General features: G+C 64.8%; 49 protein-coding genes, 1 tRNA gene and 1 pseudogene (1 of these 51 running past the window's edge). 34 read left to right on the top strand and 17 right to left on the bottom strand.

Annotation, left to right across the window (positions count from 1 at the left end):
• The 4 genes and pseudogenes from BUE39_RS12865 to BUE39_RS12850 form a co-directional block, all read left to right on the top strand.
• Positions 1-647: the end of a hypothetical protein gene (locus BUE39_RS12865; protein ID WP_073429054.1), read on the top strand. The gene continues 868 nt to the left of window position 1, outside the view; the window shows 647 of its 1,515 coding nt (coding positions 869-1,515); its start codon lies off the left edge, out of view; it ends in the stop codon at positions 645-647.
• A 12-nt stretch (positions 648-659) separates the two neighbouring features.
• A complete protein-coding gene (locus tag BUE39_RS12860) occupies positions 660-1,667 on the top strand; it encodes a PoNe immunity protein domain-containing protein (protein WP_073429053.1) in 1,008 nt (335 codons plus the stop codon).
• Positions 1,668-1,892: 225 nt separating this feature from the next.
• A pseudogene (locus BUE39_RS35425) lies at positions 1,893-2,150 on the top strand (hypothetical protein); the annotation flags it as partial.
• Positions 2,151-2,482: 332 nt separating this feature from the next.
• Positions 2,483-2,821 carry a hypothetical protein gene (locus tag BUE39_RS12850; protein WP_073429052.1) on the top strand — a complete coding sequence of 113 codons (339 nt, stop codon included), beginning with the start codon at positions 2,483-2,485 and terminating at the stop codon, positions 2,819-2,821.
• Positions 2,822-3,508: 687 nt separating this feature from the next.
• On the opposite strand, the gene BUE39_RS12840 is transcribed toward BUE39_RS12850, so the two are convergent.
• The 4 genes from BUE39_RS12840 to BUE39_RS12825 all read right to left on the bottom strand — a co-directional run bounded on the left by BUE39_RS12840 (position 3,509) and on the right by BUE39_RS12825 (position 7,889).
• A tRNA-Met gene (locus BUE39_RS12840) sits at positions 3,509-3,585 on the bottom strand.
• An 86-nt stretch (positions 3,586-3,671) separates the two neighbouring features.
• Positions 3,672-5,330 (bottom strand): MFS transporter, encoded by a 1,659-nt coding sequence (locus BUE39_RS12835; protein ID WP_073429051.1) that lies wholly within the window; start codon positions 5,328-5,330, stop codon positions 3,672-3,674.
• Positions 5,331-5,557: 227 nt separating this feature from the next.
• Positions 5,558-7,096 (bottom strand): sensor histidine kinase, encoded by a 1,539-nt coding sequence (locus BUE39_RS12830; protein ID WP_073429050.1) that lies wholly within the window; start codon positions 7,094-7,096, stop codon positions 5,558-5,560.
• 10 nt (positions 7,097-7,106) lie between these two features.
• On the bottom strand, positions 7,107-7,889 hold the full coding sequence (locus tag BUE39_RS12825) for a response regulator transcription factor (protein WP_073429049.1): 783 nt from the start codon (positions 7,887-7,889) through the stop codon (positions 7,107-7,109).
• Positions 7,890-8,121: 232 nt separating this feature from the next.
• Here BUE39_RS12825 and recA point away from each other — a divergent pair, with 232 nt between their 5' ends.
• From recA to BUE39_RS12785, 8 genes are all read left to right on the top strand, one after another.
• Positions 8,122-9,198 (top strand): recombinase RecA, encoded by a 1,077-nt coding sequence (recA, locus tag BUE39_RS12820; RefSeq protein ID WP_073429048.1) that lies wholly within the window; start codon positions 8,122-8,124, stop codon positions 9,196-9,198.
• A gap of 7 nt (positions 9,199-9,205) precedes the next feature.
• Positions 9,206-9,961, top strand: coding sequence for a recombination regulator RecX (recX, locus tag BUE39_RS12815; RefSeq protein WP_073429047.1), 756 nt, complete (start codon positions 9,206-9,208; stop codon positions 9,959-9,961).
• Positions 9,962-10,078: 117 nt separating this feature from the next.
• Positions 10,079-10,816, top strand: a complete 738-nt coding sequence (locus tag BUE39_RS12810) for a DUF2889 domain-containing protein (RefSeq protein WP_073429046.1) — start codon at positions 10,079-10,081, stop codon at positions 10,814-10,816.
• Complete coding sequence (sucC, locus tag BUE39_RS12805) at positions 10,813-11,982, top strand: ADP-forming succinate--CoA ligase subunit beta (RefSeq protein WP_073429045.1); 1,170 nt, start codon at positions 10,813-10,815, stop codon at positions 11,980-11,982. Before BUE39_RS12810 ends, sucC begins: the two co-directional genes overlap by 4 nt.
• 126 nt (positions 11,983-12,108) lie before the next feature.
• Entirely contained in the window at positions 12,109-12,990 is an 882-nt protein-coding gene (gene sucD, locus BUE39_RS12800) for a succinate--CoA ligase subunit alpha (RefSeq protein ID WP_073429044.1), read from the top strand.
• A 146-nt stretch (positions 12,991-13,136) separates the two neighbouring features.
• Positions 13,137-13,841, top strand: a complete 705-nt coding sequence (locus BUE39_RS12795) for a TerC family protein (protein WP_073429043.1) — start codon at positions 13,137-13,139, stop codon at positions 13,839-13,841.
• A 179-nt stretch (positions 13,842-14,020) separates the two neighbouring features.
• Entirely contained in the window at positions 14,021-14,644 is a 624-nt protein-coding gene (locus BUE39_RS12790) for a pilin (protein ID WP_073429042.1), read from the top strand.
• Positions 14,645-14,781: 137 nt separating this feature from the next.
• A complete protein-coding gene (locus BUE39_RS12785) occupies positions 14,782-16,566 on the top strand; it encodes a PglL family O-oligosaccharyltransferase (RefSeq protein ID WP_073429148.1) in 1,785 nt (594 codons plus the stop codon).
• Between the two features lie 43 nt (positions 16,567-16,609).
• Here BUE39_RS12785 and moaC read toward each other — a convergent pair whose 3' ends face one another.
• On the bottom strand, positions 16,610-17,089 hold the full coding sequence (gene moaC, locus BUE39_RS12780) for a cyclic pyranopterin monophosphate synthase MoaC (RefSeq protein ID WP_073429041.1): 480 nt from the start codon (positions 17,087-17,089) through the stop codon (positions 16,610-16,612).
• Between the two features lie 188 nt (positions 17,090-17,277).
• Between moaC and BUE39_RS12775 the strand changes: the two genes are divergently transcribed.
• On the top strand, positions 17,278-19,005 hold the full coding sequence (locus BUE39_RS12775) for a M48 family metalloprotease (RefSeq protein ID WP_073429040.1): 1,728 nt from the start codon (positions 17,278-17,280) through the stop codon (positions 19,003-19,005).
• A gap of 118 nt (positions 19,006-19,123) precedes the next feature.
• On the opposite strand, the gene BUE39_RS12770 is transcribed toward BUE39_RS12775, so the two are convergent.
• The 6 genes from BUE39_RS12770 to BUE39_RS12745 all read right to left on the bottom strand — a co-directional run bounded on the left by BUE39_RS12770 (position 19,124) and on the right by BUE39_RS12745 (position 24,158).
• Complete coding sequence (locus tag BUE39_RS12770) at positions 19,124-19,696, bottom strand: DUF2946 family protein (protein ID WP_073429039.1); 573 nt, start codon at positions 19,694-19,696, stop codon at positions 19,124-19,126.
• Entirely contained in the window at positions 19,689-20,843 is a 1,155-nt protein-coding gene (locus BUE39_RS12765) for a YheT family hydrolase (RefSeq protein WP_167363283.1), read from the bottom strand. Before BUE39_RS12765 ends, BUE39_RS12770 begins: the two co-directional genes overlap by 8 nt.
• A gap of 40 nt (positions 20,844-20,883) precedes the next feature.
• Complete coding sequence (locus BUE39_RS12760; protein WP_073429037.1) at positions 20,884-21,330, bottom strand: nuclear transport factor 2 family protein; 447 nt, start codon at positions 21,328-21,330, stop codon at positions 20,884-20,886.
• A gap of 167 nt (positions 21,331-21,497) precedes the next feature.
• Positions 21,498-22,523, bottom strand: a complete 1,026-nt coding sequence (waaF, locus tag BUE39_RS12755) for a lipopolysaccharide heptosyltransferase II (RefSeq protein ID WP_073429036.1) — start codon at positions 22,521-22,523, stop codon at positions 21,498-21,500.
• Between the two features lie 447 nt (positions 22,524-22,970).
• Positions 22,971-23,165, bottom strand: a complete 195-nt coding sequence (locus BUE39_RS12750; protein ID WP_064268765.1) for a zinc-finger domain-containing protein — start codon at positions 23,163-23,165, stop codon at positions 22,971-22,973.
• 69 nt (positions 23,166-23,234) lie between these two features.
• Positions 23,235-24,158 carry a branched-chain amino acid transaminase gene (locus BUE39_RS12745; RefSeq protein WP_073429035.1) on the bottom strand — a complete coding sequence of 308 codons (924 nt, stop codon included), beginning with the start codon at positions 24,156-24,158 and terminating at the stop codon, positions 23,235-23,237.
• 314 nt (positions 24,159-24,472) lie between these two features.
• Here BUE39_RS12745 and BUE39_RS12740 point away from each other — a divergent pair, with 314 nt between their 5' ends.
• The 9 genes from BUE39_RS12740 to BUE39_RS12700 all read left to right on the top strand — a co-directional run bounded on the left by BUE39_RS12740 (position 24,473) and on the right by BUE39_RS12700 (position 34,132).
• Positions 24,473-25,222, top strand: coding sequence for an AzlC family ABC transporter permease (locus tag BUE39_RS12740; RefSeq protein WP_073429147.1), 750 nt, complete (start codon positions 24,473-24,475; stop codon positions 25,220-25,222).
• Entirely contained in the window at positions 25,219-25,542 is a 324-nt protein-coding gene (locus tag BUE39_RS12735) for an AzlD domain-containing protein (RefSeq protein ID WP_073429034.1), read from the top strand. The genes BUE39_RS12740 and BUE39_RS12735 overlap by 4 nt, the downstream gene beginning before the upstream one ends.
• Before the next feature lie 281 nt (positions 25,543-25,823).
• A complete protein-coding gene (locus tag BUE39_RS12730; protein WP_073429033.1) occupies positions 25,824-27,017 on the top strand; it encodes a phosphoglycerate kinase in 1,194 nt (397 codons plus the stop codon).
• Positions 27,018-27,333: 316 nt separating this feature from the next.
• Complete coding sequence (pyk, locus tag BUE39_RS12725; RefSeq protein ID WP_073429032.1) at positions 27,334-28,770, top strand: pyruvate kinase; 1,437 nt, start codon at positions 27,334-27,336, stop codon at positions 28,768-28,770.
• Between the two features lie 248 nt (positions 28,771-29,018).
• Positions 29,019-30,083 carry a class II fructose-bisphosphate aldolase gene (gene fba, locus BUE39_RS12720; RefSeq protein ID WP_073429031.1) on the top strand — a complete coding sequence of 355 codons (1,065 nt, stop codon included), beginning with the start codon at positions 29,019-29,021 and terminating at the stop codon, positions 30,081-30,083.
• A gap of 144 nt (positions 30,084-30,227) precedes the next feature.
• Positions 30,228-31,118, top strand: a complete 891-nt coding sequence (locus tag BUE39_RS12715; protein WP_073429030.1) for a phosphoribosylaminoimidazolesuccinocarboxamide synthase — start codon at positions 30,228-30,230, stop codon at positions 31,116-31,118.
• Between the two features lie 139 nt (positions 31,119-31,257).
• Positions 31,258-31,776: a 5-(carboxyamino)imidazole ribonucleotide mutase gene (gene purE, locus BUE39_RS12710; protein ID WP_073429029.1), complete on the top strand. Its 519-nt coding sequence runs from the start codon at positions 31,258-31,260 to the stop codon at positions 31,774-31,776.
• A gap of 92 nt (positions 31,777-31,868) precedes the next feature.
• Positions 31,869-33,065, top strand: a complete 1,197-nt coding sequence (locus BUE39_RS12705; protein ID WP_073429028.1) for a 5-(carboxyamino)imidazole ribonucleotide synthase — start codon at positions 31,869-31,871, stop codon at positions 33,063-33,065.
• Positions 33,066-33,073: 8 nt separating this feature from the next.
• On the top strand, positions 33,074-34,132 hold the full coding sequence (locus BUE39_RS12700) for an L-threonylcarbamoyladenylate synthase (protein WP_073429027.1): 1,059 nt from the start codon (positions 33,074-33,076) through the stop codon (positions 34,130-34,132).
• A 106-nt stretch (positions 34,133-34,238) separates the two neighbouring features.
• On the opposite strand, the gene BUE39_RS12695 is transcribed toward BUE39_RS12700, so the two are convergent.
• The 3 genes from BUE39_RS12695 to dacB form a co-directional block, all read right to left on the bottom strand.
• Complete coding sequence (locus BUE39_RS12695) at positions 34,239-35,399, bottom strand: SGNH/GDSL hydrolase family protein (RefSeq protein WP_073429026.1); 1,161 nt, start codon at positions 35,397-35,399, stop codon at positions 34,239-34,241.
• Positions 35,400-35,492: 93 nt separating this feature from the next.
• Positions 35,493-36,443, bottom strand: a complete 951-nt coding sequence (locus BUE39_RS12690) for a sterol desaturase family protein (RefSeq protein ID WP_073429025.1) — start codon at positions 36,441-36,443, stop codon at positions 35,493-35,495.
• Positions 36,444-36,637: 194 nt separating this feature from the next.
• Entirely contained in the window at positions 36,638-38,314 is a 1,677-nt protein-coding gene (gene dacB, locus BUE39_RS12685; RefSeq protein WP_073429024.1) for a D-alanyl-D-alanine carboxypeptidase/D-alanyl-D-alanine endopeptidase, read from the bottom strand.
• A gap of 330 nt (positions 38,315-38,644) precedes the next feature.
• On the opposite strand from dacB, the gene BUE39_RS12680 reads away from it, so the two are divergent.
• The 6 genes from BUE39_RS12680 to BUE39_RS12655 all read left to right on the top strand — a co-directional run bounded on the left by BUE39_RS12680 (position 38,645) and on the right by BUE39_RS12655 (position 44,464).
• Complete coding sequence (locus BUE39_RS12680; RefSeq protein WP_073429023.1) at positions 38,645-39,307, top strand: response regulator; 663 nt, start codon at positions 38,645-38,647, stop codon at positions 39,305-39,307.
• Positions 39,308-39,311: 4 nt separating this feature from the next.
• Positions 39,312-40,613 carry an ATP-binding protein gene (locus tag BUE39_RS12675; RefSeq protein WP_073429022.1) on the top strand — a complete coding sequence of 434 codons (1,302 nt, stop codon included), beginning with the start codon at positions 39,312-39,314 and terminating at the stop codon, positions 40,611-40,613.
• 156 nt (positions 40,614-40,769) lie between these two features.
• Entirely contained in the window at positions 40,770-42,272 is a 1,503-nt protein-coding gene (locus BUE39_RS12670; RefSeq protein WP_073429021.1) for a DegQ family serine endoprotease, read from the top strand.
• Positions 42,273-42,573: 301 nt separating this feature from the next.
• Positions 42,574-43,071: a hypothetical protein gene (locus tag BUE39_RS12665; protein ID WP_073429020.1), complete on the top strand. Its 498-nt coding sequence runs from the start codon at positions 42,574-42,576 to the stop codon at positions 43,069-43,071.
• 205 nt (positions 43,072-43,276) lie between these two features.
• The gene (locus tag BUE39_RS12660; RefSeq protein WP_073429019.1) at positions 43,277-43,669 is read left to right on the top strand and encodes a DUF427 domain-containing protein; all 393 of its coding nucleotides are present in this window, start codon (positions 43,277-43,279) and stop codon (positions 43,667-43,669) included.
• Positions 43,670-43,702: 33 nt separating this feature from the next.
• Positions 43,703-44,464: a CoxG family protein gene (locus BUE39_RS12655; protein WP_073429018.1), complete on the top strand. Its 762-nt coding sequence runs from the start codon at positions 43,703-43,705 to the stop codon at positions 44,462-44,464.
• 290 nt (positions 44,465-44,754) lie between these two features.
• Here BUE39_RS12655 and BUE39_RS12650 read toward each other — a convergent pair whose 3' ends face one another.
• Entirely contained in the window at positions 44,755-45,750 is a 996-nt protein-coding gene (locus tag BUE39_RS12650) for a helix-turn-helix domain-containing protein (protein ID WP_073429017.1), read from the bottom strand.
• A 198-nt stretch (positions 45,751-45,948) separates the two neighbouring features.
• Between BUE39_RS12650 and BUE39_RS12645 the strand changes: the two genes are divergently transcribed.
• Entirely contained in the window at positions 45,949-46,581 is a 633-nt protein-coding gene (locus BUE39_RS12645; protein ID WP_073429016.1) for a cysteine hydrolase family protein, read from the top strand.
• Positions 46,582-46,594: 13 nt separating this feature from the next.
• Here the strand turns inward: BUE39_RS12645 and BUE39_RS12640 are convergent, their stop codons facing one another.
• Positions 46,595-47,263, bottom strand: coding sequence for a TetR family transcriptional regulator (locus BUE39_RS12640; protein ID WP_073429015.1), 669 nt, complete (start codon positions 47,261-47,263; stop codon positions 46,595-46,597).
• A 427-nt stretch (positions 47,264-47,690) separates the two neighbouring features.
• Between BUE39_RS12640 and BUE39_RS12635 the strand changes: the two genes are divergently transcribed.
• Genes BUE39_RS12635 through BUE39_RS12625 form a run of 3 tightly spaced genes read left to right on the top strand, consistent with a single transcriptional unit; the run spans position 47,691 to position 53,694 of the window.
• The gene (locus BUE39_RS12635; RefSeq protein ID WP_073429014.1) at positions 47,691-48,923 is read left to right on the top strand and encodes an efflux RND transporter periplasmic adaptor subunit; all 1,233 of its coding nucleotides are present in this window, start codon (positions 47,691-47,693) and stop codon (positions 48,921-48,923) included.
• An 18-nt stretch (positions 48,924-48,941) separates the two neighbouring features.
• Positions 48,942-52,142, top strand: coding sequence for an efflux RND transporter permease subunit (locus tag BUE39_RS12630; RefSeq protein ID WP_073429013.1), 3,201 nt, complete (start codon positions 48,942-48,944; stop codon positions 52,140-52,142).
• A gap of 1 nt (position 52,143) precedes the next feature.
• A complete protein-coding gene (locus tag BUE39_RS12625) occupies positions 52,144-53,694 on the top strand; it encodes an efflux transporter outer membrane subunit (protein WP_073429012.1) in 1,551 nt (516 codons plus the stop codon).
• 190 nt (positions 53,695-53,884) lie between these two features.
• Here the strand turns inward: BUE39_RS12625 and BUE39_RS12620 are convergent, their stop codons facing one another.
• The gene (locus BUE39_RS12620) at positions 53,885-55,294 is read right to left on the bottom strand and encodes a nucleobase:cation symporter-2 family protein (protein ID WP_073429011.1); all 1,410 of its coding nucleotides are present in this window, start codon (positions 55,292-55,294) and stop codon (positions 53,885-53,887) included.
• A gap of 425 nt (positions 55,295-55,719) precedes the next feature.
• Between BUE39_RS12620 and BUE39_RS12615 the strand changes: the two genes are divergently transcribed.
• Together BUE39_RS12615 and BUE39_RS12610 are read left to right on the top strand one after the other, a co-directional pair.
• Complete coding sequence (locus tag BUE39_RS12615) at positions 55,720-57,165, top strand: xylulokinase (protein WP_073429010.1); 1,446 nt, start codon at positions 55,720-55,722, stop codon at positions 57,163-57,165.
• 225 nt (positions 57,166-57,390) lie between these two features.
• Positions 57,391-57,671 (top strand): alcohol dehydrogenase catalytic domain-containing protein (locus BUE39_RS12610; protein ID WP_159442563.1); only part of this gene is annotated, 281 nt, incomplete at its 3' end.

Genomic DNA, 57,671 nt, shown 5'->3' with positions numbered 1-57,671 from the left:
TGAACAAGCTGTTCGATTTGCGGCCACGAGGTCACGGTATTGACGGTGTATGGCGCGCGAACCCCGGAACGAACGAAGGAAAGCCGTTTGCTATCGTGGAGGCGAAGTCGTCGAAGGTCGACAAGCCGATGAAGGACCCGGAAGGAAAGCGGAATATGTCGCCGAAGCTTGGCCTGGCGTCACGCATCAAGGATGCAGTGCGCCCGTCTGCTGATGAACTCCTTGAACCGCCTGCGGATGACCAGCAGACCGCTGCTGTGTCGCCGCCCGCCGGCGGCAAGCCGGGCGGCGGGCGTAATCGGCCCCGGACTCAAGCTCCACCGCCGGATGTTCTCGAGGGCAAGGCGGAGCCGAAGAAAAGTACGGGAAAAATGGTTCAGATGAGCCATCAATGGATAGAAACGAACCTAAGCAAAGCGGTTCTTGAGACAGTTGCGGCCAAGATTTTGATTGAAGGTTATTCTCGACACATCCTGTATGTGCCGTTCTATTTACCGGCGGCAGTCGAGCATGAAGCTGCTCTGCTGAAGGGAGACGAACATAGCCATTCGGACCACGGGGTACCTTCGACGCATCATTACCGCGATGCGGAAGTGCAAGCTGCAGTCGAAAAAAAGCAACGCAAACTACTACGGCAATCAGTTTAAGAGACCCGATTCATGGACGATTTTGAAGCAGGAAGGCGTCAAAGATTCCTGAGCAAGCGGTATTACGACTGGTTGCTGCCGCAACTCACCGAACAGATCGAGTATTGGGCCCGACATGAAGCGCCCAGTGGCTCGACGGAAACAGAGCGCAAAGCGCTCGCGGCAAGGTACCGGGCGTCCTATGCTCATCGTCGATTTCTACTGGAGTTCACTGGCGGAAAAAGTCTGATCGCCTTGCGAGATGAATTGCCACTGCTGGTCGATACGCTTGAGTCGTACACGACGCTGAACCGCGATGCAATAAAGGACGATAGTGTCCCACCCCTGATGTTTGGGGAGATTGGCGAGTACGACAAGGCAATGCAGCTCATCAGCCTTTGCCTTCTCCTGCATCGCACCGAATTGCTCCCGCGTCTTTCGAACATGCTGGACCCGTTCTACCGTGCGCAGGACACACTTTATGAAGACCTCCTGTCATATGGCATGGATGGCCGGTACGATGTTGACAAATGGTTTCATGACCGACCCTATCGGTTACTCATTAACAGTTTCTACCGCGATTCCGAAGAGGAAAGCATTCGAGATATCGCTGCGTATCTTGAGGCCTGGTACGCAGCCATGAATGACGCGCCTTGGCACGATAGCCACCTGAAGGCTAACGAGCAGGAGGGCGGCGCCTACGTTGGCTATTGGGCCGTGGAGGCGGCTGCCGCTACTTTTCTTCTCGAACTCGACGACACGCCTTTTCGCGACCACGTCGCCTACCCGAAGGACCTCGTTGACTTCGCACGGGATTTCGATGCACGCCAACAGTCTCAGCCGACCTCGCTGGACACTGGGCCTGTGACAGTACGTACCGGTCAGATTTGCCCCGAAACCGGTATCTGGAAGGCACAAGGCCACAATGTCCCCGGCGTGCTAGTGCGCCAGGGAGAGCGTATGCCAGATGTTTTCGCCCCGGACCGGAATGGGACTCTCCGTCAACAGCCGGCACTATGGGAATTCGAGCGCAAGGCGTAAATCTCTCACGGTCAGCGGCGAGCGACATGTTCTCGGACGTTCTTCGTCAGATCCACATCCGCAAGTAGCATTCGCAATACGACGGATACGTCTACGCGACACGAACCCACCACCGGCCGACCTATCGATGGTGATGGGCTATTACACCGCCGACGCGCTGCCTGTTTATGATTTTTCGCAAGGAATTTCACCGTTTGCGATAGCTGGTTTGCGCCGCTCCCGACGGGCACCCAGGCCAATCGCTTGATGGCAATGGCAGGCGAGCGTGCGATTAGCGACAACGTGTCTGATTTTCTTCCAGAGCAGTCGCGGGTTGACGATTGGCTGACCACGAACGGCGCACGTTGGTGCGTCTTCTGTCTCACGATCGACCGGCTTCTCTGCATGTGCACAGGCCTTTCGTCGCGTCGCGCTAAAGGTGCAACAGGACCATCCGGAGCTGCTATCGTCACCGAACTGGGCAGACCTCGCGAGCTTCGTTGAGACGTACAAAGGCGGGTCGTGACTTGGCTCGAAGTCTCCAACCGCAAAGCGGCGGATGTTCTCGCATGGCGAATCTCACCAACGCGAATAGCGCGGGTCCGTACCGCCGCTGCGTGATTCCGAGCGGGGACGCGGATCACGTATGCTCGCATGAACACGACGCCGCCGCAGTCATCATCGGATGATGCACGGTCCCGGTGAGATGTAAGCCTGACTGGCAGCCGAGCCGTGTGCTGCATCACCGTCGGTTAGGACGGAAGCGGCCCACCCGCCTGTCAGTGGAAAAAAGACACGAGCCGCTCACATGGCCCGAACGGCCGAAGGAGTTCAAAGTGACAGACGATATTGGCTTAGCGAACGCTTATGGCGCAGAGGTACCGGAATCGCTGCGAATTCTCGCCGGGTATCTTGAGCGCGCACTCGATAGCGCGACAAGCATCGTGATGATGCGACACACGGTCGATGCGTGTACCGTCTATTTGGGCGACCCAGCAGGTTTGCCCGAAGACCTGAAGCAGATTGGCACGATCGCAACTTCGCTTGCAAACGACATGCTCGAGCTAACCGCCTCGGGCGGGAACCAGATTCATATCGATAGCCAAGCCTATCGCTTTGTCCGAAGCTTTACGGAAGTCGGCGATACCGCAGCCGTGGTCTTTGCTGCCGATTAGAACAGACATCGCTAGCAGTCTGCGTCTGCCACGCTGGTTAGCACGTGATTGCTGTTCCCTCGTTCTTTCGCAAGACGCCAGGGCCGCTTCGCTGCCCCAGCGTCAAGCGTCGCGTTATTGGTTGACTCGCTTTGCAAACGTTGAGATCGCATCAGCCATCGCTTTGGGCTGCGCGGGCGCCATCGCGTGTCCCGCATTCGGCAATACGACTACCGTCACGCGGTCGCCGAGCATGGACTTGAGAAGCTATGAGAACCGACGGGGCGCCACTGCGTCCGTTCTCCCCTGCAAGTCGAGAATCGGCGCGGTACCGGCGGCGAGGTGGTCGTCGACGGGCGTGCAACGCCGTCAGTCAGTCCAAACCGAAATAGTCGCCGCCGCTCGCGCTGTCGCGACGGGTCTTTGCCCAGTGTCCGCTTGAATATTTTTGGCCGTCAGCGTAGGGGCGCAAACTGTCCAGGATGACAGCGCGAAATCGAGGCACCGAAGTACCGCGCGGACGGCACACGTACAGTTTTTGCCAATTCGTCGTCCATCCGGATGTGGACCTCCCTGCGAGCCCGGTTTGTACCAGCAGGTTGTACCGGCGAGCTTATCGGCCAAACGCGCCGCGTCCTCGAATTGCCAGAAACCGTATAAAAATCAAGGACGAAAAAAAGCCCGCCGAAGCGGGCTTTTTCTTGCAACTGGTGGCGAATCAGGGACTCGAACCCCGGACCTGCGGATTATGATTCCGTCGCTCTAACCAACTGAGCTAATTCGCCGAAAGAAGCGAGATTATGGGGATAGCGCCGGAGGCTGTCAACCCCCGGCGCGCTACTTTTTCAAAGCAGCCCCGGACACCCCGTGTTCAGTCTCTCGCGTAGATGTCCGAGTCCTTGGTCTCCTTGACGAACAGAATGCCGATCACGAACGTAATGAGCGCGATCACGATCGGATACCACAACCCCGAGTAGATGTTGCCCTTCGCCGCGACGATCGCGAACGCGGTCGCCGGTAGGAAGCCCCCGAACCAGCCATTGCCGATGTGATACGGCAGCGACATCGACGTATAGCGGATGCGCGTCGGGAACATCTCGACCAGCATTGCCGCAATCGGCCCGTACACCATCGTCACGTAGATCACGAGGATCGTCAGGATCGCCACGGTCATCGGCCAGTTGATCTGCGAAGGATCGGCCTTCGGCGGATAGCCGGCCGTCTTCAGCGTCGTCGCGAGCGTCTTGTCGAACGTCTTGCCTTGCTCCTTGGCGTCGGCGGCCTTGCCGTCATACGTGTTGATCACCGTGTCGCCGACCTTGATCTGCGCGAGCGCGCCCGCCGGCGCCGCGACGTTCTCGTAGTTCAAGCCCGACTTCGAGAGCGCGCTCTTGGCGATGTCGCACGAACTCGTGAACTTCGCCGTGCCGACCGGGTTGAACTGGAACGAGCATTCGTCCGGATTCGCGATCACGACGATCGGCGATTTCAGCGTGGCGGTTTCCAGCGCCGGATTCGCATAATGCGTGAGCGCCTTGAACAACGGGAAGTACGTGCACGCGGCGATCAGCAACCCCGCCATGATGATCGGCTTGCGGCCGATGCGATCCGACAGCGAACCGAAAAACAGAAAGAACGGCGTGCCGATGAGGAGAGCGATCGCGATCAGGATGTTGGCGCTCGCGCCGTCGACCTTCAGCGTCTGCGTCAGGAAGAACAGGGTGTAGAACTGACCCGTGTACCAGACCACGGCCTGGCCGGCTGTCAGGCCGATCAGCGCGAGGATCACGACCTTCAGGTTCTTCCACTGGCCGAATGCTTCCGACAGCGGTGCCTTGGAGGTCTTGCCTTCGGCCTTGATGCGCTCGAACACCGGCGACTCATGCAGTTGCAAGCGAATCCACACCGACACGGCCAGCAGCGCGATCGACGCGATAAACGGAATGCGCCAGCCCCATACGCCGAACGCGTCCTCGCCCATCGCCGTGCGCACGCCGAGAATCACCAGCAGCGACAGGAACAGGCCGAGCGTGGCGGTGGTCTGGATCCATGCGGTGTAGAAGCCGCGGCGTCCCGCCGGCGCATGTTCTGCGACGTAAGTGGCGGCACCGCCGTATTCGCCGCCGAGCGCGAGACCCTGGAGCATGCGCATCGCGATGAAGATCACTGGCGAAGCCATGCCGATCGCCGCGTAGCCGGGCAGGAAGCCGACGAGGAACGTCGACAGACCCATGATCACGATCGTGACGAGGAACGTGTACTTGCGCCCGACCATATCGCCGAGGCGCCCGAACACGATCGCGCCGAACGGCCGCACCGCGAAACCAGCGGCAAAGCTGAGAAGCGTGAAAATGAAGGCGGCGGTCGGATTGACGCCGGAGAAAAAGCTCTTGCTGATGAAAGCCGCGAGCGAACCGGCCAGATAGAAGTCGTACCACTCGAAAATCGTACCCAGCGACGATGCGAAGATCACCCGCTTCTCTTCTCGCGTCATCGGCGTATGCGAGAGTTGCCCGCCAACGGTAGCCATGTGTCGTCTCCAATATTGATATGCACGCGGTTCGCCGGCAAGGCGTCCCCGTGGAACCGATTATTGGAATGGAAACTTACGGGCTACTGACGTGGCGGGGTGAACAGGGTTGCGTCGTTCATGCGGTGAATTTTGGCTAACGCCGTCCAATATTGGTCTAAAACACGCAAACGCGCGGCTAACGCGTCTCAATAATTGCCGCCGTCCGGTTCAGCGTTCAGGCAGCGTTAGGGTAAGTCCCGTGCCGGTTCGTGCGCTTGCAAGCTGACACGCACCAGCGTTCCGGCAAGCCGCGGCGAGGTTTGATAGACGTTGTCCTCGATCGTCAGTTCGCCGCCGTGCATGGTGGCGATCTCCCGGACGATCGCAAGCCCAAGGCCGCTGCCGTCGCCTTCGCGGCCGAGAATCCGGTAGAAGCGCTCGATCACCCGCGAGCGCTCGGCCGCCGGAATGCCCATGCCGGTGTCCTCGACTTCGAGATGGACGCGCCGCGCTGCCGCCTCATGCCGCACCCTGACGGTAATGCGTCCGCCCGCCGGGGTGTAGCGGATCGCGTTGTCGATCAGATTCGACAGCATTTCGCGCAGCATCACCGGATTGCCGTCCACTTCGACCGGTTCCTCGGGCGCTTCGTAACCGAGGTCCATCTGCTTGGCGAGCGCGGCTTGAACCCAGTCGCGCACGGCATGGCGCGCGACCTCGGTGACCTCGACGGTGGTGAAAATCTGCCCCGACATGCGGTTCTCGGCGCGCGCCAGCGCCAGCAACTGCGTGACGAGCCGCGCCGCGTGCTCGGAACTGGTGGCGATCTGTTCGAGCGAGCGATGAACTTCCGCCGAGACGTCCTGGCGCAACGCCAGTTCCGCCTGGGTGCGCAGGCCGGCCAGCGGCGTTTTCATCTGATGCGCGGCATCGGCGATGAAGCGCTTCTGCAATTCCATGTTCTGTTCGAGGCGCGTGAGCAGATCGTTGAACGACGTGACCAGCGGCTCGATCTCGGGCGGCGCGCGGCGTGCTTCCAGCGGCGACAGATCGTCGGGGCGGCGCGCGCGGATGTGGTCCTGCAGCGCATGCAGCGGCGCGAGTCCGCGCGACAGGCCGAACCACACCAGCAGGATCGCGAGCGGCAGGATCACGAACTGCGGCAGGATCACGCCCTTGATGATGTCGTTGGCGAGCTGGCTGCGTTTGTCGAGCGTTTCGGCGACCTGCACCAGCACCGGCTGCGCGCCGGGCGTCTGCGGAAACTCGACGGTCGTATAGGCGACGCGGATGTCGTTGCCGTGCAGCACGTCGTCGCGGAATTCGACGAGGCCGGGCGGCGGGCGGTCGTCCTCGTGCGGCAACGGCATGTCGCGCTCGCCGCCGACCAGTTCGCCGCGCGTGCCGAGCACCTGATAGAACAGGCTGTCGACATTGTCGGTGCGTAGAAAATCGCGCGTGGAATCGGGCAGCGACAGCTCCGCCACGCCATTCACCGGATGAATCTGGCGCGCGAGCACATAGGCGTCGGTTTCGAGCGCGCGGTCGAACGGCCCGTTGGCGATCGACTTGGCGACCAGATAGGTGACGGCGAGGCTCATCGGCCACAGCAGCAGGAGCGGCGCCAGCATCCAGTCGAGAATCTCGCCGAACAGCGAGCGCGGACGCGCCGCGGCGGCGGCTTCGGTCTCGTCGGGCGGGGCGAACGGATTGGCGTAGCGCTCGTCGCGCGCTTCGTCGAGGTCCGCCGCGTGCGCCGTGGGGCGATCTGCGCGAGCGGCCATGGGGTGTTCCCTATTTGAAATGGTGGCTCGCCGGCATCGGGCCCGACGGCGGCTCGGGTTCGGGCCCGGCGGGGGGCGGCGGCGCGCCCTCGCTCTCGCCGGCGTGGGCGTTCACGTTCGCGGGCGACGCCGCCTTCTCGAGGCAATATCCCAGGCCCCGCACAGTGATGATGCGCACGCCGCTCGGCTCGATCTTCTTGCGCAGCCGGTGCACGTAGACTTCGATCGCGTTGTTGCTGACCTCCTCGCCCCATTCGCACAGATGGTCGACGAGTTGTTCTTTCGAGACCAGGCGGCCGATGCGCTGCAGCAGCACTTCGAGCAAGCCCAGCTCGCGCGCCGACAGGTCGATCACCTGTTCGTTGACATAGGCGATGCGGCCAACCTGGTCGAACGACAGCGAGCCGTGCCGCACGACGGTCGGGCCGCCGCCCGCGCCGCGCCGGGTCAGCGCCCGCACGCGCGCCTCGAGTTCGTTCAGCGCGAAGGGTTTGGCCATGTAGTCGTCGGCGCCGAGGTCAAGGCCCTTGACGCGTTCGTCGACGCTGTCCGCGGCGGTCAGGATCAACACCGGCAGGTTCGAATTGCGCGCGCGCAGGCGGCGCAGCACCTCGAGTCCGGACATGCGCGGCAGGCCGAGATCGAGGATCAGCAGGTCGAAGGTTTGCATCGACAGGGCGGTGTCGGCCTCTACGCCGCTCTTCACGTGATCGACGGCATAGGCCGATTGGCGGAGTGATCGAACCAGACCGTCCGCGAGTATGCTGTCGTCTTCGGCAATCAGAATTCGCATGGTGCGCCAGCTTTGGCCTTGCCGGCACCTTGGGTGTCCCCGCGGCGCACAGCGGTCTCCGAAAATTATTGTGGGTGGTGGGGTAGCGCGAGAGTAAATATGCGCGTTCGCATGGAATCGTGCTTGCCAAAACCACTGTTTTTTTATACAGTGTCTGAGTTTCGTGCGCCGTTCGTTGAAAACGCGCTGCGCACCTGCCTCAGACGCCGTTCATCATAGCAAAGGACGATTCATGGAAGAAAGCAAGAAAGGCTCGGCTGGACTGACTGCTGAAAAGAGCAAGGCACTCGCTGCCGCACTCGCGCAGATCGAAAAGCAGTTCGGCAAGGGGTCGGTCATGCGGCTCGGCGCAGGTGAGGCAGTCGAAGACATCCAGGTGGTCTCAACCGGATCGCTCGGTCTCGACATCGCACTGGGCGTCGGCGGTTTGCCGCGTGGCCGTGTGGTCGAAATCTATGGCCCGGAGTCATCCGGTAAAACCACGCTGACGCTGCAGGTCATCGCCGAAATGCAGAAGATCGGCGGCACGGCGGCGTTTATCGACGCGGAACACGCGCTGGATATTCAGTACGCGGGCAAGCTCGGCGTAAATGTGAACGACCTGCTGGTCTCGCAGCCGGACACCGGCGAGCAGGCGCTCGAAATCGCCGACGCGCTGGTGCGCTCGGGCTCGATCGACATGATCGTGATCGACTCGGTCGCGGCCCTCGTGCCGAAGGCCGAAATCGAAGGCGAAATGGGCGACTCGCTGCCAGGTCTGCAAGCGCGTCTGATGTCGCAAGCGCTGCGCAAGCTCACCGGCACGATCAAGCGCACGAACTGCCTCGTGATCTTCATCAACCAGATCCGCATGAAGATCGGCGTGATGTTCGGCAATCCGGAAACCACCACGGGCGGCAACGCGCTGAAGTTCTACGCGTCGGTGCGCCTGGACATTCGCCGCATCGGTTCGATCAAGAAGAACGACGAAGTGATCGGCAATGAAACGCGCGTGAAGGTCGTCAAGAACAAGGTGGCGCCGCCGTTCCGCGAAGCGATTTTCGACATTCTGTATGGCGAGGGTATCTCGCGCCAGGGCGAGATCATCGACCTCGGCGTGCAGGCCAAGATCGTCGACAAGGCGGGTGCCTGGTATAGCTACAGCGGCGAACGTATCGGTCAGGGCAAGGACAATGCGCGCGAATTCCTGCGCGAGAATCCTGATATCGCTCGTGAAATTGAAAATCGTATCCGCGAATCGCTGGGTGTGAACGCCATGGCCGAAGCAGTGACCGGGGCGGGCGCCGAAGTCGCGGGCGAAGAAGAGTAACCATCACGTGATACGCAAGGGCCGGCCGTTGTCCGATGCTGGATGCAACGCGGGCGGCCCGCGTGACGGTAACGGCGATTCGAACGATCCGTTCGACCCGTCCGAATCGTTCGACGCACATGATCGCGCCGCGGGCCGTCGCTCGCGGCGCGCGCAGTTTGACTCCTCCCCACGTGTTACTTCTGATCCTTCCGGAAGCCCCTCGGGTTCTTCTGAAGCCGCTTCAGTCACCGAAACCACCTACACCCGCTCGCGTCGCGCGCCTGGCGAAGCGAAGCCGGATCAAGCCGAAGCGAAGAAATCCCAACGCCCGGCCCGTTCGCTAAAAGGGCGCGCGCTCGGCTATTTGTCTCGCCGTGAATACAGCCGCGCCGAGCTCGCGCGCAAGCTGAAACCGTTCGTCGAGGAAACCGATTCGCTCGACACCTTGCTCGATTCACTGGAAACGGAAAACTGGCTGTCCGATTCACGCTTCGCCGAAAGTCTGGTTCATCGGCGCTCGTCGCGGTTGGGCGCGAGCCGGATCGTCGGCGAATTGAAGCAACACGCGGTCGACCCGGCGCTAGTCGAGGAAGCCGGCGCGCAATTGCGCGAAACCGAACTCGCGCGAGCTCGAGCCGTTTGGCAAAAGAAATTCGGCCAGCTTCCCGAAACGCCCGCCGAACGCGCGAAGCAGGCGCGTTTTCTGGCGTCGCGCGGTTTTTCGAGCGCGACGATCGGCAAGATCCTCAAAGGTATCGACGAGGAGTGGAGCGGCGAGTAGCCAGCGGGCGCTGCTCGCTCGCCCCGGCCCGCTGGGCGTCGCCGCGCATTCCGACCTGTCTCAAATACCCAGTATGCTAAAATTCACCGGTTTTCCAATCCGGCCTTTCCTTTCCGCATGCCGCTCTCCCCGCCAGTGTCCCGTCAGTTGCGCCACCGTCGCGCAATCAGAGCGGAAGCCTACGAGCGAGCCGATGGCCTGTGGGATGTGGAAGCGTGCTTGACCGACGAAAAACCGCGCGACGTGGTGCTTGCGTCGGGCGTCCGGCCTCATGGTCAGCCGATTCATGAACTCTGGCTTCGCATCACCATCGATCGCAAGCTCAATGTCGTCGACGCCGAGGCGTCGTCCGACTGGGTGCCCTATCCCGGTCTGTGCCAAGCCAGCAATCCCGCCTACCGTGCCCTCATCGGGCTCAATCTGTTCCGCAACTTCCGTCGTGATGCCGCCCGTTTGCTGGCCGGCACGGCCGGCTGCACGCATCTCACCGAGTTGTGCGCGCTCCTGCCGACCGTCGCGATCCAGGCGTTCGCCGGGGACGTGTGGAACATCAACGAGGGTGCGCCGGGCGCTAGCGCCAGTTCAGAACGCGCATCGTCCAGCGGCGCGGGCGAGCATTCCAACGACAAACCGCCATTCCAGTTGGGACGCTGCCACGCGCTGCGTTTCGACGGCGAGGCGGTGCAGCAGTTTTATCCGCGCTGGTATGTCCGCGCTCCGTATACAGCGGATCGCGGCGCATCGTCAGATGGAGCGGCCCGCCACGAGGGCGAGGGCGGCAACGCGTCCGGCATGAACGGCGGCGACGGAAACGAAGTTCAATCCAACTCTCAGACTGAAGGGAATCACGCATGAAGATTCACGAGTACCAGGGTAAGGAAATCCTGCGGAAATTCGGCGTCGCGGTACCGCGCGGCAAGCCGGTCTTCTCGGTGGATGATGCGGTCAAGGCCGCGGAAGAGCTCGGCGGCCCGGTGTGGGTCGTGAAGGCTCAGATCCATGCGGGCGGCCGTGGCAAGGGCGGCGGCGTGAAGGTTGCCAAGACGCTGGAACAGGTTCGCGAGTACTCGAACCAGATCCTCGGCATGCAGCTCGTCACGCACCAGACCGGCGCGGAAGGCCAGAAGGTGAATCGCCTGCTGATCGAAGAAGGCGCTGACATCAAGAAGGAACTGTATGTCGGCCTCGTGATCGATCGCGTTTCGCAGAAGATCGTCGTGATGGCATCGAGCGAAGGCGGCATGGACGTCGAGGAAGTCGCGGAAAAGACGCCCGAGCTGATCCACAAGGTTGCGGTCGACCCGTCGACCGGCCTGAAAGACGCCGAAGCCGACGACCTCGCGAAGAAAATCGGCGTGCCCGACGCATCGATCCCGCAAGCGCGCGCGATCCTGCAAGGTCTGTACAAGGCATTCTGGGAAACCGACGCATCGCTCGCCGAAATCAACCCGCTGATCCTGACCGGCGACGGCAAGGTCATCGCGCTGGACGCGAAATTCAACTTCGATTCGAACGCACTGTTCCGTCATCCGGAAATCGTCGCGTATCGCGATCTGGACGAAGAAGATCCGGCTGAAGTCGAAGCGTCGAAGTTCGACCTCGCGTACATCTCGCTCGACGGCAACATCGGCTGCCTCGTGAACGGCGCGGGCCTCGCCATGGCAACGATGGACACCATCAAGCTGTTCGGCGGCGAACCGGCGAACTTCCTCGACGTGGGCGGTGGCGCCACGACCGAGAAGGTCACGGAAGCGTTCAAGATCATGCTGAAAAACCCGAACCTGACGGCGATTCTGGTCAACATTTTCGGCGGCATCATGCGTTGCGACGTGATCGCGGAAGGCGTGATCGCGGCGTCGAAGGCCGTGTCGCTGAAGGTGCCGCTCGTCGTCCGCATGAAGGGCACGAACGAGGACCTCGGCAAGAAGATGCTCGCTGAATCCGGTCTGCCGATCATCGCGGCGGACAGCATGGAAGAAGCGGCTCAGAAGGTCGTCGCGGCCGCTTCGGGCAAGGCGTAAGCCTTAGTCCACGGTTTTTTGCCAGGATTAACCAGGATTACGAATGGCGGCGCGTAAGCGACGCGGGCGGAGAACATCCCGCCTCGTGGCGCCACCGCGCGGCGCCAAACGAACAGAGGTCAATACATGTCGATTCTGATTAACAAAGACACCAAGGTCATCACGCAGGGCATCACCGGCAAGACCGGTCAGTTCCATACGCGTGCTTGCCGTGAATACGCAAACGGCCGCGAAGCGTTCGTTGCGGGCGTGAACCCGAAGAAGGCCGGCGAAGATTTCGAAGGCATTCCCATCTACGCGAGCGTCGCTGAAGCCAAGGCTGAAACGGGCGCGACCGTGTCGGTGATTTACGTGCCGCCGGCAGGCGCCGCGGCTGCGATCTGGGAAGCGGTCGAGGCCGATCTGGATCTGGCGATCTGCATCACGGAAGGCATTCCCGTGCGTGACATGATCGAGATCAAGGACCGCATGCGTCGCGAAAATCGCAAGACGCTGCTGCTCGGACCGAACTGCCCCGGCACGATAACGCCGGACGAACTGAAGATCGGCATCATGCCGGGTCACATCCACCGCAAGGGCCGCATCGGCGTCGTGTCGCGTTCGGGCACGCTCACGTATGAAGCAGTCGGCCAACTGACGGCGATCGGCCTCGGCCAGTCGTCGGCGGTCGGTATCGGCGGCGACCCGATCAACGGTCTGAAGCACATCGACGTGATGAAGATGTTCAACGACGATCCGGATACGGACGCCGTGATCATGATCGGCGAGATCGGCGGTCCGGACGAAGCGAACGCGGCGTACTGGATCAAGGACAACATGAAGAAGCCGGTGGTCGGCTTCATCGCCGGTGTCACGGCGCCTCCGGGCAAGCGCATGGGCCACGCCGGCGCGCTGATCTCGGGCGGTGCCGATACGGCCGAAGCGAAGCTCGAAATCATGGACGCTTGCGGCATCAAGGTCACGAAGAACCCGTCGGAAATGGCGCGTCTTCTGAAGGCGATGCTGTAAGTCGAAATTCGCCTGCAATGCCGGCGTGTTTTTGATACGCTTACGGAGTCCTTTCGTCAGCGTGCGGTTCTAAGAAGCGGGGGAGTTTTTAGACTCCTCCGCTTTTTTATTGGCCCCGTGTCCGATTTCTTCTTATTCTTTTACTCATGCTCGAGTTTTTCGCCACGCTCCATTGGGGCGCAGTCATACAGATCATCGTCATCGACATTCTGCTCGGCGGCGACAATGCCGTCGTGATCGCGCTGGCTTGCCGCAACTTGCCGCCGGCACAGCGCACGAAGGGCGTGTTGTGGGGCACGGTCGGCGCCATTCTGTTGCGCGTGGCGCTGATCGCGTTCGCAGTGGCGCTGCTCGACGTGCCGTTGCTGAAGTTTACCGGCGGCCTCCTGTTGCTGTGGATCGGCGTGCGCCTGATGGCGCCCGCGCATGACCCCCACGAGAACGTCAAGCCGGCCGACAAGCTGATGTCGGCGATCAAGACGATCATCGTCGCGGACGCGGTGATGAGCCTCGACAACGTGATCGCGATTGCGGGCGCGGCTGAGGCGGCCGATCCGGAGCACCGTCTCGCGCTGGTGATTTTCGGTCTCGTGGTGAGCATTCCGCTGATCGTGTGGGGCAGCCAGGTGGTGCTCAAACTGCTCGACCGCTTTCCGATCGTCATCACGCTCGGCGCCGCGTTGCTTGGCTGGATCGCGGGCGGCCTCATCATCAACGACCCGGCGGGCGACCGTTGGCCGATCCTCGATACGCCCGCAGCCGAGTACGGCATGTGCATCGCGGGCGCTTTGTTCGTCGTGATCGTCGGTTATCTGTTCAAGCGCCGCAATGCCCATCGCGCGGCGGCTTGAGGTTCGATCTCGAGCGGAGTGAAACGCGCGGCGTCTTGTGGTGAGCGCGGCCCGCGCCGCCGCGCCGGCCCAACGTTAGCCATTCGGCCGACTGGGTGAAAGAAGCGCTGCTGGCTACGATTGAAACGCCTGTTCCCGATTCGCGGGGCAGGCGTTTTTTTCGTTTCAGGAGCTTGCAGATGATCGTTACCTTGCCGTATTCCCCTTATTCCCACGCCGTGCCGCGCTCGCGTTCCACGTTTATGCGAGCGCGCTGGTCCGCGCGGCTCACGCGCGCATTCCGCCGCGTCGGCTTCGGTTTCACGCTGATCGAACTGATGATCGTGCTGGCGATTGTCGGTGTGATTGCCGCCTACGCGATTCCCGCGTACCAGGACTATCTGGCTCGCAGCCGCGTGGGCGAGGGGCTGTCGCTCGCCGCATCGGCGCGGCTCGCGGTGGCCGAAAATGCCGCGAGCGGCAATGCGTTCGGCGGCGGTTATGCGTCGCCGCCGGCCACGCGCAACGTGGAGTCCGTTCGCGTCGACGAAGATACCGGCCAGATCACCGTCGCCTTCACGACGCGCGTTGCGCCGGCCGGCTCGAACACGCTCGCGCTCGTACCATCGGTTCCAGACAACGCGGATGCGCCGACCGCGCGCGTCGCGTTGAGCAAGGGCGCCATGCAGGCGGGCTCGCTGACGTGGGAGTGCTTCACCGGAGGTAAAGCCGCGTCGTCGCTGCCGGCGCCGGGCGCCGGTCCCGCACCCGCTGAAGCGCCCACCTTGCCGTCGAATCTCGCCCCGCCGGAATGCCGCTCGTGACCGACGACGCGAATCGGATGGATGAGTGAGCACATCGACGTAAAACGCTGATTTTTGGCATATTTCAGCTCGGCCGGCGCACAGCGGGAGGATTTTTTTGTATAGTGCGCCGGTTGCTGACGCCCACCGGTTACTCGATGCCCACCCCATTCGCGCGCTACCTCTCTCTCGTTCTGTTGGCTCTCGCGTTGGTGCTGCCGTATGCAGTTGTCAACCACACGTATCCGATCCCGACGTTCTACGCTGAATTCACCGCGCTCGCGCTGTATCTGCTGACCGGCGCGGGTGTCGTGCTGCTGTTCGTCAGCGCGACACCGCGCATTTCATTCGCATCGCCCGTCGTCGCGCTCGTACCGTTGCTGTTCGGGCTGCTGCTGGTGGCGCAATCGGTGTTGCTGCCGGTCGCGCAGCCGTCGATGAACTGGCTCGGCGGCGGCTTTCTGCTCGCCGCATTCATGGCGACGCATGCGGGCTACGGTTTCACGCGCGCGAAGCTCAATGAGACGGCGCTGCGCTGGGCGGCCGGGGCATTGATCGTGGGCGGTCTGTTCGCGGTGTTCTGTCAGCTGATCCAGTTGTTTCATCTCGAGGTGCGCGTGTCGCCGTTCGTCGTCGCCTATAACGTGACCACCGAGCGCCGGCCGTTCGGCAATATGGCGCAGGCGAACCACCTCGCCACCTACATCGCGTTCGCGATGGCGGGGGCGCTGTATCTCGTGCAGACGCGGCGCATCGCCGTCGGCATCTGGCTGCTGGTGTCGACGATTTTCGCGGTTGGACTCGCGTTGACCGTCTCGCGCGGTCCGTGGCTGCAGATGGGCGTGCTCGTGGTGGCGGGTTTCTGGATGGCGTTCGCACAGACGCGCGATCACGCTCAGTTACGCCGCGGCAACCGCGAATGGATCATCCCGATCGTGCTGGCGGTGCTGTTCTTCGCGATCAATGCTTTGATCCGCTGGGCCAATGTGCGCTATCACCTGGAGCTCGGGCAATCCGCGGCCGACCGCTTCAAGGACGCCGGCCAGATCGCGCCGCGCCTCGCGTTGTGGAAGTACGGCTGGACGATGTTCAAGACGCATCCGCTGCTAGGCGTGGGCTGGGGCGAATTCCCGAGCTATCAATACGAGTTCGCGAAGACGCTGGGCGGCGTCGAGATCGCCAACAACTCGCATGACATTTTCATCGACCTGCTCGCCAAGACCGGCTTGATCGGCCTCGCGATCGTGCTGTTCGGCCTCGTCACGTGGCTCGTGCGCGTAGTGCGTGCGCCGCAAACTGCCGCGCGCGTGTTCGGCATCGCGCTGATCGGCGTGCTGGTGATGCATGCGCTAGTCGAATATCCGCAGCAGTACATGTTCTTTCTGCTGCCGGCGATGTTCGTGTTCGGCTTGCTGGAGACGCGGCCGTTGCGGCTCGTGCCCGGGCGTCTGTCGTTCGGCGCGTTTGTGGTGGTGGTGTTCGGCGGCCTCGCGGCGCTCTATCCGGTGTATCGCGACTACGCGCGCGCCGAGGTGCTGTATTACGGCGCGCGTCCCGCCGAGCAGTATCGCGCGGACCCGTCGTTCCTCTTTCGGGCGTGGGGCGATTACGGTCTCGCGACGTTGCTGCCGATGAATTCGATGGACCTGCAGCACAAGCTCGCCATGCACAGGCAGGCGATGGCGCTCTTGCCGGGCGAAACGGTGCTGCGCCGCTATGCGGTATTGCAGGCGCTGAGCGGCGATGCGGCGGCGGCATTCGACACCGTCGAACGCCTGAAAATCTTCGCCGAGGAATTGAAAGACTGGCCGTCGCAATTGAGCTATCTGTACGAACTGTGCGACGAGCAGAAGACGCTGACCGGTTTCAAGGCGGAATTGATGAAGCGCTATGGCATGCCGCCGCACGACGTCAATCAGGACGACGAGAGCGAGGAAGATTGAGCCGCGCTGTCGTTCATACGCCGCAGAGGTGAGCGGGGCGTCGTCACCCCCTCGCCACCCAATCCCCCGACTTCCCGCCGTGCTTCTCCAGCACCTTCACATCGGTGATCGTCATCCCGCGATCCACCGCCTTGCACATGTCGTACACCGTCAGCAGCCCAACCTGAACGGCGGTCAGCGCTTCCATCTCCACACCGGTTCGTCCGAGTGTTTCCACCTGAACCGTGCAATGCACGCCGGGTAGCGTGCCGTCGAGTTCGAAGTCCACCTTGACGCGCGTCAGCGCAAGCGGATGACAGAGCGGGATGAGATCGGCGGTGCGCTTCGAGCCTTGAATCGCAGCGATGCGCGCGATGCCGATGACGTCGCCTTTTTTCGCGTTGCCGTCGCGGATCACCGCGAACGTCTCCGGCAACATGCGGATCGAGCCGCGCGCGATGGCGATGCGCTTGGTCTCCTGCTTGCCGCCGACGTCCACCATATGCGCCTGGCCGGCAGCGTCGAAATGAGTGAGTTCAGGCATGGTTGGGCTCCTTCAGAGGGCGCCTATCATAGCAGCGCGCCGGGGCGGGGATTCGTAGCGAGGTGTCTGCGGCCTGGATCAGCCAAACTGTCCGAAGCACTGCGGCGACTGACTACAATGACCCCATGCCCGCTATCTTAGTCCGAGCGGCGGGCGTCGCTTTTCGACTTCGTCATACCGATCTCGCGATGCGTCTCAAACGCTTTCTTGCCACGTTGTTGTCCGTTGCGCTCGCCGCGCCGCCGGGCGCGTTCGCGCAATCGCATGCCGCGTCCCATGTCACGCCCGGCACCATGGAGTCCGCGGAATCGCCGTTGGTGAGCGGCCCGGCCGATTCTTATCCGGACCCGATCGTGCCGCCCGGCATCGCGCAAGGCGTGTTCGGCGTATATGGCGGCGCGCGGAGCCGCTTTTCCCAACGGGACTTCCTTCGGGGCGGCGGTTCAAACACCGGCTGGCGCGCGCCGATCGTCGCGCAGCAATTGCCCGACCTCGGCAGCGGCGGTTCAGACTCGCTGACGCCGCAGGCCGAGCGCAAACTCGGCGAACGCGTGATGCGCGAAGTGCGCCGCGATCCCGACTATCTCGACGACTGGCTGGTGCGCGACTACCTCAACTCGGTCGCCGCGAAACTCGCCGCGGCGGCGAGCACGCTCTACATCGGCGGCTATCGTCCGGACTTCGATCTGTTCGCGGTGCGCGATGCGCAGATCAACGCGTTCTCGTTGCCGGGCGGTTTTATCGGCGTCAACACCGGCTTGATCGTGGCGACGCAAACCGAGTCCGAGCTTGCGTCCGTCGTCGGCCACGAGATGGGCCACGTCTTGCAGCGGCACATTTCGCGGATGCTCACGGCCGGCGAGCGCAGCACCTACGCCGCGCTCGCCGGCATGCTGTTCGGCGTCCTGGCGGGCGTGCTCGCGCACAGCGGCGACCTGGGCAGCGCGATCGCGATCGGCGGCCAGGCGTATGCCATCGACAACCAGTTGCGTTTCTCGCGTTCCGCCGAGCACGAGGCGGACCGCGTCGGCTTTCTGCTGCTCGCCGGCGCCGGTTACGACCCGTATGCGATGACGAGCTTCTTCGGCCGCCTCGATCGCGCGTCGATGAGCGACACGGGCATCCCGGCCTATGCGCGCACGCACCCGCTGACCGGCGAACGGATCGCCGACATGGAAGACCGCGCGCGCCGCGCGCCGTACCGGCAGCCGCATCAAGCGTCCGAATATGGTTTCGTGCGAGCGCGGGCGCGCTTGCTGCAGGATCGCTCGCGCGGCGAATACGCGGACGAAATTTCGCGCTTGCGCTCGGAGATCGAGGACCGGACAGCGGTGAATGTCGCCGCGAACTGGTACGGCATCGCCTATGGACAGATGCTGCTGGACCGTTACGACGACGCGGCGGCGTCGCTGGCTGCCTCGCGCGCGGCGTTTGCCGTGAGCGAGCAAGGAGCAGGGGAGCCCGCGCGCAGTTCGCCGAGCCTCGAGGTGCTGGCCGCCGATATCGCGCGGCGCGCCGGTCGCAACGACGAAGCCGCTCGTCTCGCCGAGTTCGCGCAGAAGCGCTGGCCGCAGTCGAATGCCGCCATCGACATGCATATCCGCACACTGCTGACGTTGCGGCGTTTTACCGATGCGCAGGCCCTCGCCCGCCAGGAGACGCGTGCTCAACCGGACCAGCCGGCCTGGTGGATGTATCTCGCGCAGGCCAGCGCCGGCAGCGGCGATGCGTTGACACAGCATCGCGCAATGGCGGAAAAGTTCGCGCTCGAGGGGGCGTGGCCATCGGCCATCCGTCAACTGAAGGACGCGCGCGATTTGAAGGCGATTGGCTACTACGACCTCGCAACCGTCGATGCGAGGCTGCATGAGATGGAGAGCCGCTATAAGGAGGAGCGGCTCGACGAGAAGAGCTAGGGGCGTGTTGGCATCGTTGCCGCTCGACGAGAAGAGCTAGGGGCGTGTTGGCATCGTTGCCGCTCAACGGCGGAGCCGCGATACAGTTCGCGCGGAGCAAACAGCCGGAGCCGAGACCCTAGACTCGCGCCGCCGGACTGGCAACAAAGCCGAACCGCGCGGCGACTTCGCCTCGCCGCACCGGTTGCAAGGGCAAGACCAGCCCATTGTTCCAGCGCAACTCGCCGCCCGTCGAATCCTCTGTCAGCGTGGCGTGATCGGCGAAAATTTCCAGATCGTGATCATGCAAAACCGCGACCTTCGGCGGCGCGGAGCCATCGACAAACACGATCCCGCCTTCATCGTCGACGAATACCGCCGAGGGCTCGAACGCGCCGCCGGCCTGGTCCGTCAGCGAAAGCGCGCCGGCGGCATCGAGCGACAACCTCACCACCCACGGCGTATAGCCCAGCTCGACATAAACCCGCTGCGGGCCGTTCTGAAAGAACCACTGTCCGTGTTCGTCGGCGTCGTAGTTCCGATTGATGAATCCGAGCAGCGCCTCGTGCCGGATCGGCTCACCGGGCAAGCCGCTCGCCTGCGCCGCCTCGTCCCGCATGCGCCAGTTGCCGCGCCGGTCCAGCATCAGCCACCCTGTGCAACCCGGCACATTGGGCCACTTGGCGAGGGCCTGCCTGACGATGTCATCCATGATCGACGTGCCGCTCCAGGTAGCCGAACACGCGTCGCGACAGCCAGTCGATGCGGCCGGGGAACGGCCCCGTCATGAAGCCGGCGTGGCCGCCGTGCCTCGGTTGATCGAGTTCGACCGCGGCCGACACGTCGTGCCGCGACGGCAACGCCGCAGCCGGCAGGAACGGATCGTTGCGCGCGTTCAGCACCAGCGTCGGCACCTGAATGTGCGGCAGCAAAGGCCGCGTGGTCGCGCTGCTCCAGTAGTGGTCGGTATCGCGAAAGCCGTGCAGCGGCGCGGTCACGACGTTGTCGAACTCGTACATCGTGCGGCTCGCGAGCATCGCGTCACGGTCGAACAGGCCCGGAAACTGGACCAGCTTCTGCTCGGCCTTCTGCTTCAACGTCTTCAGGAAACTGCGTGTGTAGACCATGCCGAAGCCCTGCGACAGCGCGCGTCCGCCGGCGTGCACGTCGATCGGCGTGGAAATGGCCGCCGCGGCCGAGACAACCGACGCCGCATCGTCGCGCCGCTCGCCGAGCCAGCGCAGCAACACATTGCCGCCGAGCGACACGCCCGCCACGACGATCGGCCCGCGATGCGCGGCCCGCAAGCGCCGCAGAATCCAATCGACTTCGTTGCTGTCGGCGAGATGATAGAAGCGCGGCAACAGATTTAACGCCCCGCTGCAACTGCGAAAGTGCGGCACGACGCCATGCCAGCCGTATTCGCGCGCGGCCGACATCAGCGTGGCCGCGTAGTGCGACGCCGAGCTGCCTTCCAGGCCGTGAAACAGCACGAAGAGCGGGGCGTCGGCGGCAGGCGCCCGAGGGGCGGAAGCGGTGTTGCCGGCAGGATCGTGCACGACCCAATCGAGGTCGATGAAGTCGCCGTCGGGCGTGTCCCAGCGCTCGCGGCGGAACGTCACCGCCGGGCGGCGCGCGAACAGCGACGGAACGATGGTCTGCGCATGGCGGTTCGGCAGCCAGAGCGGTGCGCGATAGAGCAGTTCGACAGCAGCGTCGACAGCGACCGCGGCGCGGGCGGCGACGGAAGCGGCGGATTGATCGTGCGTCGCCGCCCAACTCCCCAAGGGGGCTGCCTTCGGGGCGTGCCCCAGCAGCACTTCCTTCGGGGCGGGGGACTTCGTGCGGGGCGTGCTCATTCCGGCGTCGAACAGGAGATGAAACGGAACAAGGCGCGCGTCAGTGCAGCGAGCCCTGGCCATGCCGCATTTTCGTGGCGAACTGGCTGGCGGCCTCGTTCGGCATCGGGCTTGCGTGAATGTGCGCGATGCGCCATTCGCCGCGCTCGTGGACCATCACGTAAGTGGTGAACACCATGGCGGGCGTGGCGGTGGGATCGGCCGGGCGATGCGCTTCGGCGATCGCGTAGACGACGGTGCCGAGGCTGTCGTAGACGCGGATATCGAGCGGTTCGATCGAAACAGGCGCGGCTTCGAGCTGAATCTGCAAGCCGGCGCGAATGCTGTCGAGACCGTGCAGATGCGAGCCGTCGGCGCAGATGCAACTGACGAACTCCTCATCGATCCACAGGCCCATCAAGCTGTCGATATTGACCTCGGCGACGGCCTGATAGTAGGCGTTCAGCGTATCGGCGGCGGCTTCGAAGATATGGGCAAAACGTGGCATGGCTCGTCAGTCTCTTGTGCGCGGCGCGCGGTTGCGGGGCAGCGGTCAGCGGGACAGTCCGGCGCACCGGACGATCGCACCCGAGCGCCAGAATGCCCGCGCCGCAAGGCGCGAACATGACGCGACGCGCTCAGGGCGTGCGGTGTTGCGTGCGAGTGTCAGCGGGCTCAGCGTTGCGCGAGCAGCATGCCGCGCAAATCGCCGAAGACCTGCTCGGCGCTCAACTGCTTCAGGCAGTTCAGATGGCCGAGCGGACACTCGCGCTGAAAACAGGGGCTGCATTCGAGATGAAGCCATTGTACCTTCGCAAGCTCCGACAAGGGCGGCGTGTGGCGCGGATCGGTGGAACCGTACACCGCCACCAGCGGCCGGCGCAGGGCGGCCGCCACGTGCATCAGACCGGAATCGTTGGTGACGACCGCGCCGGCCCGCGAGATCAACGCGCACGCTTCGCCCAGCGCGGTCTGGCCGCACAGGTTGCGCACGTTCGGCGCCTTCTCGGCGATCGCTTGGGCCAACGGCGCATCTTTCGGCGAACCGAGCGCGACGATCTGCGTGTACGGGAACGACTGGCCGACCATTTGCGCGAGCGCCGCGAAATGCTCGGGCGGCCAGCGCTTGGCGGGACCGTACTCGGCGCCGGGGCAGAACACCAGCAGCGGCACGCGGGTATCGAGATTGAAGCGCGCGGAGACGCGCGCCGCTTCGTTCGGATCGGCGTCGAGCCGCGGCATCGGCAGATCGCCGGGGACCTTCGCGCCGGGCGCGTAGGCGAGGGCGGCGTATTGGTCGACCATCGGCGGGCGCTCGTCCTTGCGCGGATTGGCGTGGCGCACGTTCAACAGGCCGTAGCGGCTTTCGCCGGTATAGCCGATGCGCAAGCGGATGCCCGCCATCCACGGAATCAGCGCCGACTTGAGCGAGTTCGGCAGCACGTAGGCGGCGTCGTAGCCGACGTCGCGCAAGTCGCTCGCCAGTTGCCAGCGGCGCAGCATTTGCAGCTTGCCGTGCGCGAGGTCGGTGGCGTAGACGTCGCGGATTTCCGGCATGCGTTCGAGCACGGGCGCGACCCAGGAGGGCGCGACCGCGTCGATGACCATGCGCGGGTGCAATTTCGCGAGGCGCGCAAACAGCGGCTGCGCCATCAATGCGTCACCGATCCAGTTCGGTGCGATAACCAACGCGCGACGCATCAGAGTGAGTGTCCGGTGTTCAGTCGAAGCGCCGCGCGAGCCATGCGCGCGGCGTTCGGATAGGTAAAAGGGAAATTGCCGTGAGCTGCCTGGCGCTCATTCCGCAAAGCCGGATGCGCAGTGGCGGCGGCTTGCGTCCCGCGCGCCCGGTGTGGCGCTCGTAGCCGCGTTTGCCTCTGCCCTGGCTGCCGCCTAACGTTCGCCGTTGCCCGCTGAAAGGCCACGCGCGGCTCGCCGAACGGCGAACCGGGCAGTGGAATCCGCAATGGATCAGGCGGTAGATCGGGCGGTGAATCAGCCGACAGCAACTCAGCAGACAGCAACTCAGCAGACAGCAACTCAGCAGACAGCAACTCAGCAAGCGGAAAGCCCGGCTGCCATCCCGCGAGGGACCAGCCGGGCGCGCCGCGCCGCCAGCGCCCGCTGCTCAGTGGGTGGCGTTCGGTCTTAATGACCTTTGACCACTTCGCCGTCGCGCAGCTTGTAACGCGTGCTGCAGTACGGGCAGCGCGCCTCGCCGTGCGTGACGTCGATGAAAACGCGCGGATGCGCGCTCCAGCGCGGCATGGCCGGGTTCGGGCAGTACGCCGGCAAATCTTTCGCCGACAGTTCGACCAGCGGCATTTCCTTGATTTCGCTCATGAGACTTTCTCGTTGTATGCAGGGTGCGGGCGTTGTGCCGTTAAACAGCCGAAGCCAGGGCAACGCGCGTTAAATCTTGGTGAGCCAGTGCGCGTAGTTCTCGCTCCTGCCGTTCACGATGTCGAAGAAGCCCGACTGCAGCTTCTCGGTGATCGGGCCGCGTGCGCCCGCGCCGATCGTGCGGTTGTCGAGCTCGCGGATCGGCGTGACTTCGGCGGCGGTGCCGGTGAAGAACGCTTCGTCGCAGGTATAGACCTCGTCGCGCGTGATGCGCTTTTCGATCACCGGAATGCCCATGTCGCGCGCCAGCGTGATGACCGTGTCGCGCGTGATGCCGTCGAGGCACGACGACAGATCGGGCGTGTACAGCTTGCCGTTGTTGACGAGGAAGAAGTTCTCGCCCGAGCCTTCCGACACGTAGCCGTCGACGTCGAGCAGCAGCGCTTCGTCGTAGCCGTCGGCGATCGCTTCCTGGTTGGCGAGGATCGAGTTCACGTACCAGCCCGACGCCTTCGCGCGCACCATCGACACGTTCACGTGATGGCGCGTGAACGACGAGGTCTTGACGCGGATGCCCTTGGCGATGCCGTCTTCACCGAGGTAAGCGCCCCACGGCCAGGCGGCGATCGCCACGTGGATCGTGTTGCCCTTGGCCGACACCCCGAGCTTTTCCGAGCCGACCCAGATGATGGGGCGCAGATAGCAGGACTCCAGCTTGTTTTCGCGGACCACTTCGCGCTGCGCCGCGGCGAGCGTTTCGTGGTCGAAGGGCACGTCCATCTGGAAGATCTTGGCCGAGTTGAGTAGCCGCTTGGTGTGTTCCTGCAGACGGAAAATCGCGGTGCCGCCGTCGGCCGTCTTGTAGGCGCGCACGCCCTCGAAAACGCCCATGCCGTAATGCAGCGTGTGGGTGAGCACGTGGATCTTGGCATCGCGCCACTCGATGAGCTTGCCATCCATCCAGATCTTGCCGTCGCGGTCGGCCATTGACATACGATTCTCCAGCAGGTGCGGTTGTGCGTTTGTGAGTGCCCTCGAACCCGGCGCCTTGCGCGAGGCCGCGGGGGACAAGCGCGGGTACAAGCGCGGGGACAAGAAAACCTGGGGCTGCCCGGCGTTTTCTCGTGGGGTCATGCGAGGAGCGTTATTTTAGCGTCTTTTGCACACCAAACGGGCATTTGGCCGCACTTCGGGCGCTATAATTCGGCGCACGCATAATTCACATCCGGATGCGCCAGCGGGTGCTTGACGACCTGGCGCCGACTTCCCCTTCGTTGCGGCGCCGCCTCGCGTCCGCGTTTCGCCTCATGCTCGCTCGTTTGTCCGATACCGATCGCCGCGCCTTTATCGAGGGCGCGCGCGCGTATTCGCCCACGCTCATGGCGATTTTCTCGTGGGGCCTCGTCACCGGTATCGCGATGAGCAAGTCGGTGCTCACGGTGCCGCAGGCGCTCGCCATGTCGCTGCTGTGCTACGCCGGTTCGTCGCAACTGGCGGTGCTGCCGCTGCTCGCCGCCAAGCTGCCGATCTGGACCGTGCTGCTCACGGCCGCGATGGTCAATACGCGTTTTGTGATCTTCAGCGTCGGCCTCGCGCCGCACTTCTCCTATCTGTCGATGTGGCGGCGCATCGTGCTCGGCTACTTCAATGGCGACGTGATCTATCTGCTGTTCCAGAAGAAGAGCTTCCCGACCGGCTACGTGCCGGGCAAGGAGGCGTACTTCTGGGGCATGGCGCTGTGCAGTTGGCTGTCGTGGCAAGTGTCGTCGGTCGCCGGCATCTTGCTGGCGAGCATGATTCCCGACAACTGGGGCCTCGGCCTCGCCGGCACGCTGGCGCTGCTGCCCATCATGGTGGCGGCGATCGCGACGCGCTCCACGCTGGTCGCGGTCAGCGTCGCGGGCGTGGTATCGCTGCTCGCCTTCGATCTGCCGTACCGGCTCGGGCTGCCGCTCGCGGTGATCGCCGCGATCATGGCCGGCAGCGCCGCCGATCTGATGGTCGAGCGCGCCGATCTGCGCCGTATCCGTAGCAATAGCGCCGGAGATTCCCGATGACATCCACGCAAATCTGGCTGGCCATTTTCGGCATGACGCTGGTCACCGCCGTGACACGCGCGATGTTTCTAATCGGTGGTGAGCGCACGGTGTTGCCGGAGCGCGTGCAGCGGATGCTGCGTTATGCGCCGGCGGCCGCATTGGCCGCCGTCGTGCTCCCCGACGTGCTGGCGACGCCCGAAGGTCTTTCGTTCGCGCCGTCCAACCACGAGTTTTATGCGACGCTAGCCGGTCTCGGGTGGTTTTTGTGGCGGCGCACCATGCTTGGCACGATCGTCGTCGGGATGCTCGTGTTCACCGTCCTGCGCCTCGTCGTGTGAGTTGAGGGGCGTGGATCGGGCGGCAAATGCTGCGTCGCGACACGGGCCGGGCGGCTGGCAAATACGGGGCATACGCCCCGCCGCGGGTCAGAAGGCCGTAAGGATCAGTTAAAATGGCCGTTTCCGGGATAACCGCGCCGCTGCATCGCGCGAGCCGCGGCCCCGCCGCCGGCACCCGATTCAGTGGAGCCGCCGCCGTGCCGAAGCGCTGAAGCTTGTCGCGCCTCGCCCGCCGCGCGTCGTCCGCCACCGCCTTCTCATCAACTCGCACACAAACGCCCATGAACAAGGTATTGCGTCTCTCCGATCTGATCGCCGAAGGCAAGCTATCCGGCAAGCGCGTGTTCATCCGCGCCGATTTGAACGTGCCGCAGGACGATCAAGGCAACATCACCGAAGACACCCGCATCCGCGCCTCCGTGCCGGCGATCAAGGCCGCGCTCGACGCCGGCGCGGCCGTGATGGTCACGTCGCACCTGGGCCGTCCGACCGAAGGCGACTTCAAGCCGGAAGATTCCCTTGCGCCGGTCGCCAAACGCCTCGCCGATTTGCTCGGCCGGGACGTGCCGCTGGTCTCCAACTGGGTCGAGAACGGCGTGAACGTAGCGCCGGGCTCGGTCGTGCTGCTGGAAAACTGCCGCGTCAACAAGGGCGAAAAGAAGGATTCCGACGAACTCGCGCAGAAAATGGCGAAGCTCTGCGACGTCTACGTGAACGACGCATTCGGCACCGCGCACCGCGCCGAGGCCACCACGCACGGCATCGCGAAGTACGCGCCCGTCGCGTGCGCCGGGCCGCTGCTGGCCGCCGAGCTCGAAGCGCTCGGCAAGGCGCTGGGCGCGCCGAAGCGCCCGCTGGTGGCGATCGTCGCCGGCTCGAAGGTGTCCACCAAGCTGACCATTCTGAAGTCGCTCGCCGACAAGGTCGACCAGTTGATCGTCGGCGGCGGCATCGCCAATACGTTCATGCTGGCCGCGGGTCTGAAGATCGGCAAGTCGCTCGCCGAAGCCGATCTGGTGAACGAAGCCAAGGCCATCATCGAGGCCGCGAAAGCCCGCGGCGCCTCGGTGCCGATCCCGACCGACGTGGTCACGGCCAAGGAGTTCGCGCCCACCGCCAAGGCCGAAGTCAAGGCCGTCGCCGACGTACAGGACGACGACCTGATCCTCGACATCGGACCGGAAACCGCCAAGGCGCTGGCCGCTCAACTGGAAAAAGCCGGCACGATCGTGTGGAACGGCCCGGTCGGCGTGTTCGAATTCGACCAGTTCGGCAACGGCACGAAGACGCTGGCCGAGGCGATCGCCAAATCGCCGGCGTTCTCGATCGCAGGCGGCGGCGACACGCTCGCGGCGATCGCCAAGTACGGCATTCACGACAAGGTCAGCTACATTTCGACGGGCGGCGGCGCCTTCCTCGAATTCCTCGAGGGCAAGAAGCTGCCGGCGGTCGAAATCCTCGAATCGCGGGCCTGACGTGGCGACGCGCTCCCCCACGGTCAAGTCCGCCAAGGCGCGCGGCGGCAAGTCGCCGCGCAACACCGCGGCAGCATCGGCAGGGGAGCGCCCGGCGCGCTCCGCCGCCGCCCCGATAGCGGCGCGGACTCTCGGCGAAACGGCCGTGCTCGCTCCCCCGCCGGCGCCCCGCGTGCCCGTATCGAACACCGCTTCATCCAATAAAGCGACGCTGGTTTCAACCGGCGCGCAGCCCCTGGCAGCATCCTTCGGTGCGCAGCCTCCGCATCCGACTCGCAGCGCTCTTTCCAGCGATCTCACCCAGACGAGGAGACTCATGCATCGCGCCACCAAGATTGTCGCCACCATCGGACCGGCTTCCAGCACGCCGGAAATCCTCCTGCAAATGATTCAGGCAGGGGCCGACGTGGTGCGGCTCAATTTCTCGCACGGCACCGCCGACGACCACCGCCAGCGCGCCGAATTCGTGCGCGAGGCGGCCCGTCAGGCCGGCCGCGAAGTCGCCATCATGGCGGACCTGCAAGGCCCGAAGATCCGCGTGGGCAAATTCGAAAACGGCAAGGTCGCGCTGGTCGCCGGCGAGCCGTTCATTCTCGACGCCGACTGTGAACTCGGCAACCAGGAACGCGCCGGTCTCGACTACAAGGACCTGCCGCGCGACCTGAAGCCGGGCGACGTGCTGTTGCTCAACGACGGCCTGATCGTGCTGAACGTGGTCCGCGTGCTCGGCAACGAGATTCACACCACCGTCAAGATCGGCGGCGATCTGTCGAACAACAAGGGCATCAACCGCCAGGGCGGCGGTCTGACGGCGCCCGCGCTGACCGCGAAAGACATGGAGGACATCCGCACGGCGATGTCGCTCGGCGTGGATTTTGTCGCGGTATCGTTCCCGAAGAACGCCACGGACATGGAAATGGCCCGCCAACTGGCGAACATCGCCGGCGCGCCCTACGGCATCAAGCCGAAGATGATCGCCAAGATCGAGCGCGCGGAAGCGATTCCGGCGCTGCAAGGCATCCTCGACGCGTCGGACGGCATCATGGTCGCGCGCGGTGATCTGGCCGTGGAAGTGGGCAATGCCGCGGTTCCCGCGCTGCAAAAGCGCATGATCCGGATGGCGCGCGAATCGAACAAGTTCGTGATCACCGCCACGCAGATGATGGAGTCGATGGTCAACGCGCCGGTGCCGACCCGCGCCGAAGTGTCGGACGTGGCCAACGCCGTGCTCGACGGCACCGACGCGGTGATGCTGTCGGCGGAATCGGCGGCGGGCAAGTACCCGGTGCAAACCATCGAGACGATGGCGGCGATCTGTATCGAAGCCGAAAAGTCGGAACAGTCGGAGCTGGACAAGGACTTCCTCAATCGAACGTTCACGCGCATCGACCAGTCCATCGCGATGGGCGCGCTGTTCACCGCGTATCACCTGGGCGCGAAGGCGATCGTGGCGCTGACTGAATCCGGTTCGACCGCGCTGTGGATGTCGCGTCACTGGACGCACGTGCCGATTTTCGCGCTCACGCCGCGCGTCGGCAGCGAACGCGCGATGGCGCTGTACCGCAACGTGACCTCGCTGCATCTGGACACCAACACCGACCGCGACACCGCGTTGCAACAGGCGCTGGAAACCGTGGTGAGCAAGGGCTACGCGTCGCGCGGCGACATGGTGGTGCTGACCGTCGGCGAGCCGATGGGCCAGGCCGGCGGCACGAATACGCTGAAGATCGTGCGGGTCGGCGAACCGTATTGATTCGCTGCGACGAGTAGCAGACTGCTCGATCGGCACAGGCTTGATCGAGCGAAGCAGGCTGTCATGCCCCGCGAGAGGCGGCGCACAGACTCGAACAGCGCGCTTGGGCGAAGGTAGATGCGCCGCGCGCTTTCCAGGCTGCGCGAACTGCGCCGACCGAGCGAAAGGGTGCGCAGCTTGCTTCGCGATCGAATCGCCCAAAAGATGCCGACGGCATAAGAATTCGTTTCAATCTAAGGAGTTACAGCATGCCTCTCGTATCAATGCGTCAACTGCTGGACCATGCCGCTGAAAACGGCTACGGCCTTCCGGCATTCAACGTGAACAACCTGGAGCAGGTGCAGGCGATCATGGCGGCGGCCGACAAGGTCAACGCACCGGTCATCATGCAGGCTTCCGCCGGTGCGCGTAAGTACGCGGGCGAGGCGTTCCTGCGCCACCTGATCGAAGCGGCGGTCGAGTCCTATCCGCACATCCCCGTCGTGATGCACCAGGACCACGGGCAGTCGCCGGCGGTCTGCATGGCGGCGATCCGCAGCGGTTTCACCAGCGTGATGATGGACGGTTCGCTCGAAGCCGACGGCAAGACGGTCGCTTCCTACGAATACAACGTCGAGGTGTCGCGCAAGGTGGTGGAAGCGGCGCATTCGATCGGCATCACCGTGGAAGCGGAGCTGGGCGTGCTGGGCTCGCTGGAAACCATGAAGGGCGACAAGGAAGACGGCCACGGCGCGGAAGGCACGATGACCCGCGAGCAACTGCTGACCGATCCCGAACAGGCCGCCGACTTCGTCAAGCTGACGCAATGCGACGCGCTCGCGATCGCGATCGGCACCTCGCACGGCGCGTACAAGTTCAGCAAGAAGCCCACGGGCGACATCCTGTCGATCCAGCGCATCAAGGAAATTCACCAGCGCATTCCGAACACCCATCTGGTGATGCACGGTTCGTCGTCGGTGCCGCAGGAACTGCTCGCGGAAATCCGCGAGTTCGGCGGCGACATGAAGGAAACCTACGGCGTGCCGGTCGAGGAAATCCAGGAAGGCATCAAGAACGGCGTGCGCAAGGTCAACATCGACACCGACTTGCGCCTCGCGATCACCGGCGCGATCCGCCGCTACATGGCGACCAATCCGGGCAAGTTCGATCCGCGCGATTACCTGAAGCCGGCGCGCGAAGCCGCGATGAAGATCTGTATCGAGCGCTACACGCAATTCGGCTGCGAAGGCCAGGCCGGCAAGATCAAGCCGGTTTCGCTTGATAAAATCGCGGAGAAGTACAAGTCGGGCGAGCTCGCGCAAGTCGTCCGTTAAGCTGCATCGGGGTCAAGCTTTGGCTCTGCGCCTGGCCGTTTGGCCAGGTTGTCGTTAGATCGCCGTTCCCGCATCATCCGGGGAACGGCGTTTCCCTTTTGTTCCGCTCACACTTTTTTGCCTCACTTTTAGCGAACCACGACGATGTCTACCCTTTACGAATCCACGCTCCACTCGCTGCCGCTGCTCGGCCGCGGTAAAGTCCGCGACAACTATGCGGTGGGCAACGACCAGTTGCTGATCGTCACGACCGACCGTCTGTCGGCGTTCGACGTCATCATGGGCGAGCCGATTCCGAACAAGGGCCGCGTGCTCAACGAAATGGCGAACTTCTGGTTCGAGAAGCTGAAGCACGTGGTGCCGAATCATCTGACGGGTGTGGCGCCCGAATCCGTCGTGGCCGCGGACGAAGTCGAGCAGGTCAAGGGCCGGGCGGTCGTCGTGAAGCGCCTCGAGCCGATTCTCGTCGAGGCAGTCGTGCGCGGCTATCTGGCCGGCAGCGGCTGGAAAGACTACCAGGCCACCGGCTCGGTGTGCGGCGTGGAATTGCCGCCCGGCCTGCAGAACGCGCAGAAGCTGCCCGAGCCGATCTTCACGCCGGCGGCCAAGGCCGAAATGGGCCACCACGACGAAAACATCACCTACAACGAGATGGAGCGCCGCATCGGCACGGAACTGTCGGCCACGATCCGCGACATCTCGATCAAGCTGTACAAGGAAGCCGCTGATTACGCGGCCACGCGCGGCATCATCATCGCGGACACGAAGTTCGAATTCGGTCTCGACAATCACGGCAAGCTATACCTGATGGACGAGGCGCTCACCGCCGATTCGTCGCGTTTCTGGCCGGCTGACCAGTATCAGGTCGGCACCAATCCGCCTTCGTTCGACAAGCAGTTCGTACGCGACTGGCTCGAAACGCAGTCGTGGAAAAAGGAACCGCCGGCGCCGAAGCTGCCCGACGACGTGGTGACGAAGACGGGCGAGAAGTATCAGGAAGCGCTCGAACGCCTGACCGGTCACAAGCTGGCCTGATTACGCGCGCCTGGGTGGACTCGCGCCGCGCGGGAAAACGCCGGGCCGCCCCAGGTTTTCGCTCCGGCAGGAAGTCCCCTGAAGGCCAGGCGCGCAGCGACAGGTCCGGGGCGCTCTCAAGAAACAAGGAAGCCGCAACATGAGTGAAGTCCAGACTGCCCACACGCATGCCGCGCCAGTCGTCGGCGTGCTGATGGGGTCCAGTTCCGACTGGGAAGTGATGAGAAACGCCGTGGCGATTCTCCAGCAATTCGGCGTGCCGTACGAAGCGAAGGTCGTCTCCGCGCACCGCATGCCCGACGAGATGTTCGCCTACGCCGAGAGCGCGCGCGAGCGCGGCATCCGCGCGATCATCGCGGGCGCGGGCGGCGCGGCGCATCTACCGGGCATGCTGGCGGCCAAGACCACGGTGCCGGTGCTCGGCGTGCCGGTGGCGAGCAAGTATCTGAAGGGCGTCGATTCGCTGCATTCGATCGTGCAGATGCCCAAGGGGGTGCCGGTCGCCACGTTTGCGATCGGTGAAGCGGGCGCGGCGAATGCGGCGCTGTTCGCGGTGTCGATCCTGAGCGGCACGAGCGCGGAGTATGCGGAGAAACTGGCGGCGTTCCGTGTGCGCCAGAACGAGGCGGCTCACGCCATGGTGCTGCCTGCGCTGTAAGCGCGAAGGCGATTGTTTTAGACGTCCCCCGTTTGACCCCCGGCCGGCGTGCAGTTTGACTGCTGAAGCGCCAGCCGCGACCGACCACTAAGATGAACCCAGACAACACACCGGTTTCACCGATTCTGCCCGGCGCATGGCTTGGCATGGTCGGTGGCGGCCAGCTCGGCCGCATGTTCTGCTTTGCCGCCCAGGCGATGGGCTATCGCGTCGCCGTGCTGGACCCCGACGAAAACAGCCCGGCGGGCGCGGTCGCCGACCGCCACTTGCGCGCGGCTTACGACGATGAAGCGTCGCTGACCGAACTCGCGCGGCTGTGCGCCGCGGTGTCGACCGAATTCGAGAACGTGCCGGCCGCGAGCCTCGATTTCCTCGCGCGAACCACGTTCGTCAGCCCGGCCGGCCGCTGCGTGGCGGTGGCGCAGGACCGCATCGCCGAGAAGCGCTTTATCGCGTCGTCGGGCGTGACGGTGGCGCCGCATGTGGTGATCGAATCGTCGGACGCGCTGGCCGCGCTCGACGACGCCAAGCTTGAAGCCGTGCTGCCGGGCATCCTCAAGACGGCTCGCATGGGCTACGACGGCAAGGGCCAGATTCGCGTGCGCAATGCCGACGAAGTGCGCGAGGCGCATGCGTCGCTCGGCGGCGTCCCGTGCGTGCTGGAAAAGCGCTTGCCGCTGAAGTTCGAGGTGTCCGCGCTGATCGTGCGCGCGTCGAGCGGCGCGTCGGCGGTCTATCCGCTCGCGCAGAACACGCATCGCGACGGCGTGCTGTCGCACACCATCGTGCCCGCGCCGGATGCCAGCGCGACGCTCGTCGCGCAAGCGCAGCAAGCCGCGCTGCAAATCGCCGACAAGCTCGGCTATGTGGGCGTGCTGTGCGTCGAGTTCTTCATTCTCGAAGACGGCTCGCTCGTCGCCAACGAAATGGCGCCGCGTCCGCACAACTCCGGCCATTACACCGTCGACGCCTGCGCGACCAGCCAGTTCGAGCAGCAGGTGCGCGCGATGACCGGCATGCCGCTCGGCGACACGCGTCAGCATTCGCCGGCGGTGATGCTGAACATTCTCGGCGACGTGTGGTTTCCGGACGGCCCGAAGCGCGCGGCGGCCACGCCGCCATGGCACGAAGTCGCCGCGATGCCGGCGGCGCGTCTGCATCTGTACGGCAAGGAAGAGGCGCGTTGCGGCCGCAAGATGGGTCACGTGAACTTCACGGCGGCGACGCTCGAAGAAGCCCGCACGGCGGCGCGCGATTGCGCGCGGCTTCTGCATATCGCAACGAGCTGACGCGCGCCATGCCCGATCAACAGAAACCGGCCGAGGGCGCGGCGAACGCGTTGCCCGTCACCGCCGCGCAGATCGAGCAGGCCGCGGCGCTGCTCGACGCGGGCGGTCTCGTCGCCTTCCCCACGGAGACCGTGTACGGACTCGGCGGCGACGCCGAGAACCCGGACGCGGTCGCGCGTATTTACGCGGCGAAGGGCCGGCCGGCGAATCATCCGGTGATCGTGCATCTCGCGCCGCAAGGCGATCCGAATTATTGGGTCGAGTATTTGCCGGCCGAGGCGCAGCGTTTGATCGACGCGTTCTGGCCGGGTCCGCTGACGTTGATTCTGAAGCGTGCCGCGCGGATCAATCCGGCGGTGAGCGGCGGGCAGGATTCGGTGGGGCTGCGCTGTCCGTCGCATCCCGTGGCGCAGGCCTTGCTGGAGGCGTTCAGCGCGTTGCGCGACGGACATGGCGGGGTGGCGGCGCCATCGGCGAACCGGTTCGGGCATGTGAGCCCGACCACCGCGCAACATGTGCGCGACGAGTTCGGCGGCACGATTCATGTGCTGGATGGCGGCGCGTCGGATGTCGGCATCGAGTCGACGATCGTGGACCTGTCGCGCGGCTTTCCCGCGTTGTTGCGACCGGGGCGGGTGACGCCGCAAGATATCGCCGACGTGCTCGGCGAGGCGCCGCGCTTGCCGGATGGCTCCGACGCGACCGCGCCGCGCGCCTCGGGTACGCTGAAAGCGCACTATGCGCCGCGCACGCCGTTGGCGCTGCTGCCTTTCGAGGCGATCGAGCCGTTGCTTGCCGCGCGTCATGCGGATCGAGCCGACGAACGTGTCGCGTTGGTGGCGCGCGCTTCGCGTGCCGGACGCTGGGCTGACGCCGAAGGCGTGCATTTCGTTGCCGCGCCTGAGGATCCGCACGTTTACGCGCGCGAGTTGTACGGTTTGCTGCGAGCGTTGGATCGGGCGAACGTAGCGCGGATTCTCATCGAGAAACTGCCGGACACGATCGAGTGGATCGCCGTCAATGACCGGCTTGGCCGCGCCGCGGCTGCGTTTGAAGCGCAGGGCTAAGATTCGGCTTCGGGTTCGCGCACACCATGAAAAACGCCTGGCTTGAAACCAGCCAGGCGTTCGCGGAATAAAAAACCAACGCCGTCACACGGCGCCCTGAATCACCTCACTTGCCAAGCCCACTAGCCGCGATCTGCTGCTGCACGTACTGTGCGAACAGCGCATGCACGTGCGTCGTCGGATGCACCGTATCGGCAAACATGTAAGTCTGATCCGCGCCCGCGACCGTGTAGGTTTGCGGCGAGCAGAACAGCGACGACGCATACGCCGACGGATTGGGTACGCCGTACTGCGCGGCGGCCGCCGCCATCGCGGTCAAATTACACGCCGTGCCCGTGTTCGTCACGGTAAAACCGCTGGCCGATGCGTTGGCCATCAGCGTGTCCTGCCATGTGTAAGCGTCGATAGGAATGACCTTGCTGTAGATGCCGGCCTGCTGTAACGCACCGAAGAACGCGGCGTTATACACCTTCGTGATCCCGGACAACAACGTCGGCGCGAGCGGCCCCGACGTCGGGATCAACGACTGCGCGAGCGGCGTGCTGCCGATGTCCGGAACGTTCGCCACCACCACGTGCGTTGCGCCGTTCTGCAGAATCACGCCGACCTGCTGCGCTAGCGCGACAGCCACCGGCACCAGCGTGTTTTGCGTTTCCTTCAGTACCGCAGTTTGCGCGTCCATGCCGCCGGCGATGTCGGTCTGGATCGCGGCCGTGAGCGCGGAGAGTTGCACGAAAATATCGTTGGCGCCGCCGTTCACGAGCACCAGTTGATTCGAATTGAAGCTGCCGTGAGCGGACAGATAGTTTTGCACCTGCGTGACGACCGGCACGGTGGTGGCTTGCGCATAGCTCGGTTGTCCGGCCGCCGCGTGCCCCGGACCGTTCGGGTCCACCACGCGCGCGCCGCCTTGCGCGTAGCCGTAGCCGGAGGTGTTCACGAGCGGTTGACCAAAGCCGCCGAGCGCCGCAGCGGACAACGTGTCGCCATAGTATTCGGCAACCTTCTGCGTCCACACCTCACCGGGATTGGTCGTGAAGCGGCCGCCGCCGAAGCTGCCCTGGATCACCGGCGCATAGGTGCCGACGTCCGACAAGCTGTCGCCGAACGACACGATCTGCAACTTCACGCCGCCCGCAGGCGTGCTGCTTGAATTGTTGTTGTCATCGCCGCCGCCGCACGCCGCAAGCAGCGCGAACGCCGTGCTGGCCAGCGTGACTTTCGTGACGCGCGACCACCGCTGTTTCCTCGATGCTGTTTGATTCATTTTGACTTCATCTCCTCGTATGTCTGGCCCTATGCCATGTGTTGCAGGCAGCGCCCGCCGCGTCGGCGGCGTGACGACAGCTTACAGAATCTTCTACGGTCTGCGCGTCGTTTGAAACGCGGCCGTATTGCGTTCGTTCATCGTCGTATCCAGGGTGATTGACGCCGGGCCCGCGGCGCGGCGCGCGTGATAATCCGCGGCCCACGCGGGCGGCGCGAACAGCGCGCGCAGCTTGTTGCGCCAGCCGCGCACGCTCGCGAAGTCCGCGGCCATCGACGTCCATTCGTGAAACGTCGCCTTGAGCGGGTTATACGTGTGAAGCGGTTCGACGATGCCGTACACCGGCGCCTCGTGCGAATCTTCCTCGACATAGCTGCCGAATAGCCGGTCCCAGATCACCAGCACGCCGGCGTAATTGCGGTCGATATAACGGTCGTTGCGCGCGTGATGCACGCGATGAATCGACGGCGTGTTGAACACGTACTCGAGCCAGCGGAGCTTGCCGCCGAATTTGCCGATCGCCTGCGTATGCACGAAAAACTGGAAGCCGAGATTGATCAACACGATGGCGACGATCTGCGTCGGCGCAAAGCCGAGCACGGCGAGCGGAATCCAGAACAGCCACATGCCGGCGACCGGATACATCAGGCTCTGACGGAACGCGGTGGAAAAATTCATCCGCTCCGACGAGTGATGCACGACGTGCGCGGCCCACAGCCAGCGCACGCGATGACTGCAACGATGGAACACGTAGTAGAGCAGGTCTTGCGCGACGAACAGCACGGCGAACGACACCCAGCTCGCCTGCCAGGTGTGGACGCGGTAATGGTCGTGGACAAACGCGTAGACGGGAATGATGGCGAGCCATGCGAGTTTGTCGGCGGCTTGCTGCATCAGCGCGAGCGCGACGTTGCAGAGCGTGTCGGGCCAGCTATAGAGCCGCGCGCCGGGGCGCGTGCGCCGCAGATGCCACGCCTCCCAGCCGATGCATGCGAGAAAGACCGGCGCCATGGCGAGCAGCAGCAATTCGGCATCGAATTGCATCGTGTCTTCCTCCGTGGTCCCTGAGCGCCGCGTGTGCCGCGGCGGTTGGTGTCGTTATCGTTTGAGGAGCCCTCGCTACCGTGGCGGCTGCGCGGCTCGCGCGCCGCGTTGGGTGTTTTACGCGCCCCTCGAACACTGCCCGACAGCGTACACGCTTAGGGCATGGGCGCGCGCGGCTTCGCTAGAAGGAATCCTCAATGGGCGCCGCGTTTGCGCGGGTTTTTCCTGGGTTTGCCGTCCGCCGCGCTGGCCGATTTAGCGCGCGGTTCGGTGACGGGCGCCGCGACTTGCCTCGTGCCCTGTTCCGGTCCCTGGTACACCCACTCGAGCAACGCGTCGTGCGCGGCGCGCGCCGCTTCCGAATGCGGATCGTTGATGAGGCTGACCACCACGTAGCTGTTGCCGTCCGCCGAGGCCACATAGCCCGCGATCGCCCGCACGTCGCGCAAGGTGCCGGTCTTGATGTGCGCGTTGCCGCCCGCGCCCCGGTTGGTCAAGCGGTTGCGCATCGTGCCGTCGACGCCCGCGATCGGCAGCGACTCCACGAACACCTGGGCGACCGGGCTCGCGTTGGCCCGCTGCAGCAGATCGGCGAGCGCGAGCGCGGTGATGTGCTCGTCGCGCGAGAGGCCCGAGCCGTTGTCGAGCGTCAGGTATTCCATGTCGACGCTGTCGCGGCGTAGAAACGCCTCGATCGCGCGCGCCGATTTGGCGGGCGTGGCGGGCGGCTTTTCCTCGGCCGCGCCGATGGTCAGGAACAGGTTGCGCGCCATCGTGTTGTTGCTGAACTTGTTGATGTCGCGAACGATATCGGAGAGCACCGGCCCCTGATGCATGGCGACGAGGCGCGCGCCGAGCGGCACCGCGCCCTCGCGGGTCGCGCCGCTGAAGGTGCCGCCGCTTTGCTGCCAGAGCGCGAGGAAGCCGCCCGCGAAAAACGCGGAGTGATCGAGCACCGCGACGTTGAGGGTGCGCGGGCCGCAGCGCACCGAATAGTCGCCGGTGAACGACGCGATGACCGTGCCGTTGGCTTGCGGCGCGACGGACGGCGACACCGAAGCCGCGTCGCCGCGGCATGGGCCGTTGACCGCGCGCATCTGATTGTCGATCTGCAACTGCGCGAGCGCCGGCAGCACGTCGATCGCGACGCTGCCGTCGGACGAAGGCGTCAGCGTGAACGACAGCGACTTGAACGCGTAGAGCAGCGGATCGGGGCCGACGTTGTACGGCGCGCTGGCGTCGTCGTCGAAGGGCGGCAGGTCGCGCGTGGACGGATCGAAGTAGCGCTTGTCGAGCACCAGCGCGCCGTCGATGCCGGTGATGCCCGCCTTGCGGATCTTCTGCACGAGGTCGATCAGTTCTTCCGGCACTAGCTTCGGGTCGCCCGTGCCCTGGATGTAGAGATTGCCGTGCAGCACGCCGTTGGCGTCGACGCTGCCGTCCGCGTAGGCGTTCGTGCGCCAGCGATAGTCCGCGCCGAGAATCGACAGGCCGGCGTAAGTGGTGACGAGCTTCATCGTCGAGGCGGGCATCATCGGCTTGCCTGCGTTGAGCGCGACGATCGGCGTGCGGTCGCCGATTTTTTCCACCACCACGCTGATCGACGACAAGGGCACGTGGGCGCGCTGCAAGCCGGCCATGACCTGCGGCGGCAACACCGTGGTGACGTTGACGCGCGGATGCGCGGCCTTGACGCGAGCCTCGGCGGCAAGCGGCAGCGCCGCGCCGCCGCAGCCGAGCGCGGCGCAGACAAGCAGCAGGGCCGCGGTGCGCGGCGCGAACCGGCGGGGCTTGGCGTTCACGAAAGCAGACGAAGCGAATAACCGCGGCAGCACGTCGCGGACAAGAAAAGACAACGAAGCGAGCGTCATGGACGGGCGGGCAGGCAAGATTTCAGGGCGTGGGGCACGTGTGGCACGTGGGGCAAACAAGCGAGCGTGTGAATGCCGACGCAGCGCGCGATTCGTTCGTGCAGCGATTGCGTGGCGCGTTCGCGAGCGCCGCATCGACCCGATGATGCAAAGGCGGCGGCTCGACGCATGCCGCATACGCAACGCACGCGTAGGCGAACCGGGCCGCGCGACGCAAAGCGCACATTGTAGAGACATGCCGCCGCGCTGCGGTGGAAAAAGCGCCACGCGGCGCGCGCCGCTAGCGAAGGCTAGAATGCGGCATCATCAAATGTTTGGAGCCTTGGGGCCATGCGCATATTGCTAGTCGAAGACGACCGGATGATCGCCGAGGGCGTGCGCAAGGCGCTGCGCGGCGAAGGCTTCGCGGTGGATTGGGTGGAGGACGGCGAAGCGGCGCTCAGCGCGGCGGCCGCCCAGCCTTACGATCTGGTGCTGCTCGACCTCGGCCTGCCCAAGCGCGACGGACTGGACGTGCTGCGCACGCTGCGCGCCCGCGGCCATGCGATTCCGGTGCTGATCGTCACCGCGCGCGACGCGATCGCCGATCGCGTCAAAGGGCTCGACGCCGGCGCGGACGATTACCTCGTCAAACCTTTCGACCTCGACGAACTCGGCGCCCGCATGCGCGCGCTGATCCGGCGTCAATCGGGCCGCAGCGATTCGACCATCCGTCACGGCAACGTGACGCTCGATCCCGCGTCGCATCTGGTGACGCTCGACGGCGCGCCGGTCGCGCTGTCGGCGCGCGAGTTCGCTCTGCTCGAGGCGCTGCTCGCGCGGCCGGGCGCGGTGCTCTCCAAGAGCCAGCTCGAGGAGAAGATGTACGGCTGGGGCGAGGAGATCGGCAGCAATACCGTCGAGGTCTATATTCACGCGCTGCGCAAGAAGCTCGGCGCGGAGCTGATCCGCAACGTGCGCGGCCTCGGCTACATGATCGCGAAGGACGCCTGAGCCGATGAGGTCGATTCGCCATCAACTGCTGGTGTGGCTCCTTGCGCTGATGCTGCTCGGCATCGGCATCGCGGGTTGGCTGATCTACCGGCAGGCGCTTGCCGAAGCCAACGAACTGTTCGATTACCAGTTGGAGCAGATCGCCGCGGCGCTGCCGTCGGAACCGTTCTCGCAGGTGCTCGGCTCTCGCGATACCGGCGACGAAGGCATCGTGCTGCAAATCTGGAATCGCAACGGCGTATTGATGTATTACTCGCGTCCGCGTGCGCCGCTCGCGCCGCGCGCCGAACTCGGCTTTTCGACCGAACGTACGGAACGCGGCGAGTGGCGGGTGTACGGCGCGATCGTCGGCGATAACGTCGTGCAACTGGCGCAGCCGCTTTCCGTGCGCAACCGGCTCGCGGCCGACGTCGCGCTGCGCACGCTGTGGCCGTTGATCGTGCTGCTGCCGCTGCTGGGCGTGGCGGTGTGGGTGATCGTCGGGCGCGGACTGCGGCCCTTGCGGCGCGTGACGAGCGCGCTCGACACGCGCCGTCCGGAAGCGCTCGAAGCTTTGCCCGACCAGCGCTTGCCGCTCGAAGTGCAGCCGCTCGTGCGCGCGTTGAACGGCCTGCTCGAACGGCTCGCCACCGCGCTCGACATTCAGAAAGCGTTCGTCGCCGACGCCGCACATGAACTGCGCACGCCGCTCGCCGCCGTGCAGATTCAGGCGCAACTGGTGGCGCGCGCGAAAGACGATGCCGCCCGCGGTGAAGCGCTTGCCGATCTGCAAACAGGCGTCACGCGCGCCACGCGCCTCGCGGAGCAACTGCTGGCGCTCGCGCGTTCCGAGCCGGACGGCCTCGGCGCCACCAGCACGATCGACTTGCGCGCGCTGCTGCGAAACTGCGTGGCGGCTTACGCGCCGCTCGCGCAGAATCGCGGCGTCGATCTCGGCATCGAGGCGAGCGAGTCCGCCACGGTGATCGGCGACGCGGAGGCGCTGGGCGTGATGTTCAACAACCTCGTCGACAACGCGACCAAGTACACGCCGCCGGGCGGGCATGTCGATGTTTCGCTGCATGTCGAAGACGGGCGTCCGGTGGTGCGGATCGCCGATAGCGGACCGGGCATCGAACCGGCCGAGCGCGATCGTGTGTTCGACCGGTTTTACCGTGTCGGCGCCGGCGCGGACCGCGCGCGCACCGACGTGGCGGGCAGCGGTTTGGGGCTCGCGATCGTGCGCCGCATCGCCACCCAGCATCACGCGGCCGTGTCGCTCGACGAATCGCCGGCGGGCGGTTTGCAGGTCACCGTGCGTTTCTGAAGATGGGGCTTTCTGTTCGTAAAGAGGCTTAAACGAGGCTTAACGCGGCCTTATCAGCGGGAATCAAGCGATCTGTCGCTGCTTAAGACTCTTTTAAGCGATAGCACGTACGCTTCGTGACATCCCCAAGCCTCTTCTCCCCTCCAGGAGTACACGATGAACGCGAAAACCTTGTCCCGCGGCGCCGTTGCAGTCGCTGTCGCCGCGGCGCTCTCCGTCGGCTACGTGGCGGGCCATCGCGACGTGCCCGCGCCGCAGGTCATCACGCCCGCACAAGCCGCGATGATGCCCGCCGAAGCCGCCGCCAAGACCGGCATTCCCGACTTCTCGGGCCTCGTCGAAACCTACGGTCCGGCCGTCGTCAACATCAGCGCCAAGCATGTCGTGAAGCAGGCGGCATTGCGCGGCAACGGCGGCGGCAACCAGTTGCCGATCGATCCGAGCGATCCCTTCTATCAGTTCTACAAGCACTTCTTCGGCGGCATGCCGGGCATGCAAGGCCCTGACGGCGGCGATGCGCCCGATCAGCCGAGCGCGAGCCTGGGCTCGGGATTCATCGTCAGCAATGACGGCTATATCCTGACCAACGCGCATGTGGTGGACGGCGCCAATGTCGTCACGGTGAAGCTCACCGACAAGCGCGAATTCCGCGCCAAGGTGATCGGCGCCGACAAGCAATCCGACGTCGCCGTGCTGAAGATCGACGCGAGCAATCTGCCCACCGTGAAGATCGGCGATCCACGCCAGAGCAAGGTCGGGCAGTGGGTGGTCGCGATCGGCTCGCCTTACGGTTTCGACAACACGGTGACCTCGGGCATCATCAGCGCGAAATCGCGTTCGCTGCCGAACGAGAATTACACGCCGTTCATCCAGACGGATGTGCCGGTGAATCCCGGCAATTCGGGCGGACCGCTTTTCAACCTGCAAGGCGAAGTGATCGGCATCAACTCGATGATCTACTCGCAGACCGGCGGCTTCCAGGGCCTTTCGTTCGCGATCCCGATCAATGAAGCGATCAAGGTCAAGGACGACATCGTCAAGACCGGTCACGTGAGCCGCGGGCGTCTCGGCGTCGCGGTGCAGGGCGTGAACCAGACGCTCGCCGACTCGTTTGGCATGCAGAAACCGCGAGGCGCGCTCGTCAGCTCGGTCGATCCGGGCGGCCCGGCGGCCAAGGCCGGTTTACAGCCGGGCGACGTGATCCTGTCCGTGAACGGCCAACCGGTCGACGACTCGGCGGACCTGCCGTCGCAGGTCGCGGGTCTCGCGCCGGGCAGCCCGGCTACCGTGCAGGTGTGGCGCGACAAGAGCACCAAGGATCTGAAGGTGACGATCGGCTCGTTGTCGGATACCAAGGTCGCCTCGGACAAGGCCGATCAGCCGCCCCAGTTGCAAAGCCGGCTCGGTGTGGCCGTGCGGCCGTTGACGCCGCAGGAGAAGAGCGGCGCGTCGGTGTCGCATGGTCTGCTGGTGCAGCAATCGGGCGGCGCGGCCGAAAGTGCCGGCATTCAGCCGGGCGACGTGATTCTGGCGGTCAACGGCCGGCCGGTGGCGAGCGTCGATCAACTCAAGCAGATGATCGCCGGCGCCGGCAACAGCATCGCGTTGCTGATCCAGCGCGACAATGCGCAGATTTTCGTGCCGGTCGATCTCGGCTGATAACCGTGCCGTGGGCGGATCGGCGAGTGGATTGCCGATTCGCGGCACGACCGGCGTTCGAGCCGGTCTGCTCGGGAATCTGAAGAAGTAACGCTTGCCGGTCCTTGCACATCCTGCTCGCGGACCGGCTTTTTTTCGCGTGTTCAGCAGCGGTGCGGAAGACGCCGCGCGCCACCTCGTAAGGCGTGGCAGCGGCTTCCAGCGGGCACGATCCGCAGCGTGGCACGCGGGTTGCATCTCACTTTATCCGGGGCCGTTCGAGGCACACCGGGCCATAAGGACCTTAACGAGGAGCGAACCGATGAAAACCCAACGCAATCAGCGAAGGATCGTAGCCGCCGCGGTGTGCGCGGCGCTCACGCTCGGGCTGGCGGGCGGCGCCCATGCACAGCAGGCGAGCGAGGTCACGGGCGGCACCACCGCCGACGACACCAGCGCGGGCAACGCGAACGGTGGCGGTCTGCCGCAAGTTCAGCAGCAGGGCGACGTCTCGTTCGTGTCGGGCGGCGTCGGTCTCGACGAATCGAAGGCGTTGCAGGCGGCGCAAAGCCAGTGGCCGCTGTCGCTGCGCTTTACCGGTCCCACCGCGGAGTTTCTTGCGGACGTCCACGTGCGGGTGGTCGACGCGCACAACGGCGAGGTGTTGAACGCCACCTCGCGCGGGCCGTACATGCTGATCAAGCTGCGCCCGGGCCGCTACACCGTGCATGCGCAATACAAGGACCGGGACCAGTCCAAGGCGGTGACCGTACCCGCCAAGGGCAGCGCCAAGGCCGCCTTCTACTGGAATACCCAGTAAGCGCCTGGGCTTTGCCTGGCGGCGCCGCGGCAACGTCGGACGCCATGCGGGAACATTGCCGGAGTAGCGGCGCAAACGCGGCGAGGAACACTGCGCAATCGGCCAGAGTTTGGCCGATAATGAAGCCACGGGTCACCCCCGTGGCTTTACTGTTTTGCGCGAGCGCATACGACGCATAGGACCGCACACCTCACGGAGCCGAGACATGAGCGATGCCTTGACACCTCACGGAAGGCCTGCCGCCAGCCAGGGCGAGCACACCATCGCGATCACCGGTAACCATCACCGCGTGCGGGTGATACACGGCGGCGTGACCATGGCCGACACGCACGCGGGGCTGACGCTCGCGGAAACCGGTCTGCCGGACGTGTTCTATTTTCCGCGCGAAGACGTGAACATGGCGCGGCTCGAACGTTCGGCGCACACCACGCACTGCCCGTTCAAGGGCGAGGCGTCGTACTTCCATCTGCGCACCGAAGACGGCCTGATCGAAAACGCGGTGTGGAGCTATGAGACGCCGTTCGAGTCCGTCATGCGGATCAAGGGGTATCTCGCGTTTTACGCATCGCGCGTCGACCGCATCGATCAGACGTCCTGATCCCGCTGTCGCGCGTTCATCGCCGAGGCTGCCATGGAAGTGAACGACGCGTTACGGATTCCGCTTGCGCCGTCCGATGTCTGGGACGCGTTGCAGGACCTCGCCTTGCTGCGCGCCAGCCTCGACAACTGCGAGTCGTTCACGCGCTTCGCCCACGGCGAATACGCGCTCACCCTGACCGTACCGCTCGGCCCGCTGCGCGCGCGTTACGAAGCGCGCGCCCACGTGGCCGGCCAGGATTCCGGGCCGGCGGATGCCGAGCACCGCACCATCAACTTCAAGGCGCGAGCCGAAGGTGTCGGCGCGTTGCGCGGACAGATCGAAGTGCGCTTGCGCGGCGAAGACAGCGCGCACGGCGCAAGCGGCGAGCGGGGTACGCGGATCGACTACACGATCTGGGCAACCTCCTCGGGACCGCTTGCCGAACTGCCCACGCGTCAGTTGGAAAACGCGCTGCATCAGCTTGCCGATGATTTTTTCGAAGAATTCGCCGCGGTCGTGCGAGCCAAGCATGGACAAGGGCCGAACCGCGCGCGCGGTTCGGCGGTGCGCCGTCAGCATGTGTTCCTGCGGCCGATCACGCTCGGCAGCGTGGCGCGGCGCACGCGCGCCGATCATGGCAACGCGTTGCCCGGGCGGGCGGCGGGCGCGGCGCATGGGGCGTCGCACGGTGTGTCGCCTGGGGTCTCGCATCCCGAGCCCAGTCCGCATGCGGTGCCGAACTGGGCCTGGGCCGTGATGATTTTTCTGGTGGCGCTGTTGTTGTATGTCGCGCGCTGGATCAGCGAGCATTGATCGGTTGGCGTGGCCTTGCTTCGTTGACTTACGTCCGCCGCGCGTGTCGCCGCTGTCGCGCCGGCGCGACTACGAAATCCCGGTGAGCCACTACGAAACGGCGTTGGCGCTCGCATGAGCGTCGCCGTTGAGCGCTTTCGATCGCTTCCGCCGTTGCTCGGGGTGCGCGGCCCCGCGTGCGTCCGCGTGCGCTCGGCATGTCTACTGGCGTACGTCTTTGGTCCGCGCCGCTGGTCAGCGTCCTTTTACGAGCGGTCGAACGCTCGTGCCCGCGTTCAACATTCACACGCTCAAACCCCACGAAACTCCCGCCGCCATGCGGACGGCGAAGTGCGAAACGCCTGCGCGAAATGCTGCCGCAGCGAAGCCGTCGAGCCGAACCCCGCAATGGCCGCGATCCGTTCCACCGACTCGTCGGTGCTCTCGAGCAACTGCTGCGCGCGCGCAAGCCGCTGCGCCAGCAACCATGCGCCGACGGTCGTGCCGGTGGCGAGCCGGAAGCGTCGCGTGAAAGTGCGGCGGCTCATCAATGCGCGTTCGGCGAGCGTGTCGAGCGTATGCGGCGCATCCAGATTTCCGCTGACCCAATCGAGCAGGCCCGCTAGGCGGTCGCCGCGCAGGTTCGGCGGCATGGGCTGCTGAACGTATTGCGCCTGGCCGCCTTGCCGATGCGGCGGCACCACCAGCCGACGCGCCACGTAGTTCGCCGCCCGCGCGCCGCACATCTTGCGCAGCACGTGCAAACAGCAGTCGAGACCCGCCGCCGTGCCGGCCGAGGTCAGCACGTTGCCGTCGTCGACATAAAGCACGTCCGGGTCGAGCCGCACCCGCGGATAGCGGCGCGCGAAGTCGTCGGCCCACGCCCAGTGAGTGGAGGCCGGCCGTTCGTCGAGGATGCCGGCGGCGGCCAGCACGAATGCGCCCAGACAGAGCCCGACCAGTTGCGCGCCGCGCGCATGGGCGGCGCGCAGTGCGTCGAGCAGCGCGGCGGGCGGCGGCTCGTCCGGATCGCGCCAGCTCGGCACGATGATCGTGTGGGCGTCGGCGAGCGCCGCCAGTCCGTGCGTGACGGCGATCGTGAAGCCGGCCGTGGTGGTCAGCGTGCCGCTTTCGGCGGCGCAGACGCGAAAGTCGAAATCGGGAAGATCGCCGCCGCTGCGCTCTTCGCCGAATACGACGCAGGGCACCGAAAGATGGAAAGGACTGATGCGGTCGAACGCGGTCACCGCGATGACATGTGGGGACGCGCCGTCGTCCATTGCGGCAGGCAGAGCCGGTGTAGCCATCCGTCACCTCGTGAATTCAACGATGGCCCGATTCTAGCGACTATTGTCGTGCGGGCCGCTGTCGGGAAAACGGCGGCGGGCGAACAATGCAGTCATCGCCCGCTGCCCGAAGGCTGGATCGGAAATCGAGCAAGGCCGACGACCGGCCGGGGCAGAAGCGAGCCACCCCCCACTTATCGAACAGGAAGGAGTCTTGCCATGACCACACCGCGCCGCGCGCTGATCGTCATCGACGTACAGAACGAATACGTAAGCGGCAATCTGCCGATCGAATACCCGGACGTGCAAAGCTCGCTCGCCAACATCGGACGCGCGATGGATGCGGCACGCGCCGCCGGCGTGCCGGTGGTGGTGGTGCAAAACCTTGCGCCCGCCAGCTCGCCGCTGTTCGCGCGCGGCACCGAGGGCGCGGACCTGCATCCGGTAGTGAGTTCGCGCGCTCACGATCACTATCTGGAGAAGTCGTTGCCGAGCGCGTTCACCGGAACGGATCTGGCCGACTGGCTTGCCGATCAGCGGATCGACACGCTGACCGTGGCCGGCTACATGACCCATAACTGCGACGCGTCGACCATCAATCATGCGGTTCACGCGGGGCTGGCGGTCGAATTCCTGCACGACGCGACGGGTTCCGTGCCGTATGAGAACAGCGCGGGTTTTGCCAGCGCAGAGGACATTCACCGTGTATTCAGCGTGGTGCTGCACTCGCGCTTCGCGGCGGTGGCCAGCACGGACGAGTGGATCGCCGCGGTGACGAACGGGATACCCCTCGAGCGCGGCAATATCCATGCTTCGAATCAGAAGGCGCGGGCCAGCCGGGCTGCCGCGTAGAACGACGACAGCGCTAGACGGCCGGCCTGCCGGCCGGCCGCTGCGCATAGCCCTTGCGCAACGCGGGGCTCAGCCGCAGCGTGTCGAACATACCCTCGACCATCTGTTGCGCGTGCTTGCCGAAATCGGTGGCGTCCGGCAACAGCAGCATGTCGCGCAGCGAGCCGCCGACGAACGCGTGCACCATCGACGCCGCCGTGGTGACATCGAGGTCGGCCGGCATTTGCCCTTTGGAGATGGCGTTGCGCAGGCCGCCCTCGATGCTGTTGAGCCCCTCGCGCATGGTGGCCTGATAGCGGATCATCACCGGGCCCATTTCCTCCACCAGTTCGCACTTGAGAAACAGGATGTCGAACACGCGCCTGCGCCGCGGATCGTTGGCGGTGTCGCGCAGACACACCGTGCAGATTTCCATCAGGCGCCCTAGCGGATCGGGTTCATTGGGGTTTTGCGAGGCGGCCTTGAGTTCGTCGAGCGGCAGCAGCACGCGGTCGAACATCTCGGTAAACAGATCGCTTTTGTGCGCGAAGTGCCAGTAGATCGCGCCGCGCGTGACGCCGGCCGCCTGCGCGATGTCGGCGAGCGAAGTGCGCGACACGCCCTTCTCGAAGAAGACCTGTTCGGCCGCGTCGAGGATGCTGCTGCGCGTCTCCAGCGCCTCTTCCTTGGTTCTTCTGGCCATACGGTATAACCTGCCGTAATCATGGGGTTTTCCCGAGCGTTTTGAAGTGCGCCCGGTGACAATCCGTCTGCTGACAAGCAAATTTTGAACCGATCTTGCAGGTCCCCGCCCTGCGAGAAGGGAAACGTACTTTTACATGCATTCGTGAATGTATATATAATAGCACCCCACGATCGGATAGCCCAAGCCGTGACGAGCAGTTAATATCCGTCACTGTTGCCTTTCAAAACACTTTTGCGCCGCGCTTCTCCGGGCGGCTTCGTGCGGCAATTCCCAGGTATGGCGCATTTCGCCCAAGGTGTCCCGCAGGTTCGGCTTGCACCCCCGGGCTTCCGGTCTAGCGTCGCGAGACGCCTGTGTGCGCTGCCGTCCCCGGGGTAGGGATGCGCGCACTTTTTCATTCTCAGTCTTTGACAGAGGTCGCTCCATGCGCGTCGAACGGATTCCATTCCGCCTAATCAGTGCCGCGACGGCTGCCGTATTGCTGGCAGCGTGCGGACCAAAACAATCTGCCCCGCCGCCACAAACGCCCGAAGTCGGGGTCGTCACCGTCCAGCCGACGGCCGTGCCCGTCGTCACCGAACTGCCCGGCCGCACCAGTGCCTTCCTCGTCGCGCAAGTGCGCGCGCGGGTCGACGGCATCGTGCTGCGCCGCGAGTTCACGGAAGGCAGCCAGGTCAAGGCGGGTCAGCGTCTGTACAAGATCGATCCGGCGCCGTACATCGCGACCTTGAACAACGCGAAGGCGGCGCTTGCGAAGGCGCAGGCCAACCTCGCATCCACCACCGCGCAGGCCAACCGCTACAAGGTGCTGGTCGCCGCCAATGCGGTCAGCAAGCAGGACTACGACAACGCGGTGGCCGCGCAAGGCCAGGCCGCGGCGGACGTCGCCGCGGGCAAGGCGGCGGTCGACACGGCGCAGATCAACCTCGGCTATACCGACGTGACCTCGCCCGTGACCGGCCAGATCGGCGTGTCGCAAGTCACGCCGGGCGCCTATGTGCAGGCGAGCGCCGCCACGCTGATGGCAACCGTTCAGCAACTCGATCCGGTCTACGTTGACTTGACGCAGTCGAGCCTCGACGGACTGAAGCTGCGCCGCGAAATGCAGGAAGGGCGCCTGAAGACGAGCGGCCCGGAGGCCGCCAAGGTCTCGCTCATTCTCGAAGACGGCCGCACCTATTCGGAAAAGGGCAAGCTGCAGTTCACCGACGTCACGGTCGATCAGGGCACCGGTTCGGTCACCGTGCGCGCGATCTTCAAGAACGCGGACAAGGTGCTGCTGCCGGGCATGTTCGTGCGCGCGAAGATCGAGGAAGGCGTCAACGAAAACGCGCTCCTCGTGCCGCAGATCGGCGTGACGCATGACCAGAAGGGCCAGCCCACCGCGCTGGTGGTCGGCCAGGACAACAAGGTCAGCCTGCGTCAGCTCGTCACCACCGGTACGTACGGTTCGAACTGGGTGGTCGAAAGCGGCCTGAATCCGGGTGACCGCGTGATCGTCCAGGGTACCGAGAAGGTGCGCCCCGGCGCGCCGGTCAAGGCCATCGCCGCGCAACTTCCCGCCACCCCCGCTTCCGGCGCCGCAGCTCAGAGCGCGCCGGCCGCCAGCGGTGCTGCCCAGACGGCTCAACCTGCCTCTGCTGCATCGGGCGCGTAATAACAGGGAGCCCGCCTCATGGCAAAGTTCTTTATCGATCGCCCGATTTTTGCATGGGTGATCGCCATCATTCTGATGCTCGCGGGTATCGCGTCGGTGTTCACACTGCCGATCGCGCAATACCCGACCATCGCGCCGCCGGCCGTGCAGATCAGCGCATCGTACCCGGGCGCATCGGCGAAAACGGTGGAAAACACCGTCACGCAGGTGATCGAGCAGCAGATGAGTGGTCTCGACCACTTGCTGTATCTGTCGTCCACGTCGGACGACTCGGGTACGGCCACCATCACGCTGACGTTCGCGGCCGGCACCAATCCCGACATCGCGCAGGTGCAGGTGCAGAACAAGCTGCAGCTCGCCACGCCGCTGTTGCCGCAGGCCGTGCAGCAGTTGGGCACCAAGGTCACCAAATCGAGCAGCAGCTTCCTGCTGGTGCTCGCGTTCGTGTCCGAAGACGGCAGCATGAACAGGTACGACCTGGCGAACTACGTCGCGTCGAACATTCAGGATCCGATCAGCCGTATCGACGGCGTGGGCACGGTGACGCTGTTCGGCTCGCAGTACGCAATTCGGATTTGGCTCGACGCGAACAAGCTGACCAACTTCGGCTTGACGCCGGTGGACGTGCAATCGGCCTTGCAAGCGCAGAACGTGCAGGTCGCGGGCGGCTCGCTCGGCGGCACGCCGTCGGTGCCGGGCCAGGTGCTGCAGGCCACCATCACGGAAGCCACGCTGCTCAATACGCCCGAACAGTTCGGCAACGTGCTGCTGAAGGTCAATCCTGACGGCTCGCAAGTCCGTATCAAGGACGTGGCGCGCATCGAACTCGGCGGCGAGAACTACAACTTCGACACCAAGTACAACGGCCAGCCGACGGCGGGCTTCGGTATTCAGCTCGCCACCGGCGCGAACGCGCTGGCCACTGCCAAGGCGGTGCGCGCGAAGGTCGACGAACTGTCGAAGTACTTCCCGCACGGCCTCGTCGTGAAGTACCCGTACGACACCACGCCGTTCGTGCGCCTGTCGATCGAGGAAGTGGTCAAGACGCTGCTCGAAGGTATCGTGCTGGTGTTCCTGGTCATGTACCTGTTCCTGCAGAACCTGCGGGCCACGCTGATCCCGACGATCGCCGTGCCGGTGGTGCTGCTCGGCACCTTCGCGGTCATGGGGCTGGTGGGCTTCTCGATCAACACGCTGTCCATGTTCGGGCTCGTGCTGGCGATCGGCTTGCTGGTGGACGACGCGATCGTGGTGGTGGAAAACGTCGAGCGGGTCATGGCCGAGGAGGGCTTGTCGCCTCGCGAGGCCACCCGCAAGGCGATGGACCAGATTACCGGCGCGCTGGTCGGCGTGGCGCTCGTGCTGTCGGCGGTGTTCGTGCCGGTGGCGTTCTCGGGCGGCTCGGTCGGCGCGATTTACCGGCAGTTCTCGCTGACGATCGTGGCGGCGATGGTGCTCTCCGTGCTGGTCGCGTTGATTCTCACGCCGGCCTTGTGCGCGACGATTCTCAAGCCGATTCCGCAAGGGCATCACGAGGAGAAGAAGGGCTTCTTCGGCTGGTTCAACCGCACCTTCGACAAGAGCCGCGACAAGTATCACTCGGGCGTGCACCACGTGATCAAGCGCTCGGGCCGCTGGCTCATCATCTATATGGTGGTGATCTTCGCGGTCGGCCTGCTGTTCGTGAAGTTGCCGAAGTCGTTCCTGCCCGACGAAGACCAGGGCACGATGTTCGTGCTCGTGCAAACGCCGTCGGGCTCGACCCAGGAAACCACGGCGCGCGCGCTGAAGGACGTGTCCGACTACCTGCTCGACAGCGAGAAGGCCATCGTCGAATCGACCTTCACGGTGAACGGCTTCAGCTTCGCCGGCCGCGGCCAGAACGCGGGTCTCGTGTTCGTGCGGATGAAGGACTACTCGCAGCGCCAGCATGCGGACGAAAAGGTCCAGGCGCTGGTGGGACGTCTGTTCATGCACTTCGGCGGCTACAAGAACGCGCTGGTGTATCCGGTGAATCCGCCGTCGATTCCGGAACTCGGCACCGCCGCGGGCTTCGACTTCGAATTGCAGGATCGCGCGGGCGTCGGTCACGAGAAGCTGATGGAAGCGCGCGACATGCTGCTCGGCATGGCGGCGAAAGATCCGACGCTGGCTCAGGTGCGCCCGAACGGCCTGAACGATACGCCGCAGTTCAAGGTGAGCATCGACCACGAGAAGGCTGCCGCGCTCGGCGTGTCGCTGTCCGCGATCGACCAGACGTTCTCGATCGCGTGGGCCTCGCAGTACGTGAACAACTTCCTCGATATCGACGGCCGGATCAAGAAGGTGTATCTGCAGGGCGACGCACCGTTCCGCATGAAGCCGGAAGACCTGAACGCCTGGTACGTGCGCAATACCGCGGGTGGCATGGTGCCGTTCTCGTCGTTCGCGGGCGGCTCGTGGGGCTACGGTTCGCCGAAGCTCGAACGCTACAACGGTATTTCCGCGGTGGAAATCCAGGGCGCGGCGGCACCGGGCAAGTCGACCGGTCAGGCGATGACGGCGATGGAAGCTCTCGTGGCGAAGCTGCCCGCGGGTATCGGCTACGAATGGACGGGCCTGTCGTTGCAGGAGCGCCAGTCCGGTTCGCAGGCGCCGATCCTGTACGGCATCTCGATCCTCGTGGTGTTCCTGTGTCTCGCGGCGCTGTATGAAAGCTGGTCGATCCCGTTCTCGGTGATCATGGTGGTGCCGCTCGGCGTGATCGGCGCACTGCTGGCCGCCACGCTGCGCGGGCTGGAGAACGACGTGTTCTTCCAGGTGGGCTTGTTGACCACGGTGGGCTTGTCGGCGAAGAACGCGATTCTGATCGTGGAGTTCGCCCGCGAGCTGCAGCAGGGGCAAGGCATGGGGCCGATCGAAGCCGCGCTGGAAGCAGCGCGTCTGCGGCTGCGTCCGATCCTGATGACCTCGCTCGCCTTCATTCTCGGCGTGATGCCGCTCGCGATCAGCAACGGCGCGGGTTCGGCGAGCCAGCACGCCATCGGCACCGGCGTGATCGGCGGCATGTTGACGGCGACCTTCCTCGCGATTTTCATGATCCCGATGTTCTTCGTCGTGATCCGCGCGAAGTTCGGCGGCGAGAAGGAAGACCCGGATGAGGCGCTCGCACACTACAACCAGCACCATCCGCAAGGTGGCGGGTCGACGGATCAAGGCTCGGGCAAGGACGGACATTGAGATGCAAAAACACTCTTTGATTGCAGTAGCGGTCGCGTTCCTCGCCGCGGGTTGCACGATGGCGCCGAAGTACGAGCGCCCGGCCGCGCCCGTGTCGGGCGCCTTCCCGACCGGCGGCGTGTACGACACGCAGCCGGGCGCGACCCAGCCGGCCCAGACCGGCCAGCCCGGCGCGTCCGGCGCGGCGCGCAGCGCGAACGGCCAGGCTGCCGCCGACATCGGCTGGCGCGACTTCTTCGTCGATCCGCGCCTGCAGCGGCTGATCGACATCGCGCTGAAGAACAACCGCGATCTGCGCGTGTCGGTGCTGAATATCCAGGCATCGCAGGCGCAGTACCGGATTACGCGCGCGGCGCTGTTCCCGACGTTGGACGCGGCGGCGTCGCAAAGCAAGCAGCGCACGCCGAGGAATCTGTCGGTGGGCGGCCAGACGATCTCGAACACGTATTCGGTGGGTCTGAACGCGTCGTGGGAGATCGACTTTTTCGGCCGGATTCAGAGCCTGAAAGACCAGGCGTTGGCGCAGTATCTGTCCACCGCGCAAGCGCGCAAGGCGGCGGAAATTTCGCTGGTGTCGCAGGTCGCGAATCAGTACCTCACGGTGCTCGAACTCGACGATCTGCTCAAGGTCACGCAGGACACGCTCAAATCCGCGCAGGAGTCGTATCGGATCACCAAGCTGCAATTCGATAACGGCACCGGTTCGGAACTCGATTTGCGGCAATCGCAGACCGTGGTCGAGCAGGCTCTGGCCAACCTGCAGTCGCAGGCGCGTTTGCGGGCGCAGGCGGAGAACTCGCTCACGTTGCTGCTCGGCGAACCGCTGCCGGCCGACCTTCCGCCGGGCATGCCGCTCGACAACCAGAATCTCCTCACGGATATTCCGGCGGGTCTGCCGTCCGATCTGCTGACACGTCGCCCGGACATCATGGAGGCCGAGCAGAATCTGCTCGCAGCCAACGCGAACATCGGCGCGGCGCGCGCGGCGTTCTTCCCGAAGGTCTCGCTCACCGGCAGTTTCGGTACGCTGAGCCCGACGCTGGGCGGTCTGTTCAAGCCCGGTTCGGCGGCATGGAGCTTCGCGCCGTCGATTACCGTGCCGATCTTCGAGGGCGGCGAGAACAAGGCCAACCTCGATCTCGCCCACGTGCAGAAGAACATCCAGATCGCGACGTATGAAAAGGCGATCCAGACGGCCTTCCGTGAAGTGGCGGACGGGCTGGCGGCACGCGGCACCTACGATCAGCAGATTCAGGCGTTGGAGCGCAATACGTTCGCCGAACAGCGCCGGCTGGATTTGTCGAATCTGCGGTATACGAATGGTGTCGACAGCTATCTGTCGGTGTTGACCGCGCAGACCAGTCTGTATTCGGCGCAGCAGTTGCTGGTTACCGCGCGAATGGAACGTCTGCAAAACCTGGTCACGCTTTACCAGGCGCTTGGCGGTGGCTGGATCGAGCGGAACGGCGAGCCGCCGCGTCCGGCTGACGCACCGGTCGACTACGGTGCGGCGAGCGCACCGGTGGCGGCGTCGGCGGCCACGGCGGGTTAGGTCTTGTAGCAACAACAGGCTTGCGGGGCGGCTTTGTGTTTCGAGGGAAGCCGTCCTGTTCAGCCGGTAATCGAAAACGCGCGAAAACACGCGAAAACGCCACGGCATGCCGTGGCGTTTTCGTCCGTCCGCAACCTGTGAGCGACGGAAGATCCCATCGCACGGCGCAGCGCAGCGCCGCTCTCCACGCTCAGTGCAGATCCGCGGCCCGCAGCATCTCGTCGCCCGGCGCTTCATTGCCGCCGCGTCCGTCCAGATCACGGCCCGCCTGGCGAATTTCGCACTGCGCGTTCCTCTCGCTCTTCACGCCGTTGAAGATCAGGTTCAGCACGACCGCCGACACCGACGCCAGCAAAATCCCGCTATGCAGAAGCGGCGACAGCGCGGGCGGCAGCTTCGAGAAGAAGTGCGGCGAGACCACCGGCACCAGGCCCAGCCCGATACTCACCGCGACGATGAAGAGGTTGTGGTGGTTCTTCACGAAGTCGACCTTCGACAGCACCTTGATGCCGTTCGCCGCCACCATGCCGAACATCACGATGCCCGCGCCGCCGAGCACGAAGGCCGGCACGGACGCGACCACTTGCGCCATCTTCGGAAAGAGGCCCAGCAGCACCAGGATCACGCCGCCCATCGCGCAGACAAAGCGGCTCTTCACGCCGGTCACGCCGATCAGGCCGACGTTCTGCGAGAACGAGGTGTGCGGAAACGAGTTGAAGATGCCGCCGATCAGCGTGCCGAGGCCGTCCACGCGCAAGCCGCGCACGAGCGTCTTCTGATCGACCGGACGATCGACCATGTCGCCGACCGCGAGGAACATGCCGGTCGATTCGATGAAGGTGACGAACATCACGGTGACCATCGTCGCGATCGAAAGCGGATCGAAGTGCGGCAAGCCGAAGTGGAACGGCATCACGAAGCCGACCCACGGCGCGTGCGTGACGCCGTCCATGTCGACGCGGCCGAGCGCGAGCGCGATCACGAAGCCCGCGACGATGCCGAGCAGCACCGAGATATTGGCGACGAAGCCTTTGCCGAACTTGTTGATGAGCAGAATCAGCATCAGCACGACGAGCGAAAGGCCGAGATAAACCGGATTGCCGTACTCGGGATTGCCCACGCCGCCGGCCGCCCAGTTGATGCCGACTTCCATCAGCGACAGCCCGATCACCGAGATCACCACGCCGATCACCACCGGCGGGAAGAAGCGCAGCAGCTTGCCGACCGCCGGCGCGAGCAGAATGCCGACCACGCCGGCCGCGATCGTCGAGCCGAAGATGTCGAGTATGCCGAGCGAAGGATTGGTGCCGATCGCGACCATCGGACCGACGGCCGCGAACGTGCAGCCCATGATGACGGGCAGGCGGATGCCGAAGATCCATAGGCCGAGCGTCTGTATCAGCGTGGCGATGCCGCAGGAAAACAGATCGGCGCTGATCAGGAACGCGATCTGGTCCTTCGGCAGCTTGAGCGCCGCGCCGACGATGAGCGGCACCGCGACCGCGCCGGCGTACATCACCAGAACGTGCTGAATGCCGAGGGTGAGCAACTGGCCCGCGGGCAGCCGCTCGTCGCACGGATGAACCGTGTTGGCTTGCATATCGTCTGTCTCCACCGTCTCGTTTTGGGATGGCTCCAAGGTATCGGCGACGAAAAAGCACAACAAGACCGCTGGGGCCTATTCCGGCATTCCCGCTCACGATATGCGCGAGGCGCTTTTCAAAGCCGGATTCGCGGCGCGCGGCGCGTCGAGGCGCGTCCGGGCCCCTTCGCGCAGGCGCTGCGAAGCGGCCTGCCAGGTGCGCCCGAGTCGAGCGGATATATGTGAGAATCGATGCGCTGTATCCGGCTGACCGCATAGTGCGGTTTTCGTATGGCGCGTGGCGCGCCGGGGTTAACCCGCGATTCGTCTCGTCGGCTTCTTTCCTGGCGCGCTCGCGGAACCGCACGGTTCTGAGAAAAACGACGCCTTCCCCGGCAGCTTTTGCACGCTGTTCTTCATTCCAACTTGACGTTCTATCTCCCATGAGCTTTCTCGGCATCGATCTCGGCACCGGTTCCCTCAAGGCAGCGATCGTCGACGAAAACGGCCGCGAGCAGGCGGTGGCGAGCGTCGCTTATGCACTCGAAACACCCCATGCGGGTTGGGCGGAAACTTCCGTGCAGACCTGGTGGCGCGCGCTGTGCGAAGCGATGGCGCGCTTGCCTGCCGACGCGCGGCTCGACGTGCAGGCCATCGGCTTCTCCGGGCAGATGCACGGCGTCGTGCTGATCGACGCCGAGGGCGAAGCGGTGCGCCCCGCGATGCTGTGGCCCGACACGCGCGCCTTGGCCTTGCTCGATCAGTGGCGCGAGCCGCAGCCGAATCCGGTGGCGCCCGGCATGGCGGGTCCCTTGTTGTGCTGGATCGTGCGGCACGAACCGCAAGCCGCGCGCAAGACGCGCTGGGCGTTGCAACCGAAAGACTGGTTGCGCGTGGCGCTGGGCGGCGCGGTGCTCACCGATCCCTCGGACGCTTGCGCGACCGCGCTCGCCGACCCGGCCGGCGCATGGGACGACGCGCTGCTTCAGCGGCTCGGTATTCCACGTGAGTGGTTCGCGCCTTTGTCGCCGTCTTATGCCGCGGGCGGCGCGTTGTCGGCGAAGGCGGCGCAGGCGCTGGGGCTGCGTGCTGGCATCGTGCTCGCGACCGGCGCGGCGGATACACCCTGCGCGGCGTTAGGCAGCGGACTCGCGCGCGACGGCGACGCGTTGCTCACCACCGGCACCGGCGGACAAATCGTCGTGCTCGCCGAGCGGGAGCCTGTGGCGGTGAAGGGACTGCATCGCTATCGGGCGGCGAGCGATCACTGGTATCGGATGGCGGCGATGCAAAACGTCGGTATCGCGCTCGAGCGCGTGCGCGGATGGTTGTCGTACGAATGGGCGGACGCTTATCGCGATGCGTTTGGCGATGCAACCGGCGCAGCCGTCAATGCGCCTACGGGCCTAAGCTTTCTCCCCTACCTCACCGGCGAGCGCACGCCCTGGCTCAACCCCGCGGCGCGCGGCGGCTGGCTCGGCCTCGCGCTCGACCACACGCGCGGCACGATGATGCGCGCCGCTTTCGAAGGCGTCGCTTTCTCGCTGCGCGCCGGTCTCGACGCGATCCGCGCGAGCGGCGCCAGCGTGACGACGCTGAAGCTCGCGGGCGGCGGTTCCGTCGACGCGCGCTGGCGTCAATTGCTCGCCGATGCGTTGAACGTCGAGCTGCACGCGGTCGATTGCCCGAACGCGGCGCCGCGCGGCGCGGCGATTCTCGGCGGCCTCGCGAGCGGGCATTGGCATGCCGGCGATCTCGCCGCGCTCGCGCCGGGCGCCACGCGTGTCGCGGGTCCGCAAGGCGATGCGGCGCTCGCCGAACGCTACGCGCGCTTTCTCGATCTGTACGGCCGCGTGGAGACATGGTTCGACGACACCGCGCGCCGGTAACCGCGGCGATGTCAGGTACCGACAATGCTGCGGCGCACTTTGCAATACCATGACGCTTCCCGCACGTTAAGCTATGGCTCGGCAAGCCGTGCAGGGCGACTGCGCCAGCGCGAGTCCGTGAAGCGACACACGCACGGCCGCAGCTTCCGAACCGGACAACAGCGCGTCGCGAGATTTCCCCGCCGCGACGCGACTCGCATTCACAGACTCACAGGAGCATTCACGATGAAGACCAAAGCAGCAATCGCATGGAAAGCCGGCGCCCCGTTGACCATCGAGGAAGTCGATCTCGAAGGGCCGCGCGCCGGTGAAGTGCTGATCGAAGTGAAGGCGACGGGCATCTGCCACACCGACTACTACACGCTCTCCGGCGCCGATCCCGAAGGCATTTTCCCGGCGATTCTCGGCCATGAAGGCGCGGGCGTGATCGTCGATGTCGGTCCCGGCGTCGGCACGCTGAAGAAGGGCGATCACGTGATTCCGCTCTACACGCCGGAATGCCGCCA

Source organism: Paraburkholderia terricola (assembly GCF_900142195.1).
In the GTDB taxonomy this organism is placed as follows: domain Bacteria; phylum Pseudomonadota; class Gammaproteobacteria; order Burkholderiales; family Burkholderiaceae; genus Paraburkholderia; species Paraburkholderia terricola.
This window is presented reverse-complemented; position numbering and strand designations above follow the sequence as displayed.

Coding starts and splice junctions, on each gene's coding strand:
- BUE39_RS12770 (WP_073429039.1), bottom strand. CDS start 19,696: ATGGATGACATCGTCAGGCAGGCCCTCGCCAAGTGGCCCAATGTGCCG.
- fba (WP_073429031.1), top strand. CDS start 29,019: ATGCCTCTCGTATCAATGCGTCAACTGCTGGACCATGCCGCTGAAAAC.
- waaF (WP_073429036.1), bottom strand. CDS start 22,523: ATGCGTCGCGCGTTGGTTATCGCACCGAACTGGATCGGTGACGCATTG.
- recA (WP_073429048.1), top strand. CDS start 8,122: ATGGAAGAAAGCAAGAAAGGCTCGGCTGGACTGACTGCTGAAAAGAGC.
- BUE39_RS12730 (WP_073429033.1), top strand. CDS start 25,824: ATGAACAAGGTATTGCGTCTCTCCGATCTGATCGCCGAAGGCAAGCTA.
- BUE39_RS12810 (WP_073429046.1), top strand. CDS start 10,079: ATGCCGCTCTCCCCGCCAGTGTCCCGTCAGTTGCGCCACCGTCGCGCA.
- BUE39_RS12825 (WP_073429049.1), bottom strand. CDS start 7,889: ATGCGAATTCTGATTGCCGAAGACGACAGCATACTCGCGGACGGTCTG.
- BUE39_RS12700 (WP_073429027.1), top strand. CDS start 33,074: ATGCCCGATCAACAGAAACCGGCCGAGGGCGCGGCGAACGCGTTGCCC.
- BUE39_RS12640 (WP_073429015.1), bottom strand. CDS start 47,263: ATGGCCAGAAGAACCAAGGAAGAGGCGCTGGAGACGCGCAGCAGCATC.
- moaC (WP_073429041.1), bottom strand. CDS start 17,089: ATGCCTGAACTCACTCATTTCGACGCTGCCGGCCAGGCGCATATGGTG.
- BUE39_RS12760 (WP_073429037.1), bottom strand. CDS start 21,330: ATGCCACGTTTTGCCCATATCTTCGAAGCCGCCGCCGATACGCTGAAC.
- BUE39_RS12745 (WP_073429035.1), bottom strand. CDS start 24,158: ATGTCAATGGCCGACCGCGACGGCAAGATCTGGATGGATGGCAAGCTC.
- pyk (WP_073429032.1), top strand. CDS start 27,334: ATGCATCGCGCCACCAAGATTGTCGCCACCATCGGACCGGCTTCCAGC.
- sucC (WP_073429045.1), top strand. CDS start 10,813: ATGAAGATTCACGAGTACCAGGGTAAGGAAATCCTGCGGAAATTCGGC.
- dacB (WP_073429024.1), bottom strand. CDS start 38,314: ATGACGCTCGCTTCGTTGTCTTTTCTTGTCCGCGACGTGCTGCCGCGG.
- BUE39_RS12660 (WP_073429019.1), top strand. CDS start 43,277: ATGAGCGATGCCTTGACACCTCACGGAAGGCCTGCCGCCAGCCAGGGC.
- BUE39_RS12750 (WP_064268765.1), bottom strand. CDS start 23,165: ATGAGCGAAATCAAGGAAATGCCGCTGGTCGAACTGTCGGCGAAAGAT.
- BUE39_RS12635 (WP_073429014.1), top strand. CDS start 47,691: ATGCGCGTCGAACGGATTCCATTCCGCCTAATCAGTGCCGCGACGGCT.
- purE (WP_073429029.1), top strand. CDS start 31,258: ATGAGTGAAGTCCAGACTGCCCACACGCATGCCGCGCCAGTCGTCGGC.
- BUE39_RS12690 (WP_073429025.1), bottom strand. CDS start 36,443: ATGCAATTCGATGCCGAATTGCTGCTGCTCGCCATGGCGCCGGTCTTT.
- BUE39_RS12655 (WP_073429018.1), top strand. CDS start 43,703: ATGGAAGTGAACGACGCGTTACGGATTCCGCTTGCGCCGTCCGATGTC.
- BUE39_RS12625 (WP_073429012.1), top strand. CDS start 52,144: ATGCAAAAACACTCTTTGATTGCAGTAGCGGTCGCGTTCCTCGCCGCG.
- sucD (WP_073429044.1), top strand. CDS start 12,109: ATGTCGATTCTGATTAACAAAGACACCAAGGTCATCACGCAGGGCATC.
- BUE39_RS12695 (WP_073429026.1), bottom strand. CDS start 35,399: ATGAATCAAACAGCATCGAGGAAACAGCGGTGGTCGCGCGTCACGAAA.
- BUE39_RS12675 (WP_073429022.1), top strand. CDS start 39,312: ATGAGGTCGATTCGCCATCAACTGCTGGTGTGGCTCCTTGCGCTGATG.
- BUE39_RS12740 (WP_073429147.1), top strand. CDS start 24,473: ATGCTCGCTCGTTTGTCCGATACCGATCGCCGCGCCTTTATCGAGGGC.
- BUE39_RS12775 (WP_073429040.1), top strand. CDS start 17,278: ATGCGTCTCAAACGCTTTCTTGCCACGTTGTTGTCCGTTGCGCTCGCC.
- BUE39_RS12705 (WP_073429028.1), top strand. CDS start 31,869: ATGAACCCAGACAACACACCGGTTTCACCGATTCTGCCCGGCGCATGG.
- BUE39_RS12715 (WP_073429030.1), top strand. CDS start 30,228: ATGTCTACCCTTTACGAATCCACGCTCCACTCGCTGCCGCTGCTCGGC.
- BUE39_RS12615 (WP_073429010.1), top strand. CDS start 55,720: ATGAGCTTTCTCGGCATCGATCTCGGCACCGGTTCCCTCAAGGCAGCG.
- BUE39_RS12735 (WP_073429034.1), top strand. CDS start 25,219: ATGACATCCACGCAAATCTGGCTGGCCATTTTCGGCATGACGCTGGTC.
- BUE39_RS12650 (WP_073429017.1), bottom strand. CDS start 45,750: ATGGCTACACCGGCTCTGCCTGCCGCAATGGACGACGGCGCGTCCCCA.
- BUE39_RS12785 (WP_073429148.1), top strand. CDS start 14,782: ATGCCCACCCCATTCGCGCGCTACCTCTCTCTCGTTCTGTTGGCTCTC.
- BUE39_RS12620 (WP_073429011.1), bottom strand. CDS start 55,294: ATGCAAGCCAACACGGTTCATCCGTGCGACGAGCGGCTGCCCGCGGGC.
- BUE39_RS12680 (WP_073429023.1), top strand. CDS start 38,645: ATGCGCATATTGCTAGTCGAAGACGACCGGATGATCGCCGAGGGCGTG.
- BUE39_RS12630 (WP_073429013.1), top strand. CDS start 48,942: ATGGCAAAGTTCTTTATCGATCGCCCGATTTTTGCATGGGTGATCGCC.
- BUE39_RS12645 (WP_073429016.1), top strand. CDS start 45,949: ATGACCACACCGCGCCGCGCGCTGATCGTCATCGACGTACAGAACGAA.
- BUE39_RS12860 (WP_073429053.1), top strand. CDS start 660: ATGGACGATTTTGAAGCAGGAAGGCGTCAAAGATTCCTGAGCAAGCGG.
- BUE39_RS12665 (WP_073429020.1), top strand. CDS start 42,574: ATGAAAACCCAACGCAATCAGCGAAGGATCGTAGCCGCCGCGGTGTGC.
- BUE39_RS12795 (WP_073429043.1), top strand. CDS start 13,137: ATGCTCGAGTTTTTCGCCACGCTCCATTGGGGCGCAGTCATACAGATC.
- BUE39_RS12830 (WP_073429050.1), bottom strand. CDS start 7,096: ATGGCCGCTCGCGCAGATCGCCCCACGGCGCACGCGGCGGACCTCGAC.
- BUE39_RS12835 (WP_073429051.1), bottom strand. CDS start 5,330: ATGGCTACCGTTGGCGGGCAACTCTCGCATACGCCGATGACGCGAGAA.
- BUE39_RS12670 (WP_073429021.1), top strand. CDS start 40,770: ATGAACGCGAAAACCTTGTCCCGCGGCGCCGTTGCAGTCGCTGTCGCC.
- BUE39_RS12790 (WP_073429042.1), top strand. CDS start 14,021: ATGATCGTTACCTTGCCGTATTCCCCTTATTCCCACGCCGTGCCGCGC.
- BUE39_RS12765 (WP_167363283.1), bottom strand. CDS start 20,843: ATGAGCACGCCCCGCACGAAGTCCCCCGCCCCGAAGGAAGTGCTGCTG.